This window comes from Nostoc sp. DSM 114159 (assembly GCF_053470285.1).
The window spans coordinates 6230106-6287776 of the sequence record NZ_JBPFEH010000001.1 but is presented as its reverse complement, the minus strand read 5'-3'; the positions used below and the strand labels follow the sequence as shown (position 1 = coordinate 6287776).

Sequence of the window (57671 nt, the reverse complement as noted above, 5' to 3'; positions counted from 1 at the left end):
ACCTCATTTGTAATGGTGGCTGAAAGTTACACCGCTACAGTAGCGCTAAAGAAGAAAATAGTTTTCTTTCTGATGGCTAATAATGGTTAAAAGTGCCGTAACATCACCAAAATTAATGTCTGTGGCAACTATGGCCTCTAGTTGGTTGTAGACAACCATATATAGAAGTGCTTTTGGCTCCTATCGGCAGGAATTCACCCGTTACATTAGGGTCTTCAGTAGCTCTATGCAAATGCTAAAAAATTAAATGCTGGCATGAGACTACATAGTTTATCAGTTTGGAGAGAGTAAGGAAAATTTGAGCATAATGACTGAAACTGCAACCGCGCCATTAACTGGAAAAGCACTACTTGCTAAAGTAAAAGAACTTTCCACATTACCACGCCGAGAAAGAGCTAAACAGTGCGGCTATTACACTGTTACTAAGAATAATCAAGTTCGTGTCAATCTCACCGATTTTTATGACGCTTTGCTATCTGCTAGGGGAATTCCTCTAAGTCCAGAAGCGCCTAAAGATGGTCGTGGTCGTGAACCGACATATCGGGTTAGTGTCCATCAAAATGGTCAGATTGTAATTGGTGCTACATATACCAAAGCAATGGGCTTGAAGGCTGGAGATGAGTTTGAAATTAGGCTGGGATACAAACATATTCACCTGATTCAACTAGGTGAAAGCGATAAAAAACTAACCTCACAAGATATAGATTCTGACGAATCAGACGAAGATTTAGAAGACGAAGAGTAAATTTGCTAATGGTAGGGATAAGTTTCAGGTTATGATAACTTGTCCTTACCCCGACAGCAAATTGGTAGCCAGGTAAAAAATACGATTAGACCCCTTGCAGAATTTACCAAAATTAGTAGAGTCTTGATTAATCAGCAAGAAATCTATAATGCAAGAAGTCTATCGTGTTTTTTTGTTTATTTTGATAACTTTCTTTGAGTCTTCGAGCAATGCCTTACTGGCGTTTAGAGAAAATGCACCGCCACTAGTTATAGTGACGGCATTTTTTGTTTGCTGGATAGTTTGCTGGTTGCCAGTAGCAACAGTATCAGCAATATTGCTTAATTGGCAACCTCCTAAACCTTTACAGCCAGAGCAAAAAATGCCGTTATTGGTGTCACTTTATCTATTAGCTCCCCCGATCCTCTGGGGAGTTGTTTGGTTGACTAATAAATCTTTTCCAGATTACGGCTTTGTTGTCAATTTTTCAACTCTTGGTTTTTTAGCAATAGGTTTTAGTTTGGGAGTGTTGAGTCTAACTATTGTCTTTAGTGGGCAATTCGGGTTAGGTTGGTGTTCTTTTGAGAAGTCGAATTTCAAGTTAGTATTACCCATCTTGCTACCGATTTTCTTGATAGCGTTGTTAGTCGCTGGGATAGAAGAGTTAGTTTTTCGCGGTTTCCTGTTCACAGAATTAGCACAGGATTACCCAGCTTGGGTAGCAGCAGCAATTTCTAGCTTGATTTTTGCCTTGTTACACTTGGTTTGGGAGCAACGTGAAACTGTACCCCAACTTCCTGGATTATGGCTGATGGGAATGGTGCTAGTGTTAGCACGCTTTGCCTCTAGCGGTAATTTGGGTTTAGCTTGGGGATTGCACGCAGGATGGGTATGGGCGATCGCTACCATAGATACAGCAGAACTAATTACTTACACTGGTATTGTCTCTGACTGGTTCACAGGTAAAAATAAAAAACCCTTAGCTGGCTTGGCGGGAATTATTTGTGTATTGGGAACTGGAGTAATTATCTGGTTCAACTCTCAAATATTTTAATTTCCCATAGATGATGTCTGTTAACGCAAATCCCCGACTTCTTCAAGAAGTTGGGAATTTAAATCCAACGATTTAGAAGGTACTATTCCACCCCTATACTCTCGGGTTTTGGAGAAAAGGGGAAAGAAAAAACCTTTAACCCAAACCCGATTCCGAGTTAGAAATGCACAAAGCGAGAAGTATTGTATTCCACCCTACTAATCTTTATTCAGTACTCAAAACTACTCAGACCTTCTGATTCTGTCGATTTCTCGTTGTAATTCTTCAATTTGGCGGCGCAAACTTTCTGTTTGATTTTCGGAAGATTCTGCTGAAACATTTACCGATCCGGAAGCAGGCGATCGCTGATAATTTCCTCGGCGAATTTGCTGATATTCTTCAGATACTGCCCACGACCGTAAGTAATGCAAACGTTCAACAGGGAAAGGATGACTCAACATCATACCCTGAGCGCCATTGTAGATCAAGAATTTATATATCTGATTCAGTCCATCTTCATCCAATGCCTGATAATTTTCTGACTGCTTGATAAACTCTTGTAAACTACATTCATTGGCATATTTGTTACTACCACCAGAAAGTTTCATCATCGTTGACATCACAGGATTTAAGTCATCCATCACTAGTAGTGCAGCGCGATCTGACGATAACTCCGCTTTGCGCCGCCACTCAAAAAAGGCGTAAATCAAGCCTTGTGTGAGAATATTACCGATGCCGAAGGTCAATTCTCCCAAGGCCGAAGCAGCACTCATCGCCCACATCGCCATTTGAATTAAAATAGTATGACCACATTTAATATGCCCTAGTTCATGGGCTAGCACCGTCCTCATCTCGGCTTCGTCTAGTAAGTCTAGTATCCCTGTATTTATGACTATGTAAGGATTCTCTTGCCCCAGCGCATAGCTATTTGCTTGGGGATTTTGCGAGACAAACAGTGTTGGTTCTGGGTAAATGTCCAAATCTCGGACGCATTCCCGAAACATCTGGTAAATAGTGGAATATTGACGCGGCCCGACTTGGATGCTGTTACCCATTAGATAGACTAATTGAGGGCGTTCGTAGATAAATTCCACAAATTTACGAGCGATTAAATCAAATCCTGGCAAATTTCGTAAAGCTTGCTCCGCTTGGCGATCTAGTGGATGCCTGAAGGCTTCGCTGGAAATTCCTGTGTAAGTTGGCATAATTTAGGATATTGGGTGATTGGTCATTGGTCATTGGTCATTAGCAAAGGACAAAGGACAAATGACAAATGACAAGATAATAGAAATGGGGCAATTGGAAGTAAAAATCACTTTGTATGGAATTGAAAGCGTGTGATTGAGGCAGAAGTTCATTTGTCACTACATAACTTTTTGCGATCGCAAGCGGGGTTCCCTTCCTGGCCCCATCATTTGACGATGGCACGGTTGGTAGCACGCGCCTTGCGCCTGGGACGTAGCGCCCTAATTCAAGTAGGGGCAGTTAGTGGCTATCAAGGGCGGTATCGTACTAGTTTTGTAGCATCAGCCCTGATGTGGCATGGTCCTGTAATTATTGTTGCTCAAGAAACAGTGCAGCAACTTCTGCTGCGGGTGGAAATTCCCCGTCTACAGCAGTGGCTACCAACCAATAAATCGATTAGGACAGGTGATGCTTGGCCTGATGCCCAGTTCCAAGGGCTACTGTTGACCTCCCCAGAAGCTTGGTTAAAAGGACAGTTAGCTGGTGACTCACGCTTTCCCCAAGGCATTCCCACAATTATTGATGGGGTAGACGATCTTGAAGATTGGGTGCGTCATCAACTTACTCAAGATATTCAACCCGATGATTGGGAGCAACTCATGCTGGCTTGTCCAAACCAAGCTGAGGCAATTCGCGAAGCACGGATACAACTAACACACGAACTTTTTCAGCATCCTGCAAATCCATATCAGTGTTATTTAATTTCCCAGCCAGAAATAGAAATTTTAGGCCGTTTGTATTTGGCTTTAGAGTCAGTACAAGCACTGCCAGAACCTTGGAAAAAATTCTGGCAACAATTTCAAACCCTTGATGAAAATCTTTCCCCCCCTGCTCTCTTTTGGGCGACTATTGCCCATCGACAAGGTTTATTTTCTTTGCACTACGCCCCAATGGAATTAGGGGAAATACTCTCGCCGATTTGGCAGCGACAACCAGTAGTTTTAATTGGCAGCGCTATCGAACCGGAAACTGAGGCTCCCCTTTTCCGCCAGCGCTTGGGTTTGGACGATTTAACTTGCCTGAAGTTCTCTTCGGAAAATCAAGCGGAAGCAATTCAACTGTATGTACCCTATAAGTTGCCTCTACCCAACACGCCAGAATTTCAAGCGGCATTTATTCACAAAGTCCGCACACTGGTTTGTCTAAGTGCGACAGCGCCAGGATTAACGGTTGTCTTGGTGGGGGATGTACCACTAAAGGCTCAAGTTGCGGCAATTCTGGCTTCAGAGTTTGGTTCGCGGGTGCAAGTAGAAAAAACTTGTTTAGATGAGAATGGTATTTTGATTAGCGGTTGGGAATTTTGGCGAGAACATCAACGAGTTTTGCCAGCACCTCATCTGTTAATCATTGCGACTTTGCCCCTACCATCTTTAGAAAATCCTCTGGTAGCTGGTAGGGTAGCTCTTTATAAGCGATCGCATCAAGATTGGTTCCGTTTATACTTGTTACCAGCAGCTTTAAATGAATTACAACGGGCGATCGCTCCAGTACGAGAAAGTCAAGGAATTGTAGCTTTACTTGATAGTCGTGTAGTTAACCGCAGCTACGGCGCTCAAATTCTCGCAGCTTTAAGTCCTCTGGCACGCATTAACTATCTCGATCCCAGCCTGTTTTCCAATACCGATGAGGAAAATTCTGCTTAAAATTCAGTTACCAGTGACGCCACTTGACGGCAGTTGACGGCAGTTGACGGCAGTTGCTCCACTTGGGGAGACCCCATCGCCCTTGGCGTCTCCCCTTGGGAGAAGACCGCACTGCCTCCTCCACTTGGGGAGACCCCAGACGCTCGCGGACTCGCTTGCCGCCGACGCTATGCGCTAAAGCGTCTCCCCTTCTCCCATTCGTGAGAGGCTAGCGCCAAGGGAGAAGACCGCAGTGGCTCCCTAATGCCTAATTTAAATTTTGACGAAGCAAAGCGCGATCGCAAAGAAGCAAGATATTATTATCAGCTTATGGAAGGTGATGCGATTCATCGCCTTTGGAGTAGGCATGATTCCTGGCAAAATAAATTTAGAACCTAAGTAAAATTTGAGTTGCTGATTATGGGTGAAGCAAAACGTCGTAAAACCGCACTAGGGGAAACATACGGTAAAGATACTCGGATCTTATCTTGGGTTCCGATCACAAAAACTCAAGGCGAACAATTTGTCACTTGGACTACTCGTGGTGCTTGGATAGGCATTGGTCTGATGATTGTTGGATGGTTAACAATCCGTTTTATCGGTCCAGCTTTCGGTTGGTGGCAAGTAGTCTATTAATTCTTAATTCATAATTGAATTAGTTGGATATCTAGGCTCCAACTAATTCAAGGCTGCTAAAAAAGACAATAACGCCCAAGTGTCTTGCCAATAATTACAAATTACATTAGCGCAACGGTGGGGAGTTTGCGTACCCTATGGAAAGCAAGCTATGCGTAGCCTCTTGTAAAAAGCATTATGAGGAATTACGAATTAGTTAACTGAGTTATTAATAAAAAATAATTACTCATTTTGGATAGATAATCGAAATATATTATATATGCATTAAATTTGGCAAAACCAAATTAAGATAAGAATCCTTCTAAATTATCGTGCTTTGGTTTGTGCAAGTTTTTGAAAATAATCTCAAAATAACTAGAAATATTGCCTAAATGGCAACAATACTTTGCTGAGTTTAGATATTGTCAGTGTTAAGTTTTCCCATTGTGGATTCTACACTCACAGTTGTCTCCTATGTACGTAACCTGAGTATAAACTATTTAGTTTATGCTTGTGCAACTACTTAGGCTAGAATTCGCACTGTTATCTGCTTAACTTTATATATATAGGAGGAAGGAATTTAGTATAAGTAATCATTTGTCTATACCAAAATCTACGTTATAAACAGAACAGATTAAACATCTAAGCATGAGACAGTATAACGATGGAAAACTACATTATAGCGTTTAATAACAGTGTATTTGACTGCACATAGCCAATAAAAACCAAATATGTAGCTTTTCTGTAGTTGACTAGTGCTAAATTTAAGTTACTCTTAAAGCGGATCTCTTGCTCTAAGAATCTACCCTGACAGAAGTGTATAAAGATATAGTTAAATTTAGCAATTCTGTCCGAGATTTTGAATTTGCAAACTGAATAGTTTGATACGGCCCTCAAAATCCCGATCCACTACCCTAAACAAAGTAGTCAATTCATGACTCAATATCATGTGTCTGGTAATTGTAATGAATAGTTTACAATACCAATGGGTGAGAAAATCTAAAGAAAATATAAAAGAAACTCAAATTACTGTGGTGTCTGGAGGACAAAAGTGTTTCTGAGACTAGCACATCAACATCGACAATTCGTCCAAGACTTAGTAATGAACCTGCAAGCCTTGGCGATTGTATTAGAGCGGCGTGGGTATCCTGCATCTTGCTATACCTGTGGCGATCAAATGAATAGTGCATCATTTATGGTTAGCTTGGGCGATAACCATCTGATTCGGTTTTTAGTGTCCGATTACGGCATTACTTGGACGGAAATGCGGGATGACCGCGAATTAATGAAGCTAGAGGGTGCAGAGGCAATTAGCCAACTAGATGAATTGGCCGATCTTGTCAAGCAATCTATGCAAAGTGATACAGGCTCTAAAACTCTTGCCAAGAAGTATTAAGATTTCAGAGGTCGATAGCAAATTAGAAATTGATTAGGTAACTGTTAATCGGTAAAAGTGGCTTAGTTAGCGATCGCTCATTACTTATTCTCCGTTACCATTAAGTGATTGGCACTTTATTAGCCTATCGCATCTTTTTTTGTATCTACCAAAATTTCACAAGCCAAATTGTTAACCTTGAGTTATCAGGTGTTAAAACGCACCACACTCAACCCCTTCTCCTGTAAAGACGCTACGCGAACGGGGAATTCAAAATTCTCTCATTCACCTCATAAAATCCCCATAAATAATGGGGCTTGAAACAAGGACTCTTTGTGCTTTGTGCTTACGCATCGCAGCACAATTATTTCTAATTTTTCCATAAATCATCGGACTTATATCCTTTTATTCTTCCGCCAGAGGTGGCGTATATAGCTGCTCAATTCTGCAACATGAAAAGCGATCGCTCCTCATGTGGGAAAATCTTATCAAAACGCGATCGCAGTTTTCGTTAGGCCATTATTTAAAAGTATACGAGTGTCTAACGCTCTTTTATTACTCTAAAAAAATAAAAATATTTGTAGCGACTGTCTTGAAAATCAAGACAGTCGCTACATTTAGATTCTTCAAAACCTATAAAAATAAAAGGTTATAATTTTTCTTTAATGAGAGTAATAAAAAAGGGCTAATAAGTCCATTTTTATGTTAAGAATTGCTGAGATTTGGCGAATCGTGGTTTAATTACTGAAAAAATTTAACTATAAAAATCCGAATTTGATTTTTGAATAAAATTAAGTATTTGTAAAGTGCGTTACGACTTCAGTCTAACGCACCGAACCCTGAATTTGGTGCGGCGCTTGGACACTTAGGGCATGATTTCTAATTCTAAAACTCAAGCTAAAAATTCGATTCTAATCAGATGAAGAAGGACTGGAAGCTGATGAAAACAAATTGGAAAATAGGATTTGGTGTTCTTGCTACTTTTGCAACTCTTACACCTATGTCATCAGTTCTAGCTGATGAGCTTTTCTACAACACTAGCAATGGTGCGGGTGCTGTTGGTGTTTTCGATCGCTTTGGCAATTTCACACAATTAAAGGGCTATGCTGCGGGAACTTTTTCTACTGGTTGGTCACAAATAGTCAATACACCGCAGGGCGTCTTCTTCTACAACGCTAGCAATGGTGCGGGTGCTGTTGGTGTTTTCGATCGCTTTGGCAATTTCACACAATTAAAGGGCTATGCTGCGGGAACTTTTTCTACTGGTTGGTCACAAATAGTTAATACACCAAGGGGCGTCTTCTTCTACAACGCTAGCAATGGTGTAACTGCTTTTGGTGTTTTCGATCGCTTTGGTAATTTCACACAATTAAACAGCTCTACGGGAACTTTTTCTACTGGTTGGACAAAGATTGTAGAGCAGCCGTAGCTACTGGGCATTGAATTGTTATTTCTGACTAAAGACATGCTGAATGTATCGATTCTAAATAATTTGTAAAATATTATCATATAAGCTTTGTTGACTGTTGACTGTCAAAGGTTAACAGTCAATACCGATAACGGATATTTTTCACAACTGAAATAGGATTGCCATAACCCAAAATTTCAAATCCAAAATTAAAGTCCATTGCCAATCAAAATAAACGGTGCCCAGTAGTAGGGATGACTAAAATTACTAATTGGCGTTGCAGATGTATTCTCATTTCTCGCCTTCCAGTTTCCAGTAATTAATGAGATTTGAGCTTGTCGTAGAGCTTCAGTTTTAGTCAACTTCTCAGAAGAGAGAATATGATAAAAAGCACTCATGATTGCTTGTGTACCACCATCATCTACAGACCACAAAGAGGCGATCGCGGCTCTAGCGCCAGTTTGTTGCATCTGATAGCCAAAGCCCAAAATTTCTTCACCATTACCTAACTTGCCTCCCAAGCCGGTTTCACAGGCGCTCAACACTACCAAATCTACATTCGGGAGTGACCAAGTGGCAACATTTCTAAAATTAACGCGATCGCCATTCCCGAATAAAATAAACGAATCTTCTGGTTTACCAACCACAAAGGCTGCATGAGTCGCTAAATGGACAATTGTATAATCATCCATTTGGGGTACAGCGACTTTAGGAGTAAAGGCATCGTCTAAAAGCTTCGTAGTTTCAGGAACCGCTGCTGCTAGACTTTCCACCTCCCGCACTGCAAAGGGTAAGCCAGCGAAAGCAACCTGTCGATTCCCAACTTTGATTTGATAATTACCTTTAGTAAAAGCACCCGCTAAAACCCGCAAAGTAGATTGTTTTGGGGTGTTTAAGTTAGTCAGGCTAGCGGATGTAATATGATTCACATTGAAGCGCTGCACTAACCATTGTTTGCCATCATATAAAGCAGTTAAAGGAATGTAGCGTAAGCGATCGTCTGGAGCGTAAATCAGAGTTTGCGTACCTGATAGCTTCAAGTCTTTCTCTATCGGTTTAATTAGCCAGTCATATAATTGGCGTGCAGGTGCTTTGATATTTCGACTGGGATTGATTAAAGCTTGACGGAAAGCATCAATTGTTTGATAGAAGTTTTCGCGCTTTACAGCAACGGTGCGATGGATTGGTGGGGATTCAGGAGTTACCAACACCAATTCCAAACTATCTTTTAAAATCAGTGGGTAGAGTAATGCCGATTTTTGCGGTAATCGCGCCAAATTATCTCGAAGTTCGTTAAGACTTTCCAAATCCAAATTTTGCCGCCTAGCTGTACGGCTAATTTGCTCTACCTGTGCTTTCACTGAAGGACTATTGATAAATTCGTTAAATCCATCTAGAAGTTGCTGTTGATTTAAGACTAGTTGCTCGATACGTTGTTTCTGTTCGAGCGATCGCTGTTCGGGGGCAATTTTGCGTAGTGTTGTTAATTCTTTACCCAGTACAACAGCATTATCCACACTTTGATCCAGCTTTTGTTTAATTGGTTTTTCTGTTGCCGCTATATTAATACCTTTGACAGTACGTTGATTACCTGGCACATTCTGGAGATATTCCTCTAGTTCTTCAACTTTGAGTAAATCCATTGTCCTTTGTGCTTCAGCAACACGTTCTTGTTTGAGCAATCGTTCGCCCAAAATGCGATATGTCTGGCTAACAGTTATGTTGTAAGCATCTGGTTGCGGCGCACTCAATGCTGATGGATTCAAGCGAGCTTTCTCACGATTAATCAAACAATGCTTGTAGAAAAAAATTGCTAACTCTGGTTGGTTTTGGATATCGAATAAGTAACCTATGTTACTGTAGGTTTTGCCAAGTCGAACCAGATCCCCAAGTTCTTTGTTAATCAATAAGGCTTGCTGATAGGATTGAAGTGCTTCAGGATACTTTTTTTGACTTTGGTAGATTCTGCCAATATTGTTAAATGTTACCGCTTCCCAAGAGCGCTCTCCAAGGTCTCTACTGATGGTTAATGCTTTCTGTAATTTCTGCAACGCTTCTTTTGATTGACCTTGACGAGATTCTTTGATAGCTTCTTCATTGAGCCTTGCAATTTCTGAGAGTTGATTATTCTTGGGTAAAGCTTGAGCTTTTTCTCCAGATTCGTACCTCAACCTTGCATTTGTATTTACCTGGTTATGGTCTGGATATACCATCCCAAAACCTAGTAAGCTAAGTAGAGATAAAGTAACAACACTCACATGCCGGAGATTAGGCTGCATCACAAAACACTCCCTATGCTCGGAAGGTAAATATTAAATCAATAAGTCCGGCAACGCAATTAATTTTTATGCTATTCAATAATTTGGAAAATTTATAAACACTGAGAAATTTGAAGATGTCAGAAGAAAAACCCAGCCGACCAAAACTACCACCAACCAGCGCTCTTGACAATCCATCCAGTCATGAGTTTGGGAATTGGTTTGAATATCCTGTCAGAGTCCAACCCCACCACACTGACTATGCCGGTCTTGTCTGGCACGGTTCCTATATAGCTTGGATGGAAGAAGCGCGGATTGAATGCTTGCGATCTATAGGGATTGAATTTGCTGATTTAGTTGCTATAGGCTGCGATTTACCAGTTGTAGAACTGTCGGTGCGCTATCACCGTTCAATTCAATTGGGTATGGCAGTGCTGGTAAAAACCCGCATGGCTGAGGTGACTGGTGTGCGAATCAATTGGGATTACGCCATTATCTCAACTGATGGACAACAATTGTACGTCACTGCCAAAGTGACTTTAGTCGCTTTAGATCGCGAAAGAGGGAAGATTATGCGTCAGTTACCGCCGAGTTTTAAAGATGCCTTAGCCAAGATTTCAGCATTAAATAACAATTGACCAAAAAATTAATTCTAAATTCTGCATTCATAATTCATTTTTTACTTGCCGATTTGGAACTGTGACAGATTTTGAGCAAACTGTGTTGCGTAATGCCAAATATCTTGGGGTGTAATGCCAAAACTAATATTTAATAAAACAAGGATTGCCGCAAGAGTTAATGCAGTGTTCACGGTTGCTTTCAGCAATTTCCATAATATTATGAAAACTATCCAAGCTATAATCAACGTAATAATCATATATATTCATTCCTGAATAATTGCCCTAGTGTCAGAAGATCTTTATTTAGAAAGGGTAAATTTTTATCTGAAGTCAAAATTACTATTGCTAAAGCTATTAAACCTAATTTGGAATAGATACTAAAGCTAAGATTTTTGTCTAACTGTGCCAATGCCATATTAGCTGAAAATCATCCAATTATTCGGGTAAAAGGCAACTTATTTGGCAATTTGGCAAAATTACTGGAAAGACTTTTTAAAATTTTTGTATCAATAATCACAAGATACAATAGTTAGATTAGGACTGCGATTTGATTTTTGAAAACATCCTGAGACTGAAAAGGCTGTTGTATACTAACGCGAGGTTGCAACCATTTAAAAGAATACCTCGCTTCCCGTCCCGATTGGTGAAAAGAAATTTGCCCTGAAAGTAAATAGCCACGCTACGCATTTGTGATGTTGTGAAAGTGCGATCGCATTTTAGTACTTTGGGAGGGACTGCGATCGCATTTATTGTTGATGAGATGAAGTGCGATGTTTGACGACAAGCCACTATGCGTCTATGCATTTATTGTTGATGGGATGAAGGGCAAATAAAGCAATGTCACTGAATGTTGACCCCTTACCCGCAGATTATAAAGAATTAACTGGTTATCCAGGATACTATCGCGTAGAATAAGAGAGAATATCGTATTGTTTACCGCTTTGATATAGATGCAGATTTGGTTGAAGTGATTTTAGTAGGTAAACGTAACGACGATAAAGTTTATAAGCAACTCAAACGTTTGCTGGGTTAGAGATTTATAGGGGCGATGTCAGACGACAAGCCGCTGTGTGTCTACGCATTTATTGAGGTTTATGGTATTGAAGGGCGATCGCCATGCTAGTATCAATCCAAAGCTTAAGGAATTTATATGACAGAACTTAACCTTGACGAAGAAAAAATTAAGCAACTATTTAAAACCGCACTCACCGAAGTTATCCAAGAACAGAAAGAAGTATTTGCTGATTTGTTAGCAGAAATTATTGAAGATATAGCTTTAGAAAAAGCTATTAAAGAAAGTGAGGATACAGAAACAGTCAGCAGGGAGGCGATTTTTAAGATTTTGGGAAATAAAGGATGAATGTGTGAGTTCAAAAAGAGCTTTGAAAAAGATGTGAGTAAAATCAGAGATGAAACTTTGCTGCAAAGAATACAAGCCGTAATTGAAGAAGTGGAAAAGGCAGAAAATCTAGGAGAAGTTAACAATATCAAAAAACTTAAAGCTGATGGAGATTATTATCGTATTAGAATTGGAGACTACAGAATTGGATTAACAATCTCTGATGATGCTATTGTTTTTGTTCGAGCATTGCAAAGAAAGGATATTTACAGATATTTTCCTTAATGACAGTTTAGAGCTTTAAAGGCTAATTATTTTTTTGTACTAATATCAGCGGATTTTGACATTCAATAGTAGATGCATACTGGATGCTGTAATTTGTAGGAATAACCGTTAGCCTTCAGTATTAAGCTGAAGGCTAAACAAGAATTGGTCAAGAACCAACCAGAAAATCTGCCTTTTAGGTATTTGATTAAAGGCTTTTATCGCAGAGAGATGATCCGCGACTGAGTTTCTAACGTTTCACTTGCTATTAAAACTTCTTGTCTTGCCCATTGATCTGCTGCCAAAATGTCATCTAAAGAGGGATTAACACGGTTATTATTTTGATGGCGATCGCACACCCATTCGATACACCGAGGAATATCTAAAAACCGAATTTTTTCTTCTAAAAATAAAGCTACAGCTTGTTCGTTAGCGGCATTTAACACTGCTGGCATGGAACCGCCAGCTTTACCCACAGCATAAGCCAACTGCATACAAGGATACTTTTGATGATCTGGTTCGCGGAAGGTTAAATTTCCAGCTTTCACCAAATCTAGTCGTTCCCAGTTGGTGTAAATGCGATCGGGCCAAGATAAAGCATACAGCAAGGGTAAGCGCATATCTGGCCAGCCGAGTTGGGCTAAAACTGAAGTATCTTGCAATTCAATCAGTGAGTGAATAATGCTCTGGGGATGAATGACAATTTCGATATTGTCATAATCCAAGCCAAACAGGAAGTGAGCCTCAATTACTTCCAGTCCTTTATTCATTAAAGTAGCAGAGTCTACTGTGATTTTCCGTCCCATCGACCAATTAGGATGCTTCAAGGCATCAGCAACGGTTACATCTGCTAACTTTTCTACATCCCAGTCGCGGAAAGCCCCACCAGATGCAGTCAGCAAAATTTTCCGTAAGCCATCTTTGGGAACACCTTGGAGGCATTGAAAGATTGCGGAATGTTCGGAATCAGCAGGGAGTAATTTTACACCATGTTTTTCGACTAGGGGTAGAACCACAGGACCGCCAGCAATCAGAGTTTCTTTGTTTGCTAAGGCAATATCTTTACCAGCTTCAATCGCTGCGACCGTCGGTAGCAAACCAGCACAACCAACGATCCCAGTGACAACGGTTTGGGCATCGCCGTAACGGGCAACTTCTATCACTCCGGCCTCACCAGCCAGTAGAATCGGTTGGGGATTGAGGTCAATGATTGCTTCTTTGAGCGCTGGTAATTTATCTTCTGAGCAAATGGCTGCTATTTCCGGCTGAAACTGCCGAATTTGAGCAGCCAACATCTCTACATTGTTCCCAGCTGCCAATCCCACAATCCGAAATCGATCTGGGTACTGAGTGACAATATCTAAAGTCTGAGTACCAATAGAACCAGTGGAACCAACGAGAGTAATCGCTTTCACAATTGCTTAAGGATTTACAGACAACTCTCACTATAAATTGCTGGGGACTCTTTAATCACAGCGATCGCCATAATCGATACACTAACGAGGAGGAGAGACGCAAAGAAAGAAAATATCCCCGTGTCTTCTTGTTCGCGTACCTGTTTGTGCCAATCCCAATCCGTTAATTTCAACTCGATAGACTGCTAGCACGGCGGAAATCCTGCTACGATCTCAAACCAGACAAGGTTTAATTTTCATATAACTAGACAAAATTTGTATTTATAAATACTATATTTTAAAAGATAAATTCTGAGAGAATTGGCAAAAGTAACCAAATAGGAAATAATTTCAATTAATTACTCATCTGTCCAGTTTCTTAATTATGTTGGTGGAGAATTTAATATGCAAAATCTTACTGATAAATTGCTGGATTGCAGCCATAGGTAGAAAGATGCATAAAGGAGTTTGTTGAAGCACTCAACCCTATGGTCAAAGCTCAGATAGTTATAAAAAAAATTTTATGGAAAAATGATTTCCTGTTTCCAGCAGCAATATGGCTTGCCAGTCGAATATTTATCTGGACAGCTATGTTGCTGGTTGCGCCAAAACTATCATTACCAGCAGAGGAATTTTTGCCCCGTTTTGGCTGGGGGGTTTTTGATGCTTGGGATAGTATCCATTATCGAGCGATCGCAACTTCTGGTTATGAATTTGTGAATGACGGCAAGCAACATAATTTGGCCTTCTTTCCCCTGTTTCCCTTAAGCATCTGGATTTTGATGGAGTTGGGCTTACCGTTTGAATTGGCAGGCACATTAATCAACAACTTGGCATTTTGTGCAGCACTTTACTGTTTGTACTTTTGGGTCAAGGATTGTTATGGCATCAATGCAGCACACTGGGTAACTGCTGTGCTTTCTTTGTATCCAGCTTCGATGTTTACGGGAGTGATTTACACAGAGGGGCTGTATTTGTTTTTGAGTACGGCGACTTTGCAGGCGTTCGATCGAAAGCAATATGGCTGGACTGCTCTTTGGGGCGCGATGGCGACAGCAACACGTCCTACAGGTATGGCACTAATTCCAGCATTGGCGATCGCAGCCTGGAAAGAACGCCGACCACCTATTGCCTATATAGCCGCTTTGACTACTGCTATTGGCATACTTTTATTCAGTTTGTATTGTGCGATTTATTTTGGCAACCCTTTAGCTTTTATCGAAGCACAGCGAGGATGGCGACCAACTCTCGGATTTGATTGGCAGGGTTGGTTAAATATGTTCATGCAAATTGCCGTTGGCAGTAAAAATTGGCAATTTGGCTGGGTGCAAAACTCCTCTGGCGGGATTCAAGACCCCTGGTATCTCCTGTTATTGGGGGCGATTGTTGTCAGTGGCTATCTTTTATGGCATTTCCGTCAACGTTTTGGTTCTGTAAAATTATTTTATAGCTTTTATGCTTTAGTCTTATTTTTGTTGATTCTGGCAAGCGAACAGTGGATCGATAACTTCCTCAACTTGTTCATGGTCTTGGGTGGTGGCTATGTGTTGTGGCGCTTCCACACGCAACTGACCCCAGTTACAGTTATTTATGGCTTTTGTGGTATTGGTTTGCTGCTAGCCTCTGGAGGTACTATCTCTTTGAGCCGTCTCGCCTACGGTATTGTGCCTCTGAATATAGCCATTGGTGTGCTGCTATCTCACTATCCTCGTCAAGGATATTTAATATTAGGCGCTTTTGTGACATTACTAGCCAAAATAGCTGTAGGATTTGCCCAAGAGCATTGGGTTGGTTAAAGGGTTCGATCCATTATTGCGAAGAAATTGAATTGAAATTTCCTAATGAATGTATTCAATCAAACGAAGATAGCGATCGCTTCATTATTTCTAGGTGTAGGTGCCATATCTTTTGGCTCTATTTTTATGAAATTGAGCGAAATTGAACTCAGCCCTAGTGCAACTGTATTTAATCGTTTTTGGCTTGCTAGTGTGGCCTTCTCGATCTGGCATGGATACAAAGCAATACGGCAACGATTTTCCGCAGACAAACCTGTAGAACAGCAGTCTTACACCAGTCAGGATATGTTGCTATTACTAGGTGCTGGTATTCTTTGGGCTGCCACTTTAGTTTTGTTAGCTTGGTCGCTGACTCAAACTAGTGTTGCGATTTCTAGTGTGTTGCATAATCTCGCTCCCATATTTACTAGTTTAGGGGTGTGGCTGCTATTTCGTAAGGATTTTGAGAAGCAATTCCTGATTGGCATGTTCATCGCCCTTGGGGGAGCGATCGCTATTGAATTTGAGGAGTTGCAAATTGCTACAGATGAGGTTCAAGGCAGCTTGGCTGCGATCGTTTCGGCGGTTTTATTGAGTGCATACCTGCTGATCGTAGAAAAATTACGAACTAAATTTTCTCCAGCTACAATTCAATTGTGGATCTGTGCGATCGCCGCTCTAGCTATTTTCCCCATACTTTTGTTCACTCAAGATCGGCTTTTCCCCTCTACAGTCAGTGGGTGGGTGTGGATAATTTGCTTGGCGCTGGTTTGCCAAGTTTTAGGTCATGGGCTTTTAACCTATAGCCTTGCCAAGTTTTCCTCTGTGGTTGTCTCCTTGGTGCATCTGTTAGAGCCAGTATTTAGCGGCATTTTCGCTCTGGTAATTTTTTCAGAAAAATTAACTTTCTCGAATTGGATAGGTTTCGCTGTAGTTTTAATGGGTTTATACTTAGCCATATCTAGCCAAGCTGCTATTAATTACCCGTTCCAGGAATCAGTCAACAATATAGTTAACATTTTCGTTAAAAGTATGACGATTAAACTGTCATTACTAAAGCAACAATTCTCCGAAACACCGGCTTTATTGGGAACTGTCTCATTATTGTTTGCCTTAATTCCCATATCCTTAGCACCATCTTTGACTAAATTGTGTCAACAAGAAATTGGTGCAAATGCTGTAGTATTTCATCGCAGTTGGATTGCAACAGTTGTCTTTGGTTTGTGGAATGGACTTGAGGCTTTCCGCTACCAGCAGTCTATTGAAGGAGGCAGGAGGCAGGGGGCAGAGGGCAGCATTACTCCTGTCTTACTTGATAACCAATCTATAGAACAGAAGCCTTTTACAACTCAAGAAGTGTGGCTATTGTTGGCAATGGGAACCTCTGCTGGAACCTATCTTCTATTATGGGCTTGGTCGCTGAGTCAAACTAGTGTTGCCAACGTGGCTTTACTGTCTAATTTGAACTCTTTATTTGTTGCTTTGGCTGGGTATTTATTATTCGGTCGGCGTTTCGACAATAGATTCGTGATTGGTCTGGTCGTCGCTTTGGGTGGAGCGATCGCATTTGAACTCAATAAGGTACAATTTGCAACCGATCAAATATTAGGTGATGCATTAGCATTGCTAACTGCGGTTTTCATGGCTACGTGTATGCTGCTGATAGAAAGACTCCGAACCAGATTTAGCACTGCAACTATCATGCTGTGGCGATGTGGAGTGACAACAATGTTTCTATTACCAGTCCTCCCATTCCTCGAAGATAGACTATTGCCTTATTCCTGGATGGGTTGGTTTTTCATAATTTTTCAAGCTCTCTTCTGCCAAGTATTGGGTCAGGGACTTTTAGCTTATAGCCTTAGCAGAATTTCTTCAGGCGTTGTCGCCGTCACGCTTCTTTTAGAACCAGTTCTAGCTTCCATTTTTGCTTGGTTTATTTTTGCAGAACAAGTAGGTTTATTTGACTGGGCGACTTTTGCCGTAGTATTAATGGGTATCTATCTAGCTCAATCTAGTCAATCCATCGTTCAAGTAACAAACGAAGGATCGTAGCAGCGCTGATTTATCCAAAGTTAAATTTTAGAGAATATGTCTCTAAAGGATAAATTCATTCAGATGAAAAAAGTAAAATATCTTACATATTTAAGTTATGGTGAAACCAGTGTAAATCCTTGAGCCGAACCGATAATTTGACTACCAGTTAAATTGATTTGCTGCAAAGCCCCATTGTCTAACAGCAAATAAGATTTATTAGATAACATTTGTTGTAAAGTTGGAACAGTTGCAGGAGTTACCTTACAATCGCAGTAAAAGTCTAAACTGGGACGCCCATAAGCAAAAGAAGTATAAATTTGTGTTCCTGTTGAAACATTTGCCCGAATTAATTCTGCTACTGGTTTAACTGGAAAAGCTTCCTTTAATTCCCAGATCCATGATTGCGAACTCATTAACAGTGCTAAAACTAAGTACATCCCAGAAAATAGCACTGGAATAAAGTTGCGATCGCGTTGTCTAATTAGCCATGCTGCAATGCTCATAGTTATTGCCAAAACAATGCTCATAACTATTAAACTCGGCTCTTTCTTTGCAACAATAAAGTAAACAAAACCTCCTAAACCAGCAATAGCAATAATAGCTATAAATATTGTCAAACTTCGCACCTTAAAATGACCGTACTGCCAAATTTCGCTAAGTTTAGCACCAATTGCCAAAGCTAAAAATGGATACACAGGCATAACATACCAAGGCAGCTTAGTTCTCATTAAAGAAATAGTCCCTAAGTAAATAATTATGCCAATAAGAATTAAGCGACCCCAGGTAGTATGACGTTTTTTCCAAGCTAGATAAAAACCTCCTGGGAAAAATAGTAGCCAAGGAAAACTATATTTAATTAACTCAATTAAATAGTACCAAGGTGGCCCGCTATGACCTTCAACAGATTGTGTCAGGCGATCAAAAGTTTGTGTTTGAAAGTTCACTTGAAAGAAAGTTTCGCCATAATGTTGCCATTGAGCGACAAACCAAGCGATCGCAGGTGCATTTCCAAAAAATATTCCCACTAATAAATAGGGACTTGTTAACAAAGCAAACTGCCGATCTGCAATCAGGAATAAAAAAGCGATCGCCCCTAGCGGTAAAACTATCATCCCTTTGGTGAGAGCGATTAACCCCAGACAAAATCCCACACCGAGAGCATATCGGCGATTCTGTCGTGCTTTTAGCAAACAAAACAACAGCAGCAAGAAAAAGGTGATAATTGTACCATCTAGCATTGCTAGCCTTCCGTGACGCACTACAGGCAACATCGTCAGGTAAACTAAAGCGCTAAACAGAGCTGGTATTTGGTTAAAAAGCAAACATCCCACCAAGTAAAGCAAAGGCACGCCCAAGGCAGTTAATACTGCACCCGGTAGACGCGTTGTCCACTCATTCACGCCTGCGATCGAGTAAGTCCAAGCAATTAACAAGTGCATCAGGGGTGGCTTATTATGATAAGGTTGTCCTCCCAGTGTGGGGTAAAGCCAATGCATTGAACCAAGCGGGGCACGCCAAATTTCACGGGCAACTTGTGCCACAGTACCTTCATCCCAATCTCTTAAAGCGGAGTTTCCCAAAAATATCAGCCATAGAAATAGAGATATTATCAGTAAACTAAATAACCATTTTTTTTCTCGGAATAGACGCATATTTAAAATCGAGATAATCATCTCAAACCTCACTAATCGTTAGATGATTTCCATCAGAAATCATTGCTAAATTTTGTAAGTATCTTGGATGAAGATTTGAGATTTTCTTCTCCTGAAATAGATACTCAGGCTGATAATACTCGGAATCCAATCGTAAATCTAATGGAAGTTGTGAGTAATTAACAATGCTCCAAACTGCCAAAGTTCAACCCTCCTTTTGCTGAAACTGGCTCAATAACCAAGCGCAAACTTCAGATTGACTTATTTCACAACTTCGGCGTAAGGCTTCTTCTAAAATTGCAATTACCAATCCAGGCAATACTTGTGATTCTTGAATACGTTTACTGCCTCGATCTGCGATCGCATAAGCTATAATTTCGGCATTTTGGACATCTACTACCCAGTATTCAGCAATACCCAATTCTTCGTAGAGCGCTCGCTTTGTACCCAAGTCATCCAGCAGAGATGTTTTCGCAATTTCAATCACTAAATCTGGTGCAGGATAGCGATCTAGGTTGACGATTCCTGTACCTGCTGGGATAGTTTGGGTATGTTCTCTAAGGTAATACGCCACATCAGGCTGACAATCCTGAATACCAGTTTTACGAAAGGTGGTTGTGTCTAAACCTGTCGCCAATATTCCTTTAAGTGCGGTAAATAGAGTTACAGCAAAAATAATTATCACATGGTCTTTACCATGAGCAAAACTAACTGGTGGCATCTCCAGCCTCATGTGTCCTTTGTAGTAGTAACTCTTTGCCTTCTCGTTGAGCAAGTTAGCGACTATCTGCTCATACTCCTGCCAAGAAGCACAAATCCATGTATCTGTCGGTAACTGGGTCTGAGTTTCACTCATTGTCTAACCCTTCTGCCAGTAAGCTATATCTCTTGTAACTTAAATTCTAAACTCCTAGCTCGACTCTTTAACCTCTGAAGTGCAACCTTCGAGTTCTGAGGTTGGATGATGGGGGTTAGAAGGCGATCGCTTTATTTACTCAACTTAGTTTATTCTCCTTTCACCGCAGCCTCAATTGCTTTCACAAATGGAGCAACCCACTACCGATCTAAAACTTTTTAAAGTGCCTCAAATATAAATGCACTTTGATTTTTTGGCTTATTGCTCACAATCTGGAGAATCTGCTCTGGTTGAAGCGGTTGCCAAGTTTGGCGACGAGTCTAGCTTTTGAGATATTATGCGTCTGCGATCGCTCTCAAAATCTCAACTTTCAACCTTTAAACTCAATACAGTTCAGTTAAGAAAAATTGTAGGTTGGGTTAAGCAAAGCGCAACCCAACAAAGCTATGAAAATGTTGGGTTTCGTTCCTCAACCCAACCTACACAACTCGGAAGTTCGACCTTTTTACTCGAACGTTGAGCCTCTGAACTCGGAAGTTGCACCTTTTTGCTTGAACGTTGCACCTTTGAACTTGGAAGTTGCACCTTTTTACTCGAACGTTGCACCTTTTTGCTTGAACGTTGCACCTTTGAACTCGAAATTTGCACCTTTTTGCTTGAACGTTGAGCCTTTGAACTCAAAAGTTGCACCTTTTTGCTTGAAAGTTGCACCTTTGAACTCGAAAGTTGCACCTTTTTGCTCGAACGTTGCACCTTTTTGCTTGAACGTTGAGCCTTTGAACTCAAAAAATAAAGCTCAGAACTCGAAATGTCGTGCTTTTAACTCCAACATTTAAATTCTGAGCTTCAACGTGGCATCTTTTAAGTGCAAGTACCGAGCTATTTTCTACAACGTTGCTTTTTGAGACTTGGATTTTCCAGGTTTACGAGCAAATCGTTGTCCCATTTCCACTACCACTGCATCTAAACCCGCACCTTGTCCACTGGCTTTCGCGTAGTTATACACCTGCAACGCGGCTGCATAAGCTTCACTACCGACTGCAAGAGATGTATCATCTACCAACTCTTGTAACTGCGTCAACGACAACAACACCGGATACAAAGCTTCAAATAATTGCACATCCTTTCGCATTTCATCCAAATCAAACGATCGCGGTAAAAACTCTGGATTCTGCGCCGCCACCTCTAATGCTTTGCTGACAAACGCCCGACTCTTATCGCCCATCTTGGGTAAAGTCTTGCGATCGTCGGCACTCAAATCAACCAAAAATGGTAGCTTTTCTTTAATGGTGGCGATCGCTTGCAACACAGCATCTCTGTCTGTTTGTGCCAATGTTGCACTAATTGGGGTCGTAGACATAGAAATCACTCTCCAGTATGTTTCTTCAGTCTAGAGTGCCCACATATACAACTAAACTTTCCATTCACATAGCAAAACCGATCATCGTAATAAAGACTGATTGGGCGTTAACTGGCTCTCAAAACGGCTGTAAACAATTTGGGTTGGATACCAACAAGAAAACCAGTATAAATCTTGCATAACTTTGCAATAATTACTTTCATCTGCTAACTCAAAGTGAACCAGAGCTAAATTATTCAATCCAACTACTTCTCGTCCCTCCTGAAACCAACGAGATTTCCAAAAAATTAGAGGTTGTAACCATTTCCATTTGGCATTTTCGGCTCGTTTCCAAGGAGCTATCAATGATAATATATCTGCTGTGTAAGTAGAAGTCTGAACGCTGTTTCGAGGTATCCACTCCAGTACACAATGCCAGTCAGGGTCATTCAGCAGTTGAGGATTATGGTGTAATTGTTTCTCGGAAATTTCTACCATATTGGGTGGCTTTATCCAGCCGATCCAATGTCGTACCTGTTCTGGTAGCAGCCAATCTTTCAATCGTGTATGAATCAACCGCGTCAACATTTCTTCATTCTTCAATGCACTAGCGGTTAGCTGTACTAAGACAGATTGTAATTTGGAATGGGTGCGTGCATAAGATAAGTGAGCAACAGAACTGTAGTGAATATCCCCAGATAGAATCACGACTTGTTGACGTTCCTCAAACAAAGTAGTTAGAAATTTCGCCAGTGCTTCAACATTAATATTCCAAGCATCTCCAACATCTGTTGAAAAAACTTTCTCCTGGTTTAAGTGCCAATGATGAATCCAATCAATCACTTGTAATCCAAAAACGTTTGTGGGCGCAATCACAAATGTAGTTTTAATTTCAGTTTGTTCAGTTACTTGTTGTAAAGGCAAAAGTAGTTGTTGCTCAAATGCTTTGGGACACAACAGCATCGGCGGCGCAATTGGTTTTTGATCGGCTGGATAACCCCGCCATGTACGTGTATCCAGCACAATTACTTCATGGCAATCGCTCCTGACTATATAATGCCAAGTCAGCGCTTTTGGATCTCGATCCAGAATAAATACCGCGCCGTCTCGGACTAAAATAGGTAAGTCTGTGTGAGGATCGTTGGCTGGCATACCTAGATAACGAGCGATCGCTTCATCAGCCTTTGCATCTCTTCCTTCGGAAGCTGACCAAGCTTGTGCAGCCGCCAACAACTTTTCACCTGATTTTCCTTCTGCAAATTGCTCTGGTGTATTGCCCCAACCTTGAAATACCGTATAAGCTAACAATGCATTTTGGACTATTCTTCGCCCTAATGGTCGCCCCAGCACGCGCAAACACCAAGCTTGGTTCAAATTCCAGTCATCAGTAACATCATGGTCATCAAAGATGGTGTACATGGGGATATTGGCAAGGGCGCGGCGCACTTTCCAAAGGGTATAGATGAATTGTCGCAAATGCTTGACTGCGCGATTCCAGTCTTTGATAGCATGGCGATCGCGCATTACTTGGTGTCCTTTGGGAAATGTTGTCGGCCAGCACACTGGCGACCAAGCGAGTAAATAAGTAGCGTAATATTCACCCAGACTGAAAAGATGACTGTTGACTTTCTCTGCTTTATTATGTAATCCTGCCGTCAAACCAGCTTGATTTGTCGCAGCATCAGCCCGTTCTCTAGGGGGTAGCTGCTGGGGAGTGCAATACACTCCATTTACCGGAAGTCGTTCTTCCCAACCCAAGAGGGCATCACCAAGAGTAGTTGCAACCCACAGAGATGGTTCTGCTACATCATCTCCATAAATTTGATCTCCCGTGAGAAACAGCTGGTGAGGTCGGTGCTGGGGTTGATTTGCTGACGCCTGAATCATACTATCGAGAATTGGCAGTGCATCAAACCCATGCCCATGAGGTTTACGGCAGGAAGCATGGACAATTTGCAAATCTTGAAAACGGTTTGGCGGTAGAACAAAGGTTGGTTTTCGATGATCGAAGTAGCTGATGCTGACTGGAGGAAAGGAGTTTGAACATAATGCTTGTTGCATTTGCAGGGTTTGGTCAGCAACAGTAAACTGGAGGTCGTATGCATAGATGCGACCTCCAGTTAAGCGATGTCCAATTGTAGACCGAGCCGTGATGGCAACTACATGAAGATACTTACCCAGAGCAAAGGTAGAGCGTTCTCCCTCCAATAAGCAATTTCCTATTACTTCACCATCATTTGTTGTGTCATAAACCTTAAGTTTTACCTGACAAGACTGTTTGAGTGCGACCCATACTGTCACAGACTCTGGCTCAGTATATTTGAGGATTGGCCCCGCTAAAATCAGTGGTAGTTCTTGTAAAAACTCGTCCCCAATTTGATACTTCATTGCAAACAGTTGACATGATGGTGTTTTAGATGTGTTACTTTGCTCCTAAATTGGTAGCCCCAACTCATCTAATCACCAATCATGCATCAATTCTTATCTGTTTAACATCAGTTTATAGCGCAAATTGATTGCAGCCTAAAAGTTCAGGGACGAGCGAGACGCGCATCTCATAAAAGTGATTATTTTAGGAAACTCCAAGAAATAAACTATCCAATATTGTGGGGTGGGCAACATGAGCGCCATATAAACTGGGCGCTTATGTTGCCCACCCTACAATCAATAATTGAATATTTTTTTATTTGGAAGTCCCTTAGTTAATTAATTCCGCGCGATGCCTTCTTCTCGTGCGGCACGTTGCACAGCCGCAGCAACAGCAGTGACAACGCGCTCATCGAAGACGGAAGGAATAATATGTTCCCGATTTAAGTCAGATGGCTTAACTAAAGAAGCGATCGCACTTGCAGCTTCTAGGTACATTTTGATGGTAATTGTCTGTGCCCGACAATCTAAAGCACCACGGAATACCCCAGGAAAAGCAAGGACGTTATTGATTTGATTTGGGTAATCGCTACGACCGGTCGCAATGACAGCCACATCTTTACTGATTAATTCTGGCTGAATCTCTGGAATCGGATTTGCCATTGCAAAGATAATTGGATCTTTCGCCATCGATTGCACCATTTCTGGTGTCAAAACTCCTGGTGCGCTGACACCAATAAACACATCAGCCCCTTGCATTGCACCCGCTAATGTACCCTGACCTTTCACAGCAAATTCGAGTTTTTCTTCTGTCAAATCGCTGCGACTGGTAGAGAGAATCCCTTTAGAGTCGCACATCCAGATTTTTTCTGCTCCAGCTTTACGCAGTAACCGAGCGATCGCCACTCCCGCCGCCCCAGCACCGTTAATCACGATCTTGATTTCTGCTAAGGATTTATGTACCAGTTTCAAAGAATTAAATAACGCAGCCAAGGTGACAATTGCTGTACCGTGCTGATCGTCGTGAAAAACGGGGATATCTAACTCTTGGCGTAATCTCTTTTCGATTTCAAAGCAGCGAGGTGCAGCGATATCTTCTAAATTCACGCCTCCAAACACCGGAGCAATATTTTTAACTGCCTGGATAATTTCTTCTGTATCTTGGGTGGCGAGACAAATGGGAAAAGCATCCAGCCCTGCAAATTCTTTGAATAGCATTGCTTTGCCTTCCATAACTGGTAAGGCGGCAGCTGGGCCGAGATTTCCCAAACCTAAAACGGCACTACCATCGGTAACAATGGCAACAGTGTTTTGTTTGATGGTTAAGTTGTAAACTTCCTCTGGGTCTTGAGCGATCGCTGTACAAATTCGACCGACTCCGGGCGTGTAAGCCATTGCCAAATCGGAAACACTCTTCAGGGGAATTCTACTGCTAATGCTGATTTTGCCACCGCGATGCAAATTAAAGGTGCGATCGTAAACACTGAGTAACTTGATATCTGGCAAGGCTTTGATTGCTTGCACAATGGTTTCAGCGTGTTCAGTACTAGCAGCATCTACAGTCAGATCGCGGGTGGACTCTTTGCGGGTTTGCTCGATTAAATCGATTTGACCGAGATTACCGCCACAGGTTGCGATCGCATGTGTTACTGACGCCAACATCCCTACACGATTGGGAATCTGCAAGCGCAGTGTCAAACTAAAACTAGAATTAGGAGTTAGGTCTGCCATGTTGATTTTAGATTTTAAGTTTTAGATTTTATATTGAATTGAGACAAAAACTAAAATTTGAGATTTGTAGTCTGTGAAAACACAATGTATGTATCCAGGGATAATCATCAGTAGTTAGTTTATCTACTGCTCACAGTTTTGATAATTATTTTTATTTATACCAATGCATTCACTAATATAAATGAGTAACAATTTAGTAATTGTACCCAAATACACCAGATATTTTTTTTATATTTTATCTGTGTAAATATTTGTATAACTATAGCTTCATGCACGAAAAAAGCGCCCTCCATACAGAGAGCGCAGTGAATTTTAACTTACAATTAACCGTGAATTACAGGTGCCGCAGCTACGCCTGTCGTAGACATCGTTGCCACTGGTACTGCCTCACCCGCCGCTAAATCCAGAGGGAAGTTGTGAGCATTGCGTTCGTGCATCACTTCTATACCCAAATTGGCCCGGTTTAGTACATCAGCCCATGTATTAACTACATGACCTTTAGAGTCAAGAATTGATTGGTTAAAGTTAAACCCGTTGAGGTTGAACGCCATCGTACTGATGCCCAATGCCGTCAACCAGATCCCAACTACAGGCCAAGCAGCCAAGAAAAAGTGCAAGGAACGCGAGTTGTTAAAGCTGGCATATTGCCAAATTAACCGCCCAAAGTAACCGTGAGCTGCTACGATGCTATAGGTTTCTTGTTCTTGTCCAAACCTGTAACCATAGTTTATAGATTCAGCTTCTGTTGTCTCTCTGACTAGAGAGGAAGACACCAAAGAACCGTGCATTGCTGCGAAAAAAGCACCACCGAACACCGCAGCTACACCTAATTCATGGAATGGGTGCATGAGAATATTATGCTCGGCTTGGAATACCAACATGAAATTAAAAGTGCCGCTAATGCCCAGAGGCATCCCATCAGAAAAGCTACCTTGACCAATTGGATAAATTAAGAAAACCGAAGTTGCAGCAGCTACAGGCGCAGAGTAAGCAACGCAAATCCAAGGACGCATCCCCAAACGATAGCTTAACTCCCATTGCCGACCGAGCCAGCAGAAGATCCCAATCAAGAAGTGCAAGACAATGAGTTGATAAGGGCCGCCGTTGTAGAGCCATTCATCCATTGAAGCAGCTTCCCAAATTGGGTAGAAGTGCAAACCAATTGCATTAGAAGTAGGTACAACAGCACCAGTGATGATGTTATTGCCGTATAATAAAGAACCAGAAACTGGCTCCCGAATGCCGTCAATATCAACGGGTGGTGCAGCAATAAAGGCAATAATGAAACAGATGGTAGCGGTTAATAGGGTAGGAATCATTAAAACGCCGAACCAGCCGATATAAAGCCGATTGTCGGTGCTAGTAATCCATTGACAGAAACGATCCCACAGGTTGCCGCTTTCGCTTCTTCCTAGAGTTGTGGACATAACTGTGTTATTTATAAATCGGTGACAACAAACTTTCTCAATTCTTAAAAATTGAGAATTAAGCTGTTTTCAAAGACTTTTGCCAAATACCTTCTCCCTAATAGCCGGGACTCTCTGGAATTACCTCACACCAAAAATGCTGTTAACTCACTTCCCCAGGGAGACTGTGTAGAAAAAAGGGAAAACTTTCCCGGCTCCTAATATCACGTTTTACATTAGTAATTTGTATTTTTCAAGACATTTTTTTTAAGTTTTGCTAAGTTAGCCTAGCTTTTAAGTTAATTACAACAAAAAAGCGCCCCCCATTTCTGGAGGGCGCTTTTTATTTAGCTAAATCTTCAGAATTAACCGTTGATAGCAGGAGCAGTCAGAGCAACAGGAGTAACTTCACCAGCAGCTAAATCTAGGGGGAAGTTGTGAGCGTTACGCTCGTGCATTACTTCCATACCCAGGTTAGCGCGGTTGATTACATCTGCCCAAGTGCTGATGACGCGACCTTGGGAATCAATTACTGATTGGTTGAAGTTGAAACCGTTCAGGTTGAATGCCATCGTGCTGATACCCAAAGCGGTGAACCAGATACCGACGACAGGCCAAGCTGCTAAGAAGAAGTGCAGTGAACGGCTGTTGTTGAAGGAAGCGTATTGGAAGATTAACCGACCGAAGTAGCCGTGGGCTGCAACGATGTTGTAGGTTTCTTCTTCTTGACCGAATTTGTAACCGTAGTTTTGAGACTCGGTTTCGGTGGTTTCGCGAACCAAGGAAGAAGTTACTAGAGAACCGTGCATTGCTGAGAACAATGAACCGCCGAATACACCAGCCACACCTAACATGTGGAAGGGGTGCATCAAGATGTTGTGTTCTGCTTGGAACACAATCATGAAGTTGAAGGTTCCAGAGATACCCAAAGGCATACCATCAGAGAAAGAACCTTGACCAATTGGGTAGATCAAGAATACTGCGGTAGCGGAAGCCAGAGGTGCGCTGTAAGCTACGCAGATCCAAGGACGCATACCTAAGCGGTAAGAAAGTTCCCACTGACGACCAAGGTAGGCAGCGCAACCGAGCAAGAAGTGTAAAATTACTAACTGGTAAGGACCGCCGTTGTACAACCACTCATCTAAGGAAGCAGCTTCCCAGATTGGGTAGAAGTGCAAGCCGATTGCGTTTGAAGAAGGAACAACTGCACCAGAGATGATGTTGTTTCCGTAAATCAAAGAACCTGCAACCGGTTCGCGGATGCCGTCGATGTCCACGGGAGGAGCAGCGATGAAAGCAATTACGAAGCAGGTTGTAGCAGCTAGTAGGGTTGGGATCATAAGCACACCAAACCAACCGATGTAAATACGGTTGTCGGTGCTGGTGATCCACTCGCAAAAGCGATCCCATACGTTAGCGCCGGAGCGCCGTTGTAAGGTTGTGGTCATGGTTTTATAAGTGCTATGGGTTGTTAAATATGCAACAAGCGATTTTATTTTCGCCTGTTGAAATACAGTCTACATGAATTTACTTTGACGCGAACTGTGACTTAATATTCTGTAACATAATTCTTTAACAAGCTCATCGAACTGTAAAGTTTTCCTTCTATAAATAATCAAGATAAAAGTAATGGATTCAGGCTTTTTCAGCCATTTCAACAATAAACTAGCGATCGTTTTTAATGAAGCGATCGCCTCGTTATTTAACTTTACCTTTCTTTACAATTAGCTAGTGGGAAAGATTTTAATTCTTGCTAATTTGTAACGAAATATTAAGTTTTACATTGTCTGATGGTTCAGTTAAAAATCAAAGTAGATGTAGGGCAAACTGCCTTCAGGAGCTAATAACCAAACAGCGTAAAAACATAGGGGAACGAAGACAAGCTTAAGGGGCCAGTTAAATTCCAACTTCAGCATTCGATTGAATGCATAGACTACAGCCATAAGCGCAGCTAAACCTAGAAGTACCCAAGCGAGTTGGGATTGGCTCATATTTAAGGCTTCTACGTAGACCTTTTCAGCAAACTGGGCGTCAGCCGGATAACCCCAAAGATGCCGAATTACCAAAGAAGAGTCTTGGAGATTAGGTAGACGGAACCAAATCCAAGAGGTAAAAACCATCAATTGAGTTAAGAACCAAGCGACAAATATACCTAGAGGATTTTGCCAGAATTGTTCTAGATTTTCAGAGCGATCGCTTATAGAATCTGTAAGTCGATGAACCACTAAAGCTAATCCGTGGAATATACCCCAAACGACATAACCCAAAGCAGCACCGTGCCAGATACCAGCAATTAGCATCACAATAAATAAATTCCAGCAGGTACGGACTAAACCGCGACGGGAACCACCCAACGGAAAGTAGACATAGTTACGTAACCAATCTCCCAGAGTCATGTGCCAGCGCCGCCAAAATTCAGAAATATTGGTGCTGAAATAAGGAAAGTCGAAATTTTCAGGTAGAACTAAACCGAAAAGCATCGCACTACCACGGGCAATGTCTACGTAACCGTTGAAATCTAGATATAACTGCAAGCCATAAGCGAATGTAGCTAACCAAAGATCCGTACTACCGGCCCGTTGCAAATTACCGAAACATAAATCGACGAAAATTCCCAAGTGGTCTGCAAAAATACCTTTTTTGACTGCGCCTCTAGCAATCAACCACAGCGCTTGGGCTACTCTATTAGTATTGGGTAATTCTAGTGTATTAAATTGATTTGCTAAGTTGTGGTAGCGCGTAATCGGCCCTGAAATCAGTTTGGCGAAGAATAATTTGTACGTAGCAAATTTGAGAAAATTATCAGTAGCAGGGGCACCGCGATAGACATCTATTAAATAAGCAATACATTCAAAGGTGAAAAATGAAATTCCCAAGGGTGCAATTAATTTAAAAGAGCTATCTGGTGAGTTTGTTTGGACATGAAAAACAAACTTGAAGAAAGGGGTAAAATACTTAAAAGCTAATAGCAGTAAAACATTTAGAATTATACCCACCCACAAAATCTTTAAACGGCGACGATTCCAATCAACTTGAGCAAATTGCCACTCTTCATTAGAAATTTGCCAGTCAAGAGAATGTTTCCCTGGTGATGTGTTGTTACCAATTCCCAGCCCTATGCGGAAATTGATCAACGTCAATGCTAATAGTAATGGTATGTATTGGATGTGCAAAGATGAATAAAAAACCAGACTGGCAATTAGCAGCGTCCACAATCGCAATTTATGTTGTGCTAAAGACCAGTAAATTCCTAACACACTCAATAAGAACAGCCCATAGAAAATTGATATAAAGTTCATTTTTTAGTCATTTGTCATTTGTCATTTGTAAAAATAGTTCTTCTTCCCCTACTGTTCTACTCCTCTGCTCCTCGGTCACTGAGCGTTGGTCATTGAGCGTAGCCGAAATGAGTCGAAGTGCTGCTCCTCTGCTCCCCTGCCCCCTGCCCTCTGCTCTCTCATCCCCACTCCCACTCCCTACTTCACTGGCCAAGGAATCATCGGATCGTTAGCTAGCTTTTTCGATACTTCGTATGCACCAAACCGATTGAGGTGGCTAGGATCGGAAAAGAAATCATTTACTTTTGGCCACTGTTGACTCAAATCACGATAAATAAAGTTAGGATTAGTAGCCAAACGCAACATATATTGCTGAAATTGTTGCTCATATTGTTTACGCACTGGATCTAAATAATCTGCCGTCAAAGGCATATTGACAAATACTAAAGTGATTTTCTGAGACTGGGTAAACTGAAGCACTTCTTGAAAAGCAGTATCTTGCTGTCCTTCTACTTGGAAAGATTTATAGTCGTTGTCATAATTTCCGGGAACTCTAGAATGTTTTTGATAGTATCTCGCGGGATTAAAGCGAATCGACAAGGGTAAAAAGCCATCAAAGTCAACGGCTTGCTGGGAAATACTTTCATCTGAAGTACCGTCTGTCAACTGTTTTTGTGATGCAACTGTCTGATTATTACCAAATAAGAGCAGTTGTTTTTGCAGTAAACTTTTAATTTGGTCGCGGTTTTGATAGCTAGTAGAAACAGAGGCTAGAGCCTGATTTAATGACTGATTGATGGCTTCATAAGTACTAATTTCCTGTTTTTCTTCGTTTGTCTTTTGTTCTTCCGAATTTACTGTATTCTCTGGTAAATTATTGCTATTTGCAGTGGTTGCTGTTTTTTGGAATGCTTGCTTATAACCAACGGATGCCGCAAGCGATTTAAAGGTAATATCCTCGCGTCCACCGTTGAAAGCACGCGCCCCATCTGCCCAGATAATTATTTTGGGTAGTTCTGATGGTTCCAAGACGTGACGAATCACAAAGTCTACAACTTGTGCCGTAGCACCGTTGATCCCAAAGTTAAACACGTCAAGATTTGGATAGCCTTGAGTCGCTAAAGCTTTAGAAAGTGCTGCGGGATCTACTCCTCTGAGGGCGCGGGAGGAGCCAATAATCAATACATCTGGGGGACTACCAGTTCTAGCTAAACGCTGTTTATACAGTGCTAGTTGCTCGTCTAACTGCCTAACATTAAAACTTGGCATCTGCGATCGCGCTGCTAAAAGAATAGCTGTTGCGGTGGCTTTTCCCTTCAGTGGTGCGGCTGCCAAATTATTTTTTGGGGTATCATCGCTTTGGGTAAATTCCGAAGCATTAAATACAGAACTCTGATTTGGAGGAGATTTTGTCTTGGAAGTGCTGCTAAAAAATGTCGTTTTCTCACTCTGATTTTTTCCAGATGTCAAAGCTGCCTTTTGCTCAGAAGATGAAGATGGGAGGGTGGCACTAGCTACTTTTGACGAACTGGGCGTATTAAGTGCAATAATTCGACCCAATATCCAATCAGTTTGGAGGGTGAGCAATAATCCCAGTGTTCCCCAAACCAGAGCAATTTTAATTCCTTGAACATCATGGTTACGTTCCGCTGACTCGTTGCTTTCGGTAAATAGCTGGCTTTTCAACAAGAATTTTCTCGCAGTTGAACTCGCCGTTGCTATCCAATCTCGCGCTACTTCGGTTACAAAATTTTGAACTTCTTCTGTCGTTAAGTCTGGGCGCAAAATTGGTTCACTAGTCTCAGATGTTACTAAATCGTCAATGTATATAGAAGTAGCAGCAAATTCTGGGGTTGCTTCTGGTACTAAACGTTGGCGATGTTCAAGATCGACGCCATAATGCCAAAAAGGTTCTTTATTCCCAGCACGCCGACCGTAGATACGTACTCCCATGATACCGGAAATTTTTAACTGGCGGATAAACTGCGTAATTTTACTTGTTACTTGTTGTCGCTGTGGACAAACAGGTGCATCACACATAATGTGCAATAAACCATTTTTGTTCAGTAGAAGTACGCGAATTCCCCCTGTCAATAGTCGCCAATCCAAATCAGGATTGAGTAAGCGCTCTAGTAAAAATACGATCGCTGATTCATCGCCAGTATTTGCCAAATCAAGTGGTGATATGGCAAAAGCGGGATGGTTTGCTGCGGGTAAACTCAGCCAATCAACCCAAGTGGGTTCCTTGTCGCCTGCTTTTTGTCCGTATACGGTGGCGGCGAGAATGCCTTGAGGAGCGATCGCTTCTAACTGCGGTAAAATCGCCTCTAAGCACGCTACTTTGTCTGGGATCGGGGCAGTTCCTAAAGGATCGAAAGCTGGGATACAAAAAATATGTAGCGTTGATTCTTTTAGAGAAACTTGGACACCAACTTTTAATCCTGATAGAACTTCAGCTAGTAATCGAGCGATCGCTTGGACATCTCCCCAACGCGCCCACTCTTTCAGCATCACCTCTGGTGGCGTCAAATCCACCCGCAGCAGCCAATCAGGGGCAGTTTCGCCGCTCACCTGAGAAACAATTACGGCATCTTGGTAGCCGGAAAGCTTGAGATAACGTAACTTTTGTGCTATGGGTTCAGCAAGCAACGATGCATCAGGGCTATAGCTTGACTGGCAAAATACCCACAGGCGATTTTCTTCTGGCTGAGAATTCTTGGGTTTATATAGCTTAATTTTTACCTGTACTGATACACCTAGCGTACTCAGAGTTTCACTCAGATATCGAGCGATCGCCTCTGGATTGCCTTGGCGTGCCAAACTTTCGTTAGAGACAATTAGCGCCCCACCCGATTGTTTTGATTTTTCCGAGTCTGCTAGCAGCGCTTGTTGCACCTGATCGAGATGCTTATCTATTTGATTGAGGTGAACCCGATGGCACCATGAGGGGCGGTGTTCCCCTTTTCTGCGGCCATAGACAAATACTTGATATATTGAGGTTTGTTCGCTGTTTGTGAGGATATCTAAGTTTGTTTGCTGTAGTGCTTGCAGCAAATCAGACAAAGTACGCCAACGCTGCGGACATTCTGTACCTTCACAAAGAATATGAAGGTCATTTCCCCGCAACCGGACTTTCACTCCGAAAGTGTTGATCCCTGTTGCTTGGCTTACCCATTGCACTAAGGATTGCTGGCGATCTGGTACTACTGTTTTCATGCTCAGTTAACTTTACAGGAAGCGATGGTTGGGGGATAGTGCCTGCACTTGTAAACTAGAACCATAGGTCTATCACACTCTGACGTTTTTTTTTAACAATTTTGTTACCTTCGTAGCTCACAAAATCGGACAAGATAGTCTTGTATAGGTTGCAAGTCTGACTAATGTTGAGTTTTGCGTTTATTTTACTAATAGGGAGTCAGAAATCAGAAGTTAGGAGTTAGTTAGGAGTTAAAAGTTAGGAGCCAGGAGTCAGAATAATTCTATATGACTGGCTGATGACTTGTCCTTTAAAGCGGGACTTGTGTTCCACTACGCTAATGCGCTTGATGGGCGAAACAAATAATAAGCTTATCTCATTAAACTCCCTCCCTTTATCGTTGGAGTCATCCTAACTCCTAACTCCTGTACAGACGCGATGAATCGCGTCTCTCCTAAAAGACGCGATAAATCGCGTCTCTACTCATAATTCCCATAACCAAAAATTAGCAATGCCTCCTACCAACCAACAGTCTTCACCTAAACCCACATCCAATCTGGATTTGTTTCCCATTCCTCAATCGCTCCTTTTACAAATAAGTACAGCGTCTATATTACTGCTGCTGATTACTGGAAAAACCACAGTCAGAGCACTAAAAGCCATAGGAGAAGCTAGTGAAGAATTATTTCGAGGCGATCGCCTACCCAATCTAGATTTCCCAGATGAACGCGAAATCAATCAAGATGAGAAGATATACACCAAATAATTATTTGCTCAGGAACAACCCAGCGAGCATTAAGTGCAAAACCTAGAACCGTAAACAGTAATTAGCTTTACAAGAATAGAGAATATGGGTTCCCTTTTATACTCTTCGTCTCAAACTGCTGATATATACCCGGTGTCGGAATTATTTTTGCGTCATCGTCTCCAGGTAGTGGAAGAATTGTGGGAGTCAGTTCTCCGGCAAGAATGCGGTCAAAATATGGTAGACTTGTTGCGTGAGTTGCGCGACCTATGTTCGCCAGAGGGACAAGCAACAAATGACCAAGCATCCTCAGCCGTCAAATTAATCGAACAACTAAATATCAACGAAGCAATTCGCGCGGCTCGTGCTTTCGCTCTGTATTTTCAGCTGATTAACATCATAGAGCAGGAATACGAACAACGCCAGCAATTGAGCCGTTATGAAGCAGAAACAGAGGCTACGGAGCCGGAAACACCGTCTAATGTTAACTATTCCTCCAATCAAAGAGAAGATGATGCGCCTGTTAGCAAGGGAATAGCAGCAGCCTTTCTCAAAAAGAATTATCTCGAAAAGGCGCAAGTCAAACCAAAAGGTACTTTTGCTGCCTTGTTTCCCTATTTATTCAAACTGAATGTACCACCCCAGCAAATTCAACGTTTAATTGCACATCTGGATGTGCGGTTAGTTTTTACAGCGCATCCGACGGAAATTGTTCGTCATACCATCCGAGATAAGCAGCGACAGGTGGTACAACTTTTGCAAAAACTGGATACCTTGGAAAATCACTCTGGGAGTACACCAGGAGCATATCCTTGGGAAGCAGTAGATGTCCGCGAACAATTGCTCGAAGAAATTCGCCTGTGGTGGCGTACAGATGAACTTCACCAGTTCAAACCCACAGTGCTAGATGAAGTAGATTATGCCCTGCACTACTTCCAAGAAGTTTTATTTGATGGCATTCCCCAACTGTATAAACGTTTCAAACACGCTCTATCCAATACCTTTCCTTGGCTTGAACCACCGAGTAAAAACTTTTGCTCTTTTGGCTCATGGGTAGGTTCAGACAGAGATGGAAACCCATCAGTCACGCCTGAAATCACCTGGAAAACAGCTTGCTATCAGCGCAAAATGGTGATCGGGAGATATATTCAGTCAGTGAAAAATCTGATTGAATTGTTGAGTGTGTCGATGCACTGGAGTGATGTTTTACCAGACTTACTGGAATCTCTAGAATTGGATCAGTCCCAATTGAGTGAAGTCTACGATGCACTGGCACTGCGTTATCGACAAGAACCTTATCGGCTGAAACTGGCTTACGTACTGAAACGGCTGGAAAATACTCGCGATCGCAATCTCGCTTTGTACAATCGGGAAACGCCAACAAATCAAGATAGCCCCCTGTATCGTTCGGGTGCCGATTTTTTAGCAGAACTGCGAATGATTCAGCGCAACTTGACAGAAACAGGTTTAAGTTGTCGAGAATTAGAAAATCTGATTTGTCAGGTAGAAATTTTTGGCTTTAACTTGACACAATTAGATATCCGCCAAGAATCATCCCGCCACGCCGACGCGCTCAATGAGATTCTGGAATACCTGCAAATATTACCCCAACCTTACAACGAACTATCCGAGGAGCAAAAAGTTGCTTGGCTTACAGGCGAACTGCAAACCCGCAGACCATTAATTCCCGCAGAATTGCCATTTTCCGAAAAAACCAACGATGTAATTGAAACCTTTCGCGTCGTGCGATCGCTGCAACAAGAATTTGGTCTGAACATCTGCCAAACTTACATTATCAGTATGTGCCGCGACGTGAGCGACGTGTTGGAAGTATTGCTTTTAGCCAAAGAAGCCAGACTTTTTGACCCCGCCCTTGCCGTCGGAACTATTCAAGTTATCCCCTTATTTGAGACAGTAGAAGATTTACAACGCTCTAGAAGCGTTATGCGGAAACTGTTTGAACTGCCGTTATATCGCGCTTTATTAGCCGGCGGCTACGAACAGACAAAAACAGAAGGTGCAGATGAAAATTCACCCTCCCCTGCCCCCCCTGCCTCCCCTGCTCCCACTTCGGCTACGCTCAGTGACCACCTGCTCCCTTGCTCCCCTGCCTCATCCATCACCCCCAACTTGCAAGAAGTAATGCTGGGGTATTCTGACAGCAACAAAGACTCTGGTTTTTTAAGCAGTAATTGGGAAATTCATAAAGCTCAAAAATCACTGCAACAAATAGCAGAAAACTACGATCTAAATTTGCGAATTTTCCACGGACGCGGCGGTTCTGTGGGACGGGGTGGGGGCCCTGCTTATGAAGCGATTTTGGCTCAACCAGGTCATAGTATCAATGGGCGAATCAAGATTACTGAACAAGGAGAAGTTTTAGCTTCCAAATATTCCTTGTTGGACTTGGCTTTGTACCATATGGAAACCATCACCACAGCTGTGATTCAAGCCAGCCTGTTACGGACAGGGTTTGATGATATTGAACCCTGGAATGAGATTATGGAAGAATTAGCAGTGCGATCGCGTCAACATTATCGAGCTTTAATCTACGAACAGCCTGATTTTGTTGATTTCTTCCACGAAGTAACCCCCATTGAAGAAATTAGTCAACTGCAAATTAGTTCCCGTCCCGCCCGTCGTCCATCTGGTAAAAAAGATTTAAGCAGTCTGCGAGCTATTCCTTGGGTATTTAGCTGGACGCAAACCCGCTTTTTACTTCCTTCCTGGTATGGCGTTGGCACAGCCTTACAAGAATTCCTGAACGCAGAACCAGAAGAACACTTGAAATTACTGCGCTACTTTTACGTTAAGTGGCCCTTTTTCAAGATGGTGATTTCTAAAGCCGAGATGACTTTGGCAAAAGTAGATATACAAATGGCACACCACTACGTCCAAGAACTCTCAAAACCAGAAGATCGACTTCGTTTTGCCAAGGTTTTTGACCAAATTGCTAGCGAGTTCTATCTGACAAGGGATTTGGTGTTAAAAATCACCGATCATAATCGACTGTTAGATGGCGATCCGATATTGCAACGATCTGTGCAGTTACGGAATGGGACAATTGTCCCCTTGGGATTTATCCAAGTTTCACTACTCAAGCGTCTACGGCAGTCCCAAAATACTACTGCTACTTCTGGAGTAATTCATTCTCGTTACAGCAAAGGCGAGTTACTGCGAGGAGCATTGTTAACTATTAATGGGATTGCTGCTGGGATGAGAAATACAGGTTGATTGAGAATAGGGCATTGGGTATGGGGAATAATGACCAATGACTAATAGACTTCTTGACATTGTGGGAAAAGGGTAAGGGGTAAAGGGTAAAGGTATAGAATTTTCCCAAACCCAGTAACCTTTAACCTTTGCCCAACATCTTGGCATTTGTTACTTTTGCAAGATGTCTAATGACTAATGACAAATGATAAAAAATAAAATTTTAATTTGCACTTTCTTGGCGCTGTCATCAGGTTTTTTTGGCGCTTACACTAGTGGGCAAATTACCATGATGCTCCATAGTCAAAAGTGTCAAAACCAACCTTGGGGTTTAAAGGAGATGTGCAACGCTTGGATAACACCAGGAGCAATATGGCAAGGTAGCACAACAGGGCTATGGACAGGCACTATCTTAGGGGCGTTTGTTGGTGGTGTGGTGACGCGACAAGCTCGTGATTAGTAGGGACGCAAAGCCTTGCGCCCCTACAACAGATGTGGTTCAAATACATGAAAACTTCTGTAAACGTGAGTTCGGGCAACTTTGGTGTCAGTAAGGCTGGTAAAATCTACCCATAGCGAAGAAGAGTAAATCACTATGCCTACCGAAACTAACCCAGGGAATCAAACTACTACAGGAGCTGATGCGATTGATGAAGCGATCGCACAGGGAATTGATTTTGATGGTTCTCCCATTCCCCCTGCCAAGCTAGAACTTTATAGTAAAGTTATGGCGCTAGAAAGCAATAGACAGCGCAGTGGTGTATCTAATACCATGCGATCGCGCATTGTACGAATTGGCGCAAAACACATTCCCCAAGCAGAACTCGACCAATTACTTGTAGATGCTGGTTTTGCGCCCCTAAAAGAAAAAGAAATTGCCTTTTTTTATAGTGGTAAGTAATTGTCGATATTGTACAACAGTTTTCATTTATTTGAACCAAATATGTTGTAGGGGTGCAGCAATGCTGTACCCTTAATTCTTTACCTCAAACATAGCAAATTGCCATCGATATTTTGGCTTCTTCAGTCATTTCCCGATCGGCTTGAAAAGTGTATCTTCAGCAAGATATTACCAACTTTCTCTTGTGTTTGAATTGGCAGATGGCTATATGTATTTAAGTAATAGCTGAAAGACTTGGAAAACTCATGTCAGAAACTACGTCAAATTCACAAATGCAATACCGAGTTATCGGTAGTACAGGAGAGAAAGTTTCCGCCATCGGATTGGGTGGTTGGCACATCGCCTTGAAGTATGTTGATGAGGAACTAGGTATCCGAATTGTTAGAACCGCGATCGATCGCGGCATAAACTTTATGGATAACAGTTGGGATTACAATGGTGGACTTAGCGAGATTCGTATGGGAAAAGCGCTAGGCGATGGCTATCGAGACAAAGTGTTCCTGATGACGAAAATCGATGGTCGCTCTAAAAAAGCAGCCGCAAAACAGCTAGACGAATCACTCCAACGCCTGCAAGTTGATTGCATCGATCTCGTTCAGCACCACGAAATCCTGCGGCACGAAGACCCGCATCGAGTTTTTCACGAAGAAGGGGCGAATGCTGCCTTGATTGAGGCACGGGAAGCTGGCAAACTCCGATATATAGGTTTTACTGGGCATAAAGACCCCTATGTTCATCTGCATATGCTGGAAGTTGCAGCCACTAATGGGTTTAAATTTGATACAGTGCAGATGCCTCTCAATGTGATGGATGCCCACTACCGAAGCTTTGAAAAGCTGGTTGTGCCAGAGCTAGTTAAACAAAACATCGGCGTTCTGGGAATGAAAAGCTTGGCAAACGGTATTCTTTTACAGTCAAATACTGTAACGCCAATTGAATGTTTACACTATGCTTTGAATCTGCCCACATCGGTTGTAATTACCGGAATTGACAGCATGGAGATTCTAGAGCAAGCTTTTGAAGCAGTGCGGACGTTCCAGCCAATGAATAACGAGCAAGTGCGATCGCTCTTAGCAAAAACGGCAGAAGCGGCATCACGCGGCGAGTTTGAGCCTTTCAAAACCTCATCAATCTTCGATAGCACTGCCCAAAATCTAGATTGGCTGGGAGAAGAACCACAGTACCTCCAGCAATTGATGTCAGCAGCAAGAAAATAAACTCAATACCAATATATCTGAATTCTAGAAACTCGATTAATGAATTTCAAATTACAAAAACTATGGAGCGATCGCCACACAAACCATAACGAAAATTGCCAAAGGGCGTGAATATCTTGATCTGATTCTGGTTTTATGGTTTAAATAAATCCAGAATCATATCAAAATTAGCACGATTAATATTGCTAATGCGGTATTTAAGCGTATTCTAAGACCTCGCGCTCCGTGTGGAAACCATGAGGTTGAAGCTGACTCAGGAAGACTCAGGCTAACTTTATGTATTACTACAGTAGCAAAAATGTATTATAGTTTTATAAATGATACATTTTAACCATCTATAAAATACTACGCCACAGTAATCTCATTCTCTTAGGATTACTATTGTCATCAATGCTGCAACTTTCTCCCAACTAAGTCACACTAGTAATATTTAATACATATTTTATCAGTTATCAGCCATTCTATGCCTATCCATCAGCACAATTAATCACGGGATCGCTTGCTGTATTCTTCATGATTTGTTACAAAAGTACAAAGAACTTCTAGAGACCCAAAACCACATGTTCGGCGGACTTACTGGTTTACAAGATCCTAAAGGCACAGATTGGGGAGAGCGGATGCTCAACACAGTCGCCAGCCAAACGATTCGCCACCTGTTTAGCACGAGCGAGTCAGTAGAAGTCTTTGTGCGCTGCTATCCTTCCAGCAAGCTCTTACAAGGCAGCATTGATAGCTTCAAAATGAGCGGTCGTGGCTTGGTGATTCGGAGAGATTTCGCGGTTGAGGAGATGTCGTTTGAAACTGATGCGGTGGCCATTGACTTCGGTTCGGTTTTAAAGGGCAAACTTAGCCTTAAGCAACCTACTCAAGCGATCGCTCAAGTAATCTTATCAGAAGCAGGCATAAACCAAGCCTTTAATGCGGAACTGGTGAAAAAGCGCCTGCTTAACCTCACCGTACCATCACTGACAGAATTATCTGGCGGTGAACCAGTCTCCTTTACAGATGTCCAGATACAGCTATTGCCAGAAAATCGCTTACAGCTTCTAGCAAAAGCAGATTTAAATAATGGCGAACTTGTACCCCTGAGCATGATTTTAACTGTAGGTATTGAAAGACGGCGGCGAGTTTCTTTCAAAGATCCGAAAATTCAACTTGACCAAGTACCAGAAGCACAACGGGAAATCTCGCAAACCTTGAGCGTAGCGTTGGTAGAAATTTTAGATAATATGGTCGATTTGGATCGTTTTGACCTTGATGGAGTGAAAATGCGCCTCAACCGATTAGAAACTGAAGGTCAAAAAATTATTTTCAGTGGATATGCTGAAATTGAACGTATTCCAAATAGTCCTTAATCCCAAATTATAGGCAAAAAATTAAAGTAGAGTAATTTAAACAAATTAAATACCGCCTAGATGATTCTAGGCGGTAATTTAAATCTTTAGGTTTTGAAGAAAGTTAGGAGTTGTTAATTATAAATTGTAATTAATTTTTATTTATCACTCCTAACTCCTGTACAGACGCGATTAATCGCGTCTCTACTTTCTATCTTCCCACGCCTACATATTGGAATCCAGCGCGGATCATTGCTTCGGGGTCGAGGAAGTTACGACCATCAATGATAACGGGGTGGGCCATCAGTTTCGCCATCTTCACATAGTCCAGAGTGCTGAATTGCTGCCATTCGGTGACAAGTACTAAGGCATCACAGCCGTCAGCGAGTCTTTCGGCATCGGTTTCTACTAGCACACCAGAAAGTCCATGACGTAGACCTGTTTGGGAAACAATGGGGTCATAGGCTTTAACTTTAGCTCCCAGTCGGTTTAGCTGTTCAATTAGGTTGAGTGCTGGAGCGTCGCGCAAGTCGTCGGTATCGGGCTTAAAGGTCAGTCCGAGTAGTCCGACTGTTTTGCCTTTGAGAATTTTTAGAACTTGTTGGAGTTTTTCCAAAGCAATCAACCGCTGACGTTCGTTGACACTGACAGCAGATTTCAGTAGCTGGGCTTCATAACCATAGTCATCAGCAGTGTGAATCAGAGCGGAGACATCTTTGGGAAAACAAGAGCCACCCCAACCAATACCAGCTTGTAAAAACTTGTTACCAATACGGGAATCTAGACCGATACCTTTAGCTACTTGAGTAACATCAGCACCGACGCGATCGCAAATATTAGCAACTTCGTTAATAAAACTAATCTTAGTAGCTAAGAAGGCATTAGCGGCATATTTAATCATCTCTGCCGAACTCAGGTCTGTTGCCAAAATTGGCACAGGGGGTAAAGATTGATCGTCAGCGTACTTGCGTTCTACAATTGGAGCATACAGCTGTTCCATTAAGGCTACTGCTCTTTGGCTATTGCCTCCTAATACAATGCGATCGGGGTTAAAGGTGTCGTGAACTGCCGAACCTTCCCGCAAAAACTCTGGATTACTGACTACATCAAACTCGGCTACAAATTCAGGTAATTTCTCATCACTCGGCACTCCACCTGCGGGGATCAGTGTTTTCTGCCGCTCTGCAACACCATCTAGAACAAGCATCCGCACCCAGTCACCTGAACCAATGGGTACTGTAGATTTATTCACTATGACTTTATAACCACCGTTGAGATTTTCCCCAATCCCACGAGCTACAGCTTCGACGTAACGAGTATCACTTTCACCAGTGGGTAAAGGTGGCGTTCCTACAGCAATAAACAAAATTTCTCCGTGGGAAACTCCAGCAGCAAGATCGCTAGTAAAATGAATCTTCTCTGTTTGAATCGCAGACTGCATAATTTCTGAGAGTCCTGGCTCAAAAATTGGAGATTGCCCAGACTTCATTAACTTAACTTTTTCTTCGTTGTTGTCTACGCAAATTACATCATGCCCAATATGAGCCAAGCAAGCGCCTGTAACTAAACCAACGTAACCAGTACCAATAACGCAAACACGCATTTATTTAACTCCTCACTTTTTTGGGCTTAATTTTCAAAAAAAATTCTCAATTTTACACTTAGACACTTGGGAAAACTCAGCAACTAAATATACTAGCTACCGATGGGGTTAGCCTGGATGAAAATTTAGAGCGACGCTAGACGTAACTCAGGTGGTTGAATTATTGACATCGCTTTGAATGCGATCGCGAAAATCTTCTATTGTTAGTTTTAAACCTTCTTGTAGAGGAATGGTAGGTTCCCAATTTAACCAAGTTTTTGCCTTTGTGATATCAGGCTGGCGACGTCGGGGATCGTCCGAAGGTAGTGCCTCGAATTTAATCTGCGCGTCTGGATTAATCATATTTTGCACAGTTTGTGCCAATTGTAAAATCGTGTATTCACCAGGATTACCCAGGTTGACTGGGCCAATGTAGTCGCTATTCATTAGGCGGATGAATCCTTCTACCAAATCAGAAACGTAGCAGAAACTACGAGTTTGCGAACCATCACCGTACACGGTTAAAGGATTACCCTGCAAGGCTTGAACTATAAAGTTGCTCACCACCCGACCATCATTTTCTAACATTCTCGGCCCGTAGGTGTTGAAGATCCGCACAACTCGAATATCAACTTTATTTTGCCTGTAGTAATCAAATGCTAGAGTCTCAGCAATTCTTTTACCTTCGTCATAACATGAACGTATTCCAATGGGATTAACGCTACCTCTGTACTCTTCAGTTTGGGGATGAATTTCTGGATCTCCGTATACTTCACTAGTAGAAGCTAAGAAAAACCTTGCTTTCACACGTTTAGCTAGCCCCAACATATTTAGTGTTCCCATCACGTTAGTTTTAACAGTTTTAACTGGGTTGTACTGGTAATGTACTGGTGAAGCAGGACAAGCTAAATGATAAATTTGATCGACTTCTAACCGAATTGGTTCGGTAATATCGTGACGGATCAATTCAAAGTACGGATGGTCTAACCATTTCAAAATGTTGCGTTTATGACCAGTGTAAAAATTATCCAGGCATATTATTTCATGCCCAGCAGCCATTAGTCGGTCGATGAGATGGGAACCAATAAACCCAGCACCGCCCGTCACCAAAATTCTCATAGTTTCCCAGTTACTTACAAATATTTTCAGTAGCTATTGCGCTTACTTTTAGATTACCCACCTTGGGTACAAAAATACAAAACAAAAAAAAATAACAAGGCTCTATCAAAAATTGTTGTTGAACTTACCTATTTTTTCACAGTTGTAGTTTTGTTATATTTTTACCTGTTTTCTTAAGAATTCAATTAGCAAAATAACAAAAATTGTTTAAAAATTGTTTGTTATTCAACCGATCTTTATCAAATCTTCAAAAATATAAAGTATTTTTACGGTTATTAAATTTTTATTTGGAGACCAAAAATTAGTCGAGATCGGGTTGACACTCGCGCTGCAAATATATGCAAATAATATAGATATAAATTCTTACAGCTGATTCATTTATTACTAATATTTTTAGAAATTTGATGCCTCCGGCGGTCACTGAAGCTCACTCGAAGTGCGGACTACGCTAACGCAGCCCAAGTCTACTTACCTGAACTGTATTCTGCCTTACATCATACAGCAGATGTAATGCTGCTAACCGTGGTAGGCAAAATTAAATTTGTGCTTTGAGTGCGTTGCGGTTCTCCAAGCATAATAATTGAGCAGGTGAGTTGTCTGGCTAACTGGGTTGTGACATCGCTAATGGCTAACCCTCCAGGACTGGTACGATTACGTATAAAAGGTAAAACTACTAAATCATATAATCTTGCTGCCTGTAAAATCGCTTGGGCAACATTTTCGTGAGCGATGATTTGAATTTCTGGGGCATTGGCTAAAGCCAATTTAGATACCAATAAGGAGAGATGCGATCGCCTCCAAGCAATTTTACTAGAACTAGTGCGGCGATCGCACACATTCAGCACAGTAATGTGGCTCTGATTTGCCTCTGCTAGCATCTGGGCAAATTGTACAGGTTGTAATGTTGGTGCTGTTAAGTTTTCTATTGGTACTAAGATCCGCTGAATTTTTTTCGGTGATTCTACTAGACGTGTCACTGCTACTGGACAATGAGATGCCCAAAGCACACCATCAATCACATTCCCAAATAAACGCGCTCGTAACCCAGTCCGTTTACCCCAACCCATAACAATTAAATTAGCCTTTTGTTCGCGAGCTGCTCTGCTAATTCCTTGAGCAAAGGCATCATCAATTCGCAGCACTGGTTCTGCGGCTACGCCCAAAGCTCGACTTTGTGTCGTGGCTTTATTCAATAACCATTCACTCCGTTGTAGAGATGCTTCTAACTGGGGCGCATCCATGTGAGCAGCAGCAGTAGCGATCGCCAGGGGTATAATTTTGCCATGAGACTGACGTGCTAATAACGCTGCCATTTCAATCAAATACTGCTGGGTCTGAGGATTATATATAGGTACGACTATAGTAAAAGCATTGTCTGTTTCTAATGCCTTCTCCTCAGCTAGGGGTGGTGCTGGATCTTCATCTGGTGGGGAATTCAAACCAACAGCTATTCGACTGGTTATCAACGGCCCCAAGGTTGATGTGACGAGCATTAAAACAATCACACTATGTAATACTTCTACTGGCAACAACCCAGACTGATATCCTACTAAAGTTGCTGCTAACGTTGTACCAACCTGGGGTAGTGACAGCGACCACATCGTTAGCATTTCTTGCCATTTATAGCGGTAAACCAGTTTTGTCAACAAAGCTGCGATCAATTTACTGATAATCAAACCAACTACGATTAACAGCGTTAACTTGAGCGTGTTCAGATTGTTCGCAAAGGTAGGTAGATCGATCAGTAAGCCAAGGTCTACAAAGAAAATGGGAATGAACAGCACACTGCCAATAAATACCACCTTTTCTTTGACTGGGCCTTCACCCACAGCTTCATTCACTGCCAAACCTGCTAAAAAAGCACCAACAATTTTTTCTACCCCAATCAATTGAGCGCCCACAGCTGCCAGAAACACAGAAAGCAACACAAATAAAAACTTGTTTCCTTCATCGTCTCCAGACCGTTTGAAAAATTCTTTGCCTGCCCAATCAAAGCCTGTGACAACGGCCACAGAGTAAATCATTAACCAACCAGACAAAGTGAGTAGTTTCGCAAAGCTAAATGCTTGAGTATGAGAGACAGCTACACAAATGGCTAATATTAGTACTACACCAATGTTTGTAAAAATCGTAGCTCCAATGGTGACAGTAACAGCTTCATTGCTTACCACTCCCAAACGGCTGATTATGGGGTATGCCAAAAGGGTATAGGAAGCGAATAAAGAGCCAACTAAGATTGAAGTATTCCAGCCATAGCCTAGAATCAGCCCTACTAAGGTTCCCATGAGTAGGGGTACACTGAAAGTAAAGCTAGCAAACCCAAAAGCACGACTTTTTTTCCGGCGAAACTGTTCTAAATCAATTTCTAGCCCAGCGACAAACAGCAAATAAATTAACCCAATGTCTGATAGTAAGTTAATCATGGGAGAGTCAGACTGAAAAAGATTCCAACCTGAAGGCCCAAGTACTAGCCCTGAAAAAACCAAACCCACTAATCCTGGTAATCTTAATCGCTCAAACATGATGGGTATAACTAAGATGACCACCAGCAAAATAGCAAAGAGAACAATTGGTTCTTTGCCAAGAACTTGGGAAGTTGGTTCCAGAACAAGAACTTGTGATATTAGTTCCATATATAGGAATTGAAGGGGCTATGGTAAAACAGCGATTACCTTGGGGGCGATCGCCCGATCAATAAGAATAAATAGGGAAGCCACCTGACAAAAAATCAAAAATCTTCTTAATTTACACTAACTAGGCAATTATTTAAGAATTAACTACCTACGGGTGGATTTGACTCAAAATGAACCGTAAGCGATCGTAGTCGTCTTTAAGTAGCACACTTAAGCTACGTCCAGCTTTAATTAGCCATTGTCGGTCAGCTTTGCGTAACTGGTATACATCTCGAATGGCAGCTGCGGTTAAAGACTCGATTGGCGCACCATTTATACACAGCAGTGTCCGTAAAAAATCTAATTCTTCAGTAAATTTAATGATAGCTTCTGGTTCACATCGATAAACAGCTTGATGAATTTGCGGGGGACGGGGTGGAAGATACTGATATACTCTTTGGTTATAACTTTGATTTTGCGAAGATAGTTCAAATCCCACGATCGCAGCCCGGAATTCTGTGCGGAGCATGGCAAATATTTGGGGTTGTTCTTCCCGTAAGTCTTGCAAGGACAACCCTAATGCTCTCGCTCTGTGTACGGAATCTATGGGCATGGTTGTGGCATAATACACTACAGCATAAATTTGATTGCCAGATTCTTCATCTATAGAACAGACCCAACTACCAAAGGGTGGCATCGAGGGAAAGCTTAAATCTTCTGGCTCTAAACACTGAGCTAAAAATTCAGTACTAGTAGTTTCAATCACCTCCGCAATGTGGTTCGGATGGCGATCGCCAGTGGCAAACTGTGGTAGGGGAAGGCGCATAGTAATTTAGTCATTAGTCATTCGTCATTAGTCATTAGTTTTTGCCAAATAACAAAGAACAAATGACTAATGACTAATCTTATTTGGCTTTTTTACGTCCGGCGGTGGTTTCTACGAGTTCCAATTCGCTCAGACGAAAGGTAACTAATTTATCCCAGTTACCACCTTCAAATAATATGGCTACTTTGCCATCACTCACCCGTTGCACGAGTCCTTCGTAGCGATAATAAGTATCTGCGGGATTCTTGACGCGAACAGTTGCTCCAGGCAGAATCATTTTTTTAGCCTCATTTGTTTCCTTTTAATAGCTTAATACTTGTTAATGGTCATTAGTCATTAGTCATTAGTCATTAGTCATGGGGCATTGGGGAGGCAGTGCGGTCTTCTCCCAAGGGGAGACGCCAAGGGCGATGGGGTCTCCCAAAGTGGAGCAACTGCCGTCATTGGACAAAGAAAAATGACAAAGGACAAAGGACAAATGACAAATGACGAATCAATAATACTTCTGTCTTTGGCGAAAATTTGCTACCGATTCTACTATTCCCAAGGAAATGAAGTTGGTCAGCATCGCAGAACGCCCATAACTCATCCAAGGTAGAGGAATTCCTGCCACAGGTGCTAAACCAACAGTCATGCCAATGTTGACAATCAGCTGAAACACAATCATGGACAAAACGCCAATAGCCAACAAAGAACCAAAGTTATCTTTGGCGGTTTGGGCAATATGCAGTAGACGGAAGCAAATTAAGCAGAAGACAAACAGTACTAACAAACAACCGACAAAACCAAATTCTTCCCCGACTGCGGAGAAAATAAAGTCTGTATGCTGTTCTGGTACAAAATTCAGTTGCGTCATCGGCCCCTTGAACAGACCCCATCCCCAGATTTCACCAGCACCAATAGCAATGCGAGATTGGATTAAGTGATATCCAGCACCGAGTGGATCGTGATCGGGATTCATGAATACAGTTAGTCGGTCTTTTTGATACTCTTTCAAAACATGGTTCCAGGCGAAGACTCCTAATTCGCCACCCAGTATATTGAGAGTCCACGCACCGATAGCACCCAAACCAAATCGACGCCAGGGAATAGTTTGCCAGCCCACAATAGCCATTGCAACTGACCAAATTAATCCTAATGGGCCAAAAGATAGTTCTTTGAATAAAACTATTGGCTCTGTTAAAGGCCAAGAGATACTAAACAAAATGGCAGCAACCACCGGAGAAATCATCAGAATTAACCAGCCTGGGTTAGCATTTGCCCAGTAAAGCATTCCTAAGACGATCGCACCAAATACCAGTGATGTTGCTAAATCTGGCTGTAAAAATACTAACCCCCAAGGTATAGCGGTGATTGCCAGAACGCGGAAAACACCTTCGAGGCTAGAAGCAGTCCGCCTGTGTAGCAAAGCTGCTAATGTAATAATCATGCCGACTTTGGCAAATTCTGAGGGTTGCACGTTAAAGCCGGCGACACTAATCCACCGTTGTGCCCCTTTGGCGCTAGTACCAGCAATCATCACGGCAATTAAACTGAAGTTCGTCAGTGTGTATGTTACCCAGTGCCACTGCATCAAGAGTTCGTAACGGATGCGAGATAAAAATAAGGCTATAAGCACGCCGATACCCGCTACCATCCAGTGCCACCACCAGTCTGTTACTGGCTGCTTCAGTTCCGTACTGAGAATCATCAGGCCGCCAAATATACTAACAGCAATCGGCAAACAAAAAAGTAGCCAATCTACATGCTGCCAGGGCTTAACCCAAGACTTCCAGCGAATTTTGGGGAGCGATCGTTTTAACAACATTGTGCCAGTTTAGACTTTAGCTTTAATTGTTGGGAATTGGTCAATAATCAATATTTATTCTTCCCCAATTTCTCTAATTCCTAACACCCAATTTCTAGTATTCCCAAGCTATAGCCCAGGAAGTAGATAGAAATATAAAATTTATAATTATGTCAAGGCAGCAACTGATACTTTACCAGCAATGGTAAGAGCGATCGCTGTTAATGCTTTTGCGGAAGCTGAATCTGGGTCGCCAACAACTATCGGTACACCGCTATCACCACCAACTCGCGTAGAAATCTCTAGCGGCACGCACCCCAACAGTGGTACTCCCAATTCAGCAGCTGTTTTGGAGCCACCACCGGAACCAAAGATGTCATATTGCTTATCTGGTCGATCGGGGGGGATAAAATAGCTCATATTTTCCACGATCCCCAATACTGGAACATTCATTTGCTGGAACATCCGCAATCCCTTGCGAGAATCTAACAGAGCTACGTTTTGCGGTGTGGTGACAATTACTGCTCCTGCCATCGGCACTGCTTGGGTTAAAGTTAACTGAGCATCTCCCGTACCTGGTGGCATATCTACAATCAAATAATCCAGTTCTCCCCATTGCACTTGATAGAGAAACTGGCGAATTACACCATTGAGCATAGGACCCCGCCAAATTACTGGTTGATCTCGGTCAATCAAAAAGCCCATTGAAACTAATTTGACGCCGTGATTAAAAGCAGGTTCCAGGATTTCACCTGTTTCAGTAGAACGCACAGTAATTTGAGCATCAGACAAACCCAGCATGGTTGGGTCATTGGGCCCGTAAATATCAGCATCTAGCAAACCGACTTTCGCCCCAGTTTGGGCTAGAGCCACTGCTACATTCACTGCAACTGTACTTTTACCAACGCCACCTTTACCGCTGGAAACAGCAATGATATTTTTGACTCCAGAAATACCAGTGCGGTCAGGTAAACTTTTTTGTTGTGGTGTTTCTGCCGTCACTTCTATGCTGACATCTGTCACGCCTGGAAGTTTTTTGACAGCTTTCTGACAGTCTTCGACAATAAATTCACGTAAAGGACAGGCAGGGGTGGTTAACACTAAAGTGAAACTAACCTTACCACCGTCAATTTTTACGTTGCGAATCATATTCAGTTCTACCAGACTTTTACGAAGTTCTGGGTCTTCCACTGGTCGCAAAATTTCTAAGACAGAGCGGGAATCGAGGACATCGTACATAAAAATTCAAAATTCAAAATGAATAAATACACTTGTGGGGAACATCTTAGCTATTAACTGGATGCCTTTTTAAGTAAGGTCAGCTTAGTGTTATCACTGTTACTGCCGTGATAAAACTTAGCAAATTGCATTATTACCTAATAGAATCTTAACTTTCTTTGGGCATTGGGCATGAAGAAGAGACAAGCTAGACAAGGAAGAGGGGGAGACTTGGGAGAGATTTGTCCCTCTTATCCCCTGCTCCCCGGTCACTGAGCGTTGGTCATTGAGCGTAGCCGAAATGAGTCGTTCGCGGAGCGTCTCGCAGAGAAGTGCTGCTCCCCTGCTCCCTTGCTTCTTCCCCAATCCCACTACCTAAACTTCTTCCCCAATCCCACTACCTAAAAATCAAAACAACTGTCATTAAGGGATTTTTTATTCCCAGATACCGCTGGTAATGCCGTCTTTTCTACTGCCTCGACTAAAGATCGTGCAACTCTGTCTGCATAAGGACGGGATAAAGACCAAATCAGGGGTGATAACCAACCCCGTAACGTTACTGAATAAGATAAACAAGTACCACAAACCGTTGACTCTACTTGGTAAGTTACTCGTTCCTCTATTCCAGGAATCGCCATCACTCGGATACTCAGCATCTCTCTGGGATTGACGCGTTCCACAAAAATTCTGATGGGAATCGGCGAAAAGCGTGTTACAGCTTGAAAAATTAATCCTGGTTTGGGTACTAATCCGTGGGGAACATTAGTACTCTTAAGTTGTGGATGCCAAGAAACATCTGTTAAGTCAACCACTTTTTGCCACAGTTCATCTACAGAAGCAGAACTAATCTCTCGATATGTCCACACCAGAGAAGCGCAAAACCGACGACGTTTGCGGTGGATGAATTTGGATAACCAACCTTGCATTTTCCTAATCCTCCTCCCTAGATACTTTCTGGTAACTCTGGTATGGTGTGCAACTACGAGCAATTGCTAAATTAAAACTTTCTCAAAAATGCCCTAAACATAGCAAGCCTCGATTCGATACAGACCCAAATAGCCGACATCAGCAATATGGCAAGAAAGTTCTGATTAGACCAGTCAAATCCTTGATACCTCAAGCTTAAGACTAAAATTTAGTCTTTATACCAGAATATTCCAATTAAGAATTTCAAAAAAAACTAATTCAATATACAAGCCTATACGCATTTGAGGGAAAATAACTCTAGTGATGCCCATCAATCGGATAAATGCTTAACCCAAAAAGAAAAAAGCGGGTTGGGCAAATAGAGCTAGATTGTTGGCGCGTGTTTCCCCCAAATTTTCATTTGAAAATTTGTGGCTTTCTGGAAATTGTAATTTAGGTTCGGGAATCTATGTTGACCAACTCGCAAACACCAACTGTAGAAGCAGAATCATCAAAGTCTTTGCCAGCAACTGACGCTCAGACTAGGGTCAGTCAGTTTATGAAACAACTGCAAGACGAAATTACCGAATCATTGGCAAAACTAGATGGTGTGGCTAAGTTTCATGAAGATAGTTGGGAACGCCCAGAAGGAGGAGGAGGGCGATCGCGCGTACTGCGAGAAGGTGCAATATTTGAACAAGCAGGTGTAAATTTTTCTGAAGTTTGGGGTTCCCATTTGCCAGCCTCAATTTTAGCTCAACGCCCGGAAGCAGCAGGGCATGGCTTTTATGCCACAGGCACTTCAATGGTATTACATCCTCACAATCCTTATGTGCCCACAGTTCATCTCAATTATCGCTACTTTGAAGCAGGGCCTGTGTGGTGGTTTGGTGGCGGTCTTGACTTGACACCTTATTATCCCTTTGCTGAAGATGCCGCACATTTACACAAAACATTAAAGCAAGCTTGCGACCAACACCACCCAGAGTATTATCCAGTGTTTAAACGCTGGTGTGATGAATATTTCTATCTCAAGCATCGTGATGAGACACGGGGTGTCGGTGGTCTATTTTTTGATTACCAAGATGGCCAGGGTGCTTTATACCGCGGTCCAAATCCCAATGGGGAAGCGGCCATTTACAGCAACCAGGTGGGAACACCAGCAACCCGCAATTGGGAAGATTTGTTTGCCTTTGTACAAGGCTGTGGCAGAGCATTTTTACCAGCTTACGTACCAATTGTAGAACGGCGACATGGGATAGAGTATGGCGATCGCCAACGGAATTTTCAACTCTACCGCCGGGGACGTTATGTAGAATTTAACTTAGTTTATGACCGAGGCACTATTTTTGGTCTCCAAACCAACGGACGCACCGAATCAATCCTCATGTCCCTACCTCCGCTAGTGCGCTGGGAATACGGCTATCAACCCGAACCCAATTCCCCTGAAGCCGAGTTGTATGAAACCTTCCTTAAACCTCAAGATTGGATCAATTGGACACCACATTAATTGGGCATTGGTTATTAATTCTTTATCCCTCACTTCCTCATCTCCCCCACTTCTCTCATCTCCCTATGACGCCACTTGCTCCACTTGGGGAGACCCCAAGACCGCAGTGGCTCCCCCATGCCCCATGCCCTATTCCCCATACCCTATACTCTACTATTTTGGTGAGTTATAACTACTAAAGTTAAGCACTTAGCTGAAACAGGTGACAAATTTAGCTATAGCTTGTTAATCTCAAGTGACAGCATTAGAAAATTCTGTCACTAGTTAATCTTAAAAGGAATGCCACGGGGAGGGCTTTAGTGATTCATATAGACCAAAAAACTTATACAACCCAAGACGGAAACACCGTTATCGTCTTGACACCATCAGGCCGTCTGGATATCACCACGGCTTGGCAATTTCGCCTGAAGTTACAAGAGTGTATTTCCAAACTCAGTCGCCATGTAGTTGTAAATTTGGCTCAGGTAAATTTTATTGATAGTTCTGGTCTTACATCTTTGGTAGCTGGAATGCGTGATGCTGATAAAGTCAAAGGCAGTTTCCGCATCTGCAATGTACATCCAGAAGCCAAACTCGTGTTTGAAGTGACAATGATGGATACTGTTTTTGAAATCTTTGAAACAGAAGAGGAAGCTTTAGAAGGTGTACCTCGTAGCATTGCTAGCTAAAAAAGAGTTAGGAGTAGAGACGCGATTAATCGCGTCTGTACAGGAGTTCATTCATAACTCAAGTACTCATAACTCATAACTTTATCTTATTGAATACTGATTACGCTTGGTGTAGCGATAAGGCCCCATAATCGCTCCCCAGGTTGCTTTTCCTGTTGCGGGATCAATTCCTTTGTCGTAGCTGTGAAATTCTGTCGCTGTAGCTGCAAAACCTAAAGAAACATGGATGCTATTGCCAAGATAAGTAAAGCTACAACGAGTGTCTGGTAGTGGGGTAGCGGTAAACTTATAGCGATCGCCAGCTAGTTTCTCCTGAGTAACTCTTAGGATACAACCTGGTAGTAAATCTAATTGTTCGGATGTCAGTGTGTTTAGTAGAGCCGGGTTATTACCTGCGCCTTTTAATGCACCTGGATCTTGAGGCATATAATATTGAACTTCTACAGTTGCGTCAGAGTCACTGCTTTGACGCAACCGGATAATTCGCTGGCGATAAGGTTGATCTAAGGTAAGAACGTTAGCCTGTTCGGCAAATAAGGTGATGCTATCTTCTGCGAACAGATTAACTGGTCTTTGCCACAGGCACAGGTGGACATACCAAACTGGTTCTGCTATGGCTTGTTCTTGATTATCAAATTCACCAGCTAGGTACTCACCTAAAGCAATTAACTGTGGCGAGAAGTTCATAAGTACAATAAATAAATCATTAAGGATAATAATTTTTGGCTAGTTTTTGAGGAGAAAAGGTCCGATCTCCTGTAGCTATCAGTTTATAAAATACTTCTAATGTGTATATATTGTAAATGAAACCATCACCCGCTAAAAGCTCAACTTGGCAAAGTAGCCTTTAAGCGAGAAAATAAAGATACGTCGCCCTTAACATTTCTTTTTTATTTGTGAATAACGTCCGTACAGTCTCTGATACAAAGCGAACTTTCTACAATCTTCACACCCGTCCGATCAATACTATTTATCGTCGGGTAGTAGAAGAATTGATGGTGGAAATGCATCTGCTGTCAGTAAATATCGATTTTAGCTACAATCCAATTTATGCCTTGGGTGTCGTCACTACTTTCGATCGCTTCATGGAAGGCTATCAACCAGAACGGGATCGAGAATCAATTTTTAACGCCTTATGTCAGGCTATAGAACAAGATCCGCAACAATATCGACAAGATGCCCAGAGATTGCAAGCTGTAGCTAAAGGTTTGCCAGTTAAAGATTTAATTGGATGGCTGGGTCAAACTACTTACTTAGATAGAGATGCTGACTTGCAAGCAACCCTACAAGCGATCGCCAATAATCCTAACTTTAAATACAACCGTTTGTTCGCAATTGGTGTATTTTCGCTATTAGAACAGTCAGATCCCGAATTAGTCAAAGACGAAAAGCAACTCACTGAGGCGCTAAAAGCGATCGCTGCTGGCTTGCATCTCTCTGATGACAAACTCAACAAGGATTTGGAGTTATACCGTTCTAACCTAGATAAAATGGCGCAAGCGCTAGTAGTGATGGCAGATATCCTCTCAGCCGATCGCAAAAAACGCGAGCAACGTAAACAACAATCAACTACCCCAGTTGCTCCCCCAAGTTCCAATGAATAGTTAGAATTTGGCAGTGATGAGTTAGGAGTTATGAGTGAACTCCTGTACAGACGCGATTAATCGCGTCTCTACTCCTAACTCCTAACTATTAGCTTTATACGCCCAATATTTTGTAGATTAAGCTGTTAATTATAGTCAGCGTAAATGCCCCAATAACAGCACTCCAAATCCCGTAACGTAAGCGAAAGCCCTCTACTAACCAAGCAGCAATACTAAAACAAACCACGGCAATCATAAATGTGAAAATGCCAGATAATAAGTCTAATGTGAGTAGATTTGGTACTGCAAAAATGAGGCTTAAAATTGGTCTGACTATTGCTGTCACGATACCAAGCACTGCGGCAGAAAGAAACGCTTTACCAGGAGTATCAATTTCAACTCCCAAAGGCAACTTACTAATTATCAACAAGCTGATAGCTGTTACGACCCAAACAATTAAAAGCGTTACGATGTTCATGCCACAACCCCTGATACTAATTAGTAATTTGTAATTCGTAATTCAGACACACTGAAATACGCTTAATAGAAGCGTTTTTCAATCTGTTAACTTATTTAGACATCCTTCCCCAATTTGGTATGAAATGTGGATGGTAATTGGTGATAAATTGCTCAGTCTATAGGTGGAAAAATCTTTAAAGCTCAACCAATTATTTGTAAATTAGCAGTTTTTTTTTATCTAGCCGAGATTTATTCTAGATATCTTTAGGTTTGGGAAAAGACTTGCAGAGGAAGTGATGAATGGGGGAGCAGGGAAGCAGCACTTCGACTCATTTCGGCTACGCTCAATGACCAACGCTCAGTGACCGGGGAGCAGAGGAGCAGGGAAGCAGCACTTCGACTCATTTCGGCTACGCTCAATGACCAACGCTCAGTGACCGAGGAGCAGGAGAGCAGGAGATAAGGGGGAAAAAGGGGAATTATTGAACAAATCTCTCCCAAGTCTCCCCCTCTTCCTTGTCTAGCTTGTCCTTCTTCATACCCAACCTTACCCCTTATCCTCAGAGGGAACCCCACTATCCCCAATTCCCCTTTCCCTATTTCATCTTTTAAGAGGAGGTTGGGTTTGTTTGGGTGCTACAGGCGCTTGAGGCGCAGGTGAGTTAGGAACCACGGGAGAAATACCAGGATTGATGCCTTGCCCAGCTGGAGGCTGAGTGATGCTAGGAAAGGGTACAGAATTAGGTGCTAAGGGGAATTTTGGGGTAATATTTCCTTCGGGATTGATTCCTGGTACTGCACCAGTTCCAGGATTGATTGGGAAAGAGGGGACAGTAGGCTGGTTAGGTGAGTTTATGGATGGTTGAGATGGGCCAGGAATAATTCCCAAAGAAACGCGATCGCCCCCTACTTGTCGTAGCAAATCTAATGTCTCAATCACATCGTTGTAAGTTGCTGTGCGCGAAGCATTCAGCACGACAACGGCATTAGGGTTTGCTTGGAGATACTGTTTTAAACTCTGTCTCAAATCTTCCTGTTTTACAGGCTGTTTTTCTATGTAAGTATTGCCTACAGCATCGATGGTCACAATCACACTCCCACTCTGTGACGTTATTCCAGAGACTGTACTAGGGCTGGCTTTAGGCAAATCAACATTTATTGCCTGTTGCCGTGTAAATTGTAAAGCCGCTAATAAAAAAAATGTCAGGATACAAAAAACGACATCAATTAAAGGGATGATTTGAATTTGGACTTCTTCAATTGGAGTATGTAGATTAACTTTCATGTCTTACTCACAAACCTGGTTTGGGGATTGAATTATTGACTATTAATTAGGTGTATTCGGGGGTTCAGGAGGTTCAGAAACTCTAGTCTTTCCTGGCTTGCGGGGTGGAGTGAAATTTTCTGCCACAATTGCTGATGTCCTATTGCTAAAGTCAGGAGGAGACTGGCGATAGAGCAATTCCATCTCATTCCCTGCCTTCCGAAAAACTTTGACTTGGTTGACTACAAAACTTTGAAATAGACGGTAAAATACCAAACTAATGATGGCAACTATTAGCCCACTTGCCGTACTAATTAAGGATTCACCAATACCAGTAGTCACCCCAGCGGTAGATTCAGTTCCCAAATCGCCAATCCGAATTGAGCGCAGAGAGTGGATTAAACCCAAAACTGTACCCAACAATCCTAGCAACGGCGCTAGAGCAATCACGGCTTCTAAAAGTTTTTCGCCCCGCCGCATCCCAGCTAATTCGTCTTCTGCCGTAGCCTCCAGTGCTAGTCGAAAAGTTTCCGCATCACTTTTGGCAAAACGTAGAGGGGCGTAGAGAAAACGCCCGACAGGCTGATGGCTTGCTTCTCTTGCTATGTCCGCAGCTACTTCCCAATTATCCTGGGCAGCATCCAAGACGCGATCGACTATTTGCTTTTCCTGAGTCAAAATTCGCAACCAGAACCATATACGCTCGAAAATCACACTCAAAGCTAGAATCGACAGAATGAGTAAAGGCCACATCGCTGGCCCACCCTTGTAAAACAAATCTAAAATATCCACCGTTTAAATTTCCTCCCTCCACGACTAAAGCAAATGTGTTAAGGCATTTTAATTCTAGAGATTAATGCAAAATGAGGGACTTCCAAAATATAAATTTCTCGAAAACCTAAAAAAACAGTGCAAGGATGATGTATTTGACTGAGGCTGCTGTACTAACTTGCTGCTGGGTAGGCAATCGAATAATAGACCGGTAATTGTTGGCATACTTTTGCTAGACTTCCTTGTAATACCAATTTGAAAAAAGAATGCAATACATAGATAAGACCTTACCCAACCCTCTACAAGGCTTTGGGGAGAGTGTGCGTCAGTAAGCGTGGGCATCTGGTCGCAAACATTTTTTAAATTGATATAACCTAAATCACAGAGGATATTTTCACGTAAAGGAGAAAAATTTTGGCAGCAGTC

At 42.1% G+C, this 57671-nt stretch carries 50 protein-coding genes and 1 pseudogene (1 of these 51 only partly in view); 24 read left to right on the top strand and 27 right to left on the bottom strand.

Translation table 11 applies throughout. The annotated features are described in order from the left end of the window. Positions 1-307 precede the first annotated feature (307 nt). Together ACR5KR_RS26550 and ACR5KR_RS26545 are read left to right on the top strand one after the other, a co-directional pair. Positions 308-745, top strand: coding sequence for an AbrB family transcriptional regulator (locus tag ACR5KR_RS26550; protein WP_094350106.1), 438 nt, complete (start codon positions 308-310; stop codon positions 743-745). A gap of 148 nt (positions 746-893) precedes the next feature. Then, positions 894-1778, top strand: a complete 885-nt coding sequence (locus tag ACR5KR_RS26545) for a CPBP family intramembrane glutamic endopeptidase (RefSeq protein WP_448268572.1) — start codon at positions 894-896, stop codon at positions 1776-1778. A 221-nt stretch (positions 1779-1999) separates the two neighbouring features. Here the strand turns inward: ACR5KR_RS26545 and ACR5KR_RS26540 are convergent, their stop codons facing one another. After that, the gene (locus ACR5KR_RS26540; RefSeq protein ID WP_448268570.1) at positions 2000-2962 is read right to left on the bottom strand and encodes a M48 family metallopeptidase; all 963 of its coding nucleotides are present in this window, start codon (positions 2960-2962) and stop codon (positions 2000-2002) included. A 132-nt stretch (positions 2963-3094) separates the two neighbouring features. On the opposite strand from ACR5KR_RS26540, the gene ACR5KR_RS26535 reads away from it, so the two are divergent. The 5 genes from ACR5KR_RS26535 to ACR5KR_RS26515 all read left to right on the top strand — a co-directional run bounded on the left by ACR5KR_RS26535 (position 3095) and on the right by ACR5KR_RS26515 (position 8043). Beyond that, on the top strand, positions 3095-4645 hold the full coding sequence (locus ACR5KR_RS26535; RefSeq protein ID WP_445629792.1) for a helicase C-terminal domain-containing protein: 1551 nt from the start codon (positions 3095-3097) through the stop codon (positions 4643-4645). Positions 4646-4904: 259 nt separating this feature from the next. After that, a complete protein-coding gene (locus ACR5KR_RS26530) occupies positions 4905-5027 on the top strand; it encodes a hypothetical protein (RefSeq protein ID WP_448268569.1) in 123 nt (40 codons plus the stop codon). Between the two features lie 17 nt (positions 5028-5044). Beyond that, the gene (locus ACR5KR_RS26525; RefSeq protein ID WP_445629794.1) at positions 5045-5260 is read left to right on the top strand and encodes a DUF2839 domain-containing protein; all 216 of its coding nucleotides are present in this window, start codon (positions 5045-5047) and stop codon (positions 5258-5260) included. A gap of 1030 nt (positions 5261-6290) precedes the next feature. After that, positions 6291-6635 carry a DUF1815 family protein gene (locus ACR5KR_RS26520; RefSeq protein ID WP_094350113.1) on the top strand — a complete coding sequence of 115 codons (345 nt, stop codon included), beginning with the start codon at positions 6291-6293 and terminating at the stop codon, positions 6633-6635. Between the two features lie 919 nt (positions 6636-7554). After that, a complete protein-coding gene (locus ACR5KR_RS26515) occupies positions 7555-8043 on the top strand; it encodes a hypothetical protein (RefSeq protein ID WP_445629795.1) in 489 nt (162 codons plus the stop codon). 188 nt (positions 8044-8231) lie between these two features. On the opposite strand, the gene ACR5KR_RS26510 is transcribed toward ACR5KR_RS26515, so the two are convergent. Then, the gene (locus ACR5KR_RS26510; RefSeq protein WP_448268568.1) at positions 8232-10301 is read right to left on the bottom strand and encodes a CHAT domain-containing protein; all 2070 of its coding nucleotides are present in this window, start codon (positions 10299-10301) and stop codon (positions 8232-8234) included. 116 nt (positions 10302-10417) lie between these two features. Here ACR5KR_RS26510 and ACR5KR_RS26505 point away from each other — a divergent pair, with 116 nt between their 5' ends. Then, positions 10418-10918, top strand: a complete 501-nt coding sequence (locus ACR5KR_RS26505; protein WP_322697481.1) for an acyl-CoA thioesterase — start codon at positions 10418-10420, stop codon at positions 10916-10918. A 41-nt stretch (positions 10919-10959) separates the two neighbouring features. Here the strand turns inward: ACR5KR_RS26505 and ACR5KR_RS26500 are convergent, their stop codons facing one another. Continuing rightward, a complete protein-coding gene (locus ACR5KR_RS26500) occupies positions 10960-11157 on the bottom strand; it encodes a hypothetical protein (RefSeq protein ID WP_448268567.1) in 198 nt (65 codons plus the stop codon). 568 nt (positions 11158-11725) lie between these two features. On the opposite strand from ACR5KR_RS26500, the pseudogene ACR5KR_RS26495 reads away from it, so the two are divergent. The 3 genes and pseudogenes from ACR5KR_RS26495 to ACR5KR_RS26485 form a co-directional block, all read left to right on the top strand. After that, positions 11726-11933 (top strand): annotated as a pseudogene (locus ACR5KR_RS26495) (type II toxin-antitoxin system RelE family toxin); the annotation flags it as partial. A 117-nt stretch (positions 11934-12050) separates the two neighbouring features. Then, positions 12051-12260, top strand: a complete 210-nt coding sequence (locus ACR5KR_RS26490) for a hypothetical protein (protein ID WP_445629799.1) — start codon at positions 12051-12053, stop codon at positions 12258-12260. Beyond that, complete coding sequence (locus ACR5KR_RS26485; RefSeq protein WP_445629800.1) at positions 12261-12524, top strand: type II toxin-antitoxin system RelE family toxin; 264 nt, start codon at positions 12261-12263, stop codon at positions 12522-12524. It abuts the gene before it with no gap. 197 nt (positions 12525-12721) lie between these two features. On the opposite strand, the gene ACR5KR_RS26480 is transcribed toward ACR5KR_RS26485, so the two are convergent. Continuing rightward, positions 12722-13918, bottom strand: coding sequence for a 1-deoxy-D-xylulose-5-phosphate reductoisomerase (locus ACR5KR_RS26480; RefSeq protein ID WP_445629801.1), 1197 nt, complete (start codon positions 13916-13918; stop codon positions 12722-12724). Positions 13919-13932: 14 nt separating this feature from the next. Continuing rightward, positions 13933-14091: a hypothetical protein gene (locus tag ACR5KR_RS26475; RefSeq protein WP_445629802.1), complete on the bottom strand. Its 159-nt coding sequence runs from the start codon at positions 14089-14091 to the stop codon at positions 13933-13935. Positions 14092-14385: 294 nt separating this feature from the next. Between ACR5KR_RS26475 and ACR5KR_RS26470 the strand changes: the two genes are divergently transcribed. Continuing rightward, positions 14386-15693 carry a mannosyltransferase family protein gene (locus ACR5KR_RS26470; RefSeq protein WP_448268566.1) on the top strand — a complete coding sequence of 436 codons (1308 nt, stop codon included), beginning with the start codon at positions 14386-14388 and terminating at the stop codon, positions 15691-15693. Positions 15694-15738: 45 nt separating this feature from the next. Continuing rightward, positions 15739-17724, top strand: coding sequence for a DMT family transporter (locus ACR5KR_RS26465; protein ID WP_445629804.1), 1986 nt, complete (start codon positions 15739-15741; stop codon positions 17722-17724). 95 nt (positions 17725-17819) lie between these two features. On the opposite strand, the gene ACR5KR_RS26460 is transcribed toward ACR5KR_RS26465, so the two are convergent. The 3 genes from ACR5KR_RS26460 to ACR5KR_RS26450 are packed head-to-tail and all read right to left on the bottom strand — an operon-like array spanning position 17820 to position 20214. Next, entirely contained in the window at positions 17820-19358 is a 1539-nt protein-coding gene (locus ACR5KR_RS26460; protein WP_448270344.1) for an ArnT family glycosyltransferase, read from the bottom strand. 22 nt (positions 19359-19380) lie between these two features. Next, entirely contained in the window at positions 19381-19560 is a 180-nt protein-coding gene (locus ACR5KR_RS26455) for a hypothetical protein (RefSeq protein WP_448268565.1), read from the bottom strand. Positions 19561-19563: 3 nt separating this feature from the next. Next, entirely contained in the window at positions 19564-20214 is a 651-nt protein-coding gene (locus tag ACR5KR_RS26450; protein ID WP_448268563.1) for a Uma2 family endonuclease, read from the bottom strand. A 446-nt stretch (positions 20215-20660) separates the two neighbouring features. On the opposite strand from ACR5KR_RS26450, the gene ACR5KR_RS26445 reads away from it, so the two are divergent. Next, entirely contained in the window at positions 20661-21050 is a 390-nt protein-coding gene (locus ACR5KR_RS26445) for a hypothetical protein (protein ID WP_448268562.1), read from the top strand. 50 nt (positions 21051-21100) lie between these two features. On the opposite strand, the gene ACR5KR_RS26440 is transcribed toward ACR5KR_RS26445, so the two are convergent. From ACR5KR_RS26440 to ACR5KR_RS26410, 7 genes are all read right to left on the bottom strand, one after another. Next, positions 21101-21574: a hypothetical protein gene (locus tag ACR5KR_RS26440; RefSeq protein WP_448268561.1), complete on the bottom strand. Its 474-nt coding sequence runs from the start codon at positions 21572-21574 to the stop codon at positions 21101-21103. Positions 21575-21655: 81 nt separating this feature from the next. Then, positions 21656-23941 carry a PhoD-like phosphatase gene (locus ACR5KR_RS26435; protein WP_448268560.1) on the bottom strand — a complete coding sequence of 762 codons (2286 nt, stop codon included), beginning with the start codon at positions 23939-23941 and terminating at the stop codon, positions 21656-21658. A 318-nt stretch (positions 23942-24259) separates the two neighbouring features. Further along, the gene (locus tag ACR5KR_RS26430; protein WP_445629809.1) at positions 24260-25651 is read right to left on the bottom strand and encodes a malic enzyme-like NAD(P)-binding protein; all 1392 of its coding nucleotides are present in this window, start codon (positions 25649-25651) and stop codon (positions 24260-24262) included. Between the two features lie 323 nt (positions 25652-25974). Next, complete coding sequence (gene psbA, locus ACR5KR_RS26425; protein ID WP_448268559.1) at positions 25975-27078, bottom strand: photosystem II q(b) protein; 1104 nt, start codon at positions 27076-27078, stop codon at positions 25975-25977. Positions 27079-27422: 344 nt separating this feature from the next. After that, the gene (gene psbA / locus ACR5KR_RS26420) at positions 27423-28505 is read right to left on the bottom strand and encodes a photosystem II q(b) protein (protein WP_445629811.1); all 1083 of its coding nucleotides are present in this window, start codon (positions 28503-28505) and stop codon (positions 27423-27425) included. Between the two features lie 351 nt (positions 28506-28856). Next, the gene (locus ACR5KR_RS26415; RefSeq protein WP_448268558.1) at positions 28857-30356 is read right to left on the bottom strand and encodes an MBOAT family O-acyltransferase; all 1500 of its coding nucleotides are present in this window, start codon (positions 30354-30356) and stop codon (positions 28857-28859) included. Positions 30357-30533: 177 nt separating this feature from the next. Continuing rightward, positions 30534-33551 (bottom strand): DUF1574 family protein, encoded by a 3018-nt coding sequence (locus ACR5KR_RS26410; protein ID WP_448268557.1) that lies wholly within the window; start codon positions 33549-33551, stop codon positions 30534-30536. Between the two features lie 491 nt (positions 33552-34042). Here ACR5KR_RS26410 and ACR5KR_RS26405 point away from each other — a divergent pair, with 491 nt between their 5' ends. The 6 genes from ACR5KR_RS26405 to ACR5KR_RS26380 all read left to right on the top strand — a co-directional run bounded on the left by ACR5KR_RS26405 (position 34043) and on the right by ACR5KR_RS26380 (position 40962). Beyond that, positions 34043-34297 (top strand): hypothetical protein, encoded by a 255-nt coding sequence (locus ACR5KR_RS26405; protein ID WP_445629813.1) that lies wholly within the window; start codon positions 34043-34045, stop codon positions 34295-34297. An 84-nt stretch (positions 34298-34381) separates the two neighbouring features. Next, positions 34382-37510, top strand: coding sequence for a phosphoenolpyruvate carboxylase (locus tag ACR5KR_RS26400; RefSeq protein WP_448268556.1), 3129 nt, complete (start codon positions 34382-34384; stop codon positions 37508-37510). A gap of 184 nt (positions 37511-37694) precedes the next feature. Beyond that, a complete protein-coding gene (locus ACR5KR_RS26395) occupies positions 37695-37949 on the top strand; it encodes a hypothetical protein (RefSeq protein ID WP_445629815.1) in 255 nt (84 codons plus the stop codon). A gap of 135 nt (positions 37950-38084) precedes the next feature. Next, positions 38085-38390, top strand: a complete 306-nt coding sequence (locus tag ACR5KR_RS26390; protein ID WP_448268555.1) for a small RNA NsiR4-regulated ssr1528 family protein — start codon at positions 38085-38087, stop codon at positions 38388-38390. A gap of 245 nt (positions 38391-38635) precedes the next feature. Further along, positions 38636-39607: an aldo/keto reductase gene (locus ACR5KR_RS26385; RefSeq protein WP_445629817.1), complete on the top strand. Its 972-nt coding sequence runs from the start codon at positions 38636-38638 to the stop codon at positions 39605-39607. A gap of 560 nt (positions 39608-40167) precedes the next feature. Next, positions 40168-40962, top strand: a complete 795-nt coding sequence (locus ACR5KR_RS26380) for an LmeA family phospholipid-binding protein (protein ID WP_445629818.1) — start codon at positions 40168-40170, stop codon at positions 40960-40962. Positions 40963-41152: 190 nt separating this feature from the next. Here the strand turns inward: ACR5KR_RS26380 and ACR5KR_RS26375 are convergent, their stop codons facing one another. The 8 genes from ACR5KR_RS26375 to ACR5KR_RS26340 all read right to left on the bottom strand — a co-directional run bounded on the left by ACR5KR_RS26375 (position 41153) and on the right by ACR5KR_RS26340 (position 51010). After that, positions 41153-42544 carry a UDP-glucose dehydrogenase family protein gene (locus tag ACR5KR_RS26375; protein ID WP_445629819.1) on the bottom strand — a complete coding sequence of 464 codons (1392 nt, stop codon included), beginning with the start codon at positions 42542-42544 and terminating at the stop codon, positions 41153-41155. Between the two features lie 147 nt (positions 42545-42691). Then, complete coding sequence (locus ACR5KR_RS26370; RefSeq protein ID WP_322689629.1) at positions 42692-43642, bottom strand: UDP-glucuronic acid decarboxylase family protein; 951 nt, start codon at positions 43640-43642, stop codon at positions 42692-42694. A gap of 494 nt (positions 43643-44136) precedes the next feature. After that, positions 44137-46275 carry a cation:proton antiporter domain-containing protein gene (locus ACR5KR_RS26365; RefSeq protein WP_448268554.1) on the bottom strand — a complete coding sequence of 713 codons (2139 nt, stop codon included), beginning with the start codon at positions 46273-46275 and terminating at the stop codon, positions 44137-44139. A gap of 148 nt (positions 46276-46423) precedes the next feature. Continuing rightward, positions 46424-47080 (bottom strand): HAS-barrel domain-containing protein, encoded by a 657-nt coding sequence (locus ACR5KR_RS26360; RefSeq protein ID WP_445629821.1) that lies wholly within the window; start codon positions 47078-47080, stop codon positions 46424-46426. A gap of 79 nt (positions 47081-47159) precedes the next feature. Further along, positions 47160-47357, bottom strand: coding sequence for an NAD(P)H dehydrogenase subunit NdhS (locus ACR5KR_RS26355; protein ID WP_322694608.1), 198 nt, complete (start codon positions 47355-47357; stop codon positions 47160-47162). Positions 47358-47573: 216 nt separating this feature from the next. Next, positions 47574-48887, bottom strand: a complete 1314-nt coding sequence (rodA, locus tag ACR5KR_RS26350; protein ID WP_448268553.1) for a rod shape-determining protein RodA — start codon at positions 48885-48887, stop codon at positions 47574-47576. A gap of 147 nt (positions 48888-49034) precedes the next feature. Beyond that, positions 49035-50105 carry an Mrp/NBP35 family ATP-binding protein gene (locus ACR5KR_RS26345; RefSeq protein ID WP_322673259.1) on the bottom strand — a complete coding sequence of 357 codons (1071 nt, stop codon included), beginning with the start codon at positions 50103-50105 and terminating at the stop codon, positions 49035-49037. A gap of 380 nt (positions 50106-50485) precedes the next feature. Next, the gene (locus ACR5KR_RS26340; RefSeq protein WP_322673260.1) at positions 50486-51010 is read right to left on the bottom strand and encodes an SRPBCC family protein; all 525 of its coding nucleotides are present in this window, start codon (positions 51008-51010) and stop codon (positions 50486-50488) included. A gap of 449 nt (positions 51011-51459) precedes the next feature. On the opposite strand from ACR5KR_RS26340, the gene hemF reads away from it, so the two are divergent. Both hemF and ACR5KR_RS26330 read left to right on the top strand, forming a co-directional pair. Next, the gene (hemF, locus tag ACR5KR_RS26335; RefSeq protein ID WP_445629823.1) at positions 51460-52500 is read left to right on the top strand and encodes an oxygen-dependent coproporphyrinogen oxidase; all 1041 of its coding nucleotides are present in this window, start codon (positions 51460-51462) and stop codon (positions 52498-52500) included. A gap of 299 nt (positions 52501-52799) precedes the next feature. Continuing rightward, positions 52800-53168 carry an STAS domain-containing protein gene (locus tag ACR5KR_RS26330; RefSeq protein ID WP_094351701.1) on the top strand — a complete coding sequence of 123 codons (369 nt, stop codon included), beginning with the start codon at positions 52800-52802 and terminating at the stop codon, positions 53166-53168. Between the two features lie 81 nt (positions 53169-53249). On the opposite strand, the gene ACR5KR_RS26325 is transcribed toward ACR5KR_RS26330, so the two are convergent. Continuing rightward, positions 53250-53855 carry a CpcT/CpeT family chromophore lyase gene (locus tag ACR5KR_RS26325; RefSeq protein ID WP_448268552.1) on the bottom strand — a complete coding sequence of 202 codons (606 nt, stop codon included), beginning with the start codon at positions 53853-53855 and terminating at the stop codon, positions 53250-53252. 209 nt (positions 53856-54064) lie between these two features. On the opposite strand from ACR5KR_RS26325, the gene psb29 reads away from it, so the two are divergent. Continuing rightward, positions 54065-54772, top strand: a complete 708-nt coding sequence (gene psb29, locus ACR5KR_RS26320) for a photosystem II biogenesis protein Psp29 (protein ID WP_322694602.1) — start codon at positions 54065-54067, stop codon at positions 54770-54772. A 94-nt stretch (positions 54773-54866) separates the two neighbouring features. On the opposite strand, the gene ACR5KR_RS26315 is transcribed toward psb29, so the two are convergent. The 3 genes from ACR5KR_RS26315 to ACR5KR_RS26305 form a co-directional block, all read right to left on the bottom strand. Beyond that, a complete protein-coding gene (locus ACR5KR_RS26315) occupies positions 54867-55229 on the bottom strand; it encodes a phage holin family protein (RefSeq protein WP_289798955.1) in 363 nt (120 codons plus the stop codon). 582 nt (positions 55230-55811) lie between these two features. Then, a complete protein-coding gene (locus tag ACR5KR_RS26310) occupies positions 55812-56495 on the bottom strand; it encodes a biopolymer transporter ExbD (RefSeq protein WP_448268551.1) in 684 nt (227 codons plus the stop codon). Between the two features lie 42 nt (positions 56496-56537). Next, on the bottom strand, positions 56538-57266 hold the full coding sequence (locus ACR5KR_RS26305) for a MotA/TolQ/ExbB proton channel family protein (RefSeq protein ID WP_445629826.1): 729 nt from the start codon (positions 57264-57266) through the stop codon (positions 56538-56540). 393 nt (positions 57267-57659) lie between these two features. On the opposite strand from ACR5KR_RS26305, the gene trmB reads away from it, so the two are divergent. After that, positions 57660-57671: the beginning of a tRNA (guanosine(46)-N7)-methyltransferase TrmB gene (gene trmB / locus ACR5KR_RS26300; RefSeq protein WP_448268550.1), read on the top strand. The gene runs 636 nt beyond the window's last position; only the first 12 of its 648 coding nucleotides appear in the window; the start codon lies at positions 57660-57662; its stop codon lies off the right edge, out of view.

Excerpts from the sequence above, each read along its gene's own strand:
- ACR5KR_RS26550 (WP_094350106.1), top strand. The coding sequence starts at position 308 with ATGACTGAAACTGCAACCGCGCCATTAACTGGAAAAGCACTACTTGCT.
- ACR5KR_RS26545 (WP_448268572.1), top strand. The coding sequence starts at position 894 with ATGCAAGAAGTCTATCGTGTTTTTTTGTTTATTTTGATAACTTTCTTT.
- ACR5KR_RS26540 (WP_448268570.1), bottom strand. The coding sequence starts at position 2,962 with ATGCCAACTTACACAGGAATTTCCAGCGAAGCCTTCAGGCATCCACTA.
- ACR5KR_RS26525 (WP_445629794.1), top strand. The coding sequence starts at position 5,045 with ATGGGTGAAGCAAAACGTCGTAAAACCGCACTAGGGGAAACATACGGT.
- ACR5KR_RS26515 (WP_445629795.1), top strand. The coding sequence starts at position 7,555 with ATGAAAACAAATTGGAAAATAGGATTTGGTGTTCTTGCTACTTTTGCA.
- ACR5KR_RS26510 (WP_448268568.1), bottom strand. The coding sequence starts at position 10,301 with ATGCAGCCTAATCTCCGGCATGTGAGTGTTGTTACTTTATCTCTACTT.
- ACR5KR_RS26505 (WP_322697481.1), top strand. The coding sequence starts at position 10,418 with ATGTCAGAAGAAAAACCCAGCCGACCAAAACTACCACCAACCAGCGCT.
- ACR5KR_RS26500 (WP_448268567.1), bottom strand. The coding sequence starts at position 11,157 with ATGATTATTACGTTGATTATAGCTTGGATAGTTTTCATAATATTATGG.
- ACR5KR_RS26490 (WP_445629799.1), top strand. The coding sequence starts at position 12,051 with ATGACAGAACTTAACCTTGACGAAGAAAAAATTAAGCAACTATTTAAA.
- ACR5KR_RS26485 (WP_445629800.1), top strand. The coding sequence starts at position 12,261 with ATGTGTGAGTTCAAAAAGAGCTTTGAAAAAGATGTGAGTAAAATCAGA.
- ACR5KR_RS26470 (WP_448268566.1), top strand. The coding sequence starts at position 14,386 with ATGGTCAAAGCTCAGATAGTTATAAAAAAAATTTTATGGAAAAATGAT.
- ACR5KR_RS26465 (WP_445629804.1), top strand. The coding sequence starts at position 15,739 with ATGAATGTATTCAATCAAACGAAGATAGCGATCGCTTCATTATTTCTA.
- ACR5KR_RS26460 (WP_448270344.1), bottom strand. The coding sequence starts at position 19,358 with ATGCGTCTATTCCGAGAAAAAAAATGGTTATTTAGTTTACTGATAATA.
- ACR5KR_RS26450 (WP_448268563.1), bottom strand. The coding sequence starts at position 20,214 with ATGAGTGAAACTCAGACCCAGTTACCGACAGATACATGGATTTGTGCT.
- ACR5KR_RS26445 (WP_448268562.1), top strand. The coding sequence starts at position 20,661 with ATGAAAATGTTGGGTTTCGTTCCTCAACCCAACCTACACAACTCGGAA.
- ACR5KR_RS26440 (WP_448268561.1), bottom strand. The coding sequence starts at position 21,574 with ATGTCTACGACCCCAATTAGTGCAACATTGGCACAAACAGACAGAGAT.
- ACR5KR_RS26435 (WP_448268560.1), bottom strand. The coding sequence starts at position 23,941 with ATGAAGTATCAAATTGGGGACGAGTTTTTACAAGAACTACCACTGATT.
- ACR5KR_RS26430 (WP_445629809.1), bottom strand. The coding sequence starts at position 25,651 with ATGGCAGACCTAACTCCTAATTCTAGTTTTAGTTTGACACTGCGCTTG.
- psbA (WP_448268559.1), bottom strand. The coding sequence starts at position 27,078 with ATGTCCACAACTCTAGGAAGAAGCGAAAGCGGCAACCTGTGGGATCGT.
- psbA (WP_445629811.1), bottom strand. The coding sequence starts at position 28,505 with ATGACCACAACCTTACAACGGCGCTCCGGCGCTAACGTATGGGATCGC.
- ACR5KR_RS26415 (WP_448268558.1), bottom strand. The coding sequence starts at position 30,356 with ATGAACTTTATATCAATTTTCTATGGGCTGTTCTTATTGAGTGTGTTA.
- ACR5KR_RS26410 (WP_448268557.1), bottom strand. The coding sequence starts at position 33,551 with ATGAAAACAGTAGTACCAGATCGCCAGCAATCCTTAGTGCAATGGGTA.
- ACR5KR_RS26405 (WP_445629813.1), top strand. The coding sequence starts at position 34,043 with ATGCCTCCTACCAACCAACAGTCTTCACCTAAACCCACATCCAATCTG.
- ACR5KR_RS26400 (WP_448268556.1), top strand. The coding sequence starts at position 34,382 with ATGGGTTCCCTTTTATACTCTTCGTCTCAAACTGCTGATATATACCCG.
- ACR5KR_RS26395 (WP_445629815.1), top strand. The coding sequence starts at position 37,695 with ATGATAAAAAATAAAATTTTAATTTGCACTTTCTTGGCGCTGTCATCA.
- ACR5KR_RS26390 (WP_448268555.1), top strand. The coding sequence starts at position 38,085 with ATGCCTACCGAAACTAACCCAGGGAATCAAACTACTACAGGAGCTGAT.
- ACR5KR_RS26385 (WP_445629817.1), top strand. The coding sequence starts at position 38,636 with ATGTCAGAAACTACGTCAAATTCACAAATGCAATACCGAGTTATCGGT.
- ACR5KR_RS26380 (WP_445629818.1), top strand. The coding sequence starts at position 40,168 with ATGTTCGGCGGACTTACTGGTTTACAAGATCCTAAAGGCACAGATTGG.
- ACR5KR_RS26375 (WP_445629819.1), bottom strand. The coding sequence starts at position 42,544 with ATGCGTGTTTGCGTTATTGGTACTGGTTACGTTGGTTTAGTTACAGGC.
- ACR5KR_RS26370 (WP_322689629.1), bottom strand. The coding sequence starts at position 43,642 with ATGAGAATTTTGGTGACGGGCGGTGCTGGGTTTATTGGTTCCCATCTC.
- ACR5KR_RS26365 (WP_448268554.1), bottom strand. The coding sequence starts at position 46,275 with ATGGAACTAATATCACAAGTTCTTGTTCTGGAACCAACTTCCCAAGTT.
- ACR5KR_RS26360 (WP_445629821.1), bottom strand. The coding sequence starts at position 47,080 with ATGCGCCTTCCCCTACCACAGTTTGCCACTGGCGATCGCCATCCGAAC.
- ACR5KR_RS26355 (WP_322694608.1), bottom strand. The coding sequence starts at position 47,357 with ATGATTCTGCCTGGAGCAACTGTTCGCGTCAAGAATCCCGCAGATACT.
- rodA (WP_448268553.1), bottom strand. The coding sequence starts at position 48,887 with ATGTTGTTAAAACGATCGCTCCCCAAAATTCGCTGGAAGTCTTGGGTT.
- ACR5KR_RS26345 (WP_322673259.1), bottom strand. The coding sequence starts at position 50,105 with ATGTACGATGTCCTCGATTCCCGCTCTGTCTTAGAAATTTTGCGACCA.
- ACR5KR_RS26340 (WP_322673260.1), bottom strand. The coding sequence starts at position 51,010 with ATGCAAGGTTGGTTATCCAAATTCATCCACCGCAAACGTCGTCGGTTT.
- hemF (WP_445629823.1), top strand. The coding sequence starts at position 51,460 with ATGTTGACCAACTCGCAAACACCAACTGTAGAAGCAGAATCATCAAAG.
- ACR5KR_RS26325 (WP_448268552.1), bottom strand. The coding sequence starts at position 53,855 with ATGAACTTCTCGCCACAGTTAATTGCTTTAGGTGAGTACCTAGCTGGT.
- ACR5KR_RS26315 (WP_289798955.1), bottom strand. The coding sequence starts at position 55,229 with ATGAACATCGTAACGCTTTTAATTGTTTGGGTCGTAACAGCTATCAGC.
- ACR5KR_RS26310 (WP_448268551.1), bottom strand. The coding sequence starts at position 56,495 with ATGAAAGTTAATCTACATACTCCAATTGAAGAAGTCCAAATTCAAATC.